The sequence below is a fragment of the Mediterraneibacter sp. 210702-DFI.5.30 genome (genome assembly GCF_020560115.1).
GTDB classification, from domain to species: domain Bacteria; phylum Bacillota; class Clostridia; order Lachnospirales; family Lachnospiraceae; genus Mediterraneibacter; species Mediterraneibacter faecis.
The window spans coordinates 57672-103925 of the sequence record NZ_JAJCME010000010.1; the positions used below are offsets into that span (position 1 = coordinate 57672).

Annotated in this window: 39 protein-coding genes and 1 pseudogene (1 of these 40 cut by a window edge); 29 read left to right on the forward strand and 11 right to left on the reverse strand. The window is 39.3% G+C overall.

What is annotated here, in order from left to right; genetic code table 11:
- The 6 genes from yidD to rsmG all read left to right on the forward strand — a co-directional run.
- Positions 1–34, forward strand: the final stretch of a protein-coding gene (gene yidD, locus LI126_RS11040) for a membrane protein insertion efficiency factor YidD (RefSeq protein WP_015527673.1). The gene continues 179 nt to the left of window position 1, outside the view; only the last 34 of its 213 coding nucleotides appear in the window; its start codon lies beyond the left edge, outside the window; the stop codon is at positions 32–34.
- A gap of 12 nt (positions 35–46) precedes the next feature.
- Complete coding sequence (locus LI126_RS11045; protein ID WP_055165913.1) at positions 47–1381, forward strand: YidC/Oxa1 family membrane protein insertase; 1335 nt, start codon at positions 47–49, stop codon at positions 1379–1381.
- Positions 1382–1456: 75 nt separating this feature from the next.
- Positions 1457–2284, forward strand: coding sequence for an RNA-binding cell elongation regulator Jag/EloR (gene jag / locus LI126_RS11050; RefSeq protein ID WP_055165910.1), 828 nt, complete (start codon positions 1457–1459; stop codon positions 2282–2284).
- A gap of 230 nt (positions 2285–2514) precedes the next feature.
- Positions 2515–3903, forward strand: coding sequence for a tRNA uridine-5-carboxymethylaminomethyl(34) synthesis GTPase MnmE (gene mnmE, locus LI126_RS11055; protein WP_015527676.1), 1389 nt, complete (start codon positions 2515–2517; stop codon positions 3901–3903).
- On the forward strand, positions 3869–5761 hold the full coding sequence (mnmG, locus tag LI126_RS11060; RefSeq protein WP_055165907.1) for a tRNA uridine-5-carboxymethylaminomethyl(34) synthesis enzyme MnmG: 1893 nt from the start codon (positions 3869–3871) through the stop codon (positions 5759–5761). Before mnmE ends, mnmG begins: the two co-directional genes overlap by 35 nt.
- A 114-nt stretch (positions 5762–5875) precedes the next feature.
- A complete protein-coding gene (gene rsmG / locus LI126_RS11065) occupies positions 5876–6601 on the forward strand; it encodes a 16S rRNA (guanine(527)-N(7))-methyltransferase RsmG (RefSeq protein ID WP_330582922.1) in 726 nt (241 codons plus the stop codon).
- A 249-nt stretch (positions 6602–6850) separates the two neighbouring features.
- Here the strand turns inward: rsmG and LI126_RS11070 are convergent, their stop codons facing one another.
- A complete protein-coding gene (locus LI126_RS11070; protein WP_055157921.1) occupies positions 6851–7828 on the reverse strand; it encodes an alpha/beta fold hydrolase in 978 nt (325 codons plus the stop codon).
- A 390-nt stretch (positions 7829–8218) separates the two neighbouring features.
- Between LI126_RS11070 and LI126_RS11075 the strand changes: the two genes are divergently transcribed.
- The 6 genes from LI126_RS11075 to LI126_RS11100 all read left to right on the forward strand — a co-directional run bounded on the left by LI126_RS11075 (position 8219) and on the right by LI126_RS11100 (position 15137).
- Positions 8219–8989 carry a ParA family protein gene (locus LI126_RS11075; RefSeq protein WP_020436477.1) on the forward strand — a complete coding sequence of 257 codons (771 nt, stop codon included), beginning with the start codon at positions 8219–8221 and terminating at the stop codon, positions 8987–8989.
- 2 nt (positions 8990–8991) lie between these two features.
- Positions 8992–9912 carry a ParB/RepB/Spo0J family partition protein gene (locus LI126_RS11080; protein WP_020436476.1) on the forward strand — a complete coding sequence of 307 codons (921 nt, stop codon included), beginning with the start codon at positions 8992–8994 and terminating at the stop codon, positions 9910–9912.
- Positions 9913–9928: 16 nt separating this feature from the next.
- Positions 9929–10432 (forward strand): DUF4446 family protein, encoded by a 504-nt coding sequence (locus LI126_RS11085; protein WP_020436475.1) that lies wholly within the window; start codon positions 9929–9931, stop codon positions 10430–10432.
- A gap of 39 nt (positions 10433–10471) precedes the next feature.
- Positions 10472–11761, forward strand: a complete 1290-nt coding sequence (gene serS / locus LI126_RS11090; protein ID WP_055145237.1) for a serine--tRNA ligase — start codon at positions 10472–10474, stop codon at positions 11759–11761.
- A gap of 22 nt (positions 11762–11783) precedes the next feature.
- Positions 11784–12659: a DUF3881 family protein gene (locus LI126_RS11095; protein ID WP_055171297.1), complete on the forward strand. Its 876-nt coding sequence runs from the start codon at positions 11784–11786 to the stop codon at positions 12657–12659.
- Between the two features lie 420 nt (positions 12660–13079).
- Positions 13080–15137 carry a hypothetical protein gene (locus LI126_RS11100; protein WP_227165389.1) on the forward strand — a complete coding sequence of 686 codons (2058 nt, stop codon included), beginning with the start codon at positions 13080–13082 and terminating at the stop codon, positions 15135–15137.
- Between the two features lie 58 nt (positions 15138–15195).
- Here LI126_RS11100 and LI126_RS11105 read toward each other — a convergent pair whose 3' ends face one another.
- The 3 genes from LI126_RS11105 to panD form a co-directional block, all read right to left on the reverse strand.
- Positions 15196–16170, reverse strand: coding sequence for a bile acid:sodium symporter family protein (locus LI126_RS11105; RefSeq protein WP_227165390.1), 975 nt, complete (start codon positions 16168–16170; stop codon positions 15196–15198).
- 3 nt (positions 16171–16173) lie between these two features.
- Entirely contained in the window at positions 16174–17013 is an 840-nt protein-coding gene (gene panC / locus LI126_RS11110) for a pantoate--beta-alanine ligase (RefSeq protein WP_227165391.1), read from the reverse strand.
- 94 nt (positions 17014–17107) lie between these two features.
- On the reverse strand, positions 17108–17500 hold the full coding sequence (panD, locus tag LI126_RS11115; RefSeq protein WP_020437124.1) for an aspartate 1-decarboxylase: 393 nt from the start codon (positions 17498–17500) through the stop codon (positions 17108–17110).
- A gap of 426 nt (positions 17501–17926) precedes the next feature.
- Here panD and LI126_RS11120 point away from each other — a divergent pair.
- From LI126_RS11120 to LI126_RS11130, 3 genes and pseudogenes are all read left to right on the forward strand, one after another.
- Positions 17927–18745 (forward strand): annotated as a pseudogene (locus tag LI126_RS11120) (substrate-binding periplasmic protein).
- The gene (locus LI126_RS11125) at positions 18732–20924 is read left to right on the forward strand and encodes an ATP-binding protein (protein ID WP_227165392.1); all 2193 of its coding nucleotides are present in this window, start codon (positions 18732–18734) and stop codon (positions 20922–20924) included. Before LI126_RS11120 ends, LI126_RS11125 begins: the two are co-directional and overlap by 14 nt.
- Positions 20917–22416, forward strand: coding sequence for an HD-GYP domain-containing protein (locus LI126_RS11130; RefSeq protein ID WP_055171303.1), 1500 nt, complete (start codon positions 20917–20919; stop codon positions 22414–22416). Before LI126_RS11125 ends, LI126_RS11130 begins: the two co-directional genes overlap by 8 nt.
- Before the next feature lie 124 nt (positions 22417–22540).
- On the opposite strand, the gene LI126_RS11135 is transcribed toward LI126_RS11130, so the two are convergent.
- Complete coding sequence (locus tag LI126_RS11135; protein WP_020437183.1) at positions 22541–23413, reverse strand: YitT family protein; 873 nt, start codon at positions 23411–23413, stop codon at positions 22541–22543.
- 282 nt (positions 23414–23695) lie between these two features.
- Between LI126_RS11135 and LI126_RS11140 the strand changes: the two genes are divergently transcribed.
- The 4 genes from LI126_RS11140 (at position 23696) to LI126_RS11155 (ending at position 29584) form a co-directional block, all read left to right on the forward strand.
- Positions 23696–24703: a LacI family DNA-binding transcriptional regulator gene (locus tag LI126_RS11140; RefSeq protein ID WP_227165393.1), complete on the forward strand. Its 1008-nt coding sequence runs from the start codon at positions 23696–23698 to the stop codon at positions 24701–24703.
- A gap of 200 nt (positions 24704–24903) precedes the next feature.
- Positions 24904–26592 (forward strand): glycoside hydrolase family 13 protein, encoded by a 1689-nt coding sequence (locus tag LI126_RS11145; protein ID WP_055145270.1) that lies wholly within the window; start codon positions 24904–24906, stop codon positions 26590–26592.
- Entirely contained in the window at positions 26589–28583 is a 1995-nt protein-coding gene (locus tag LI126_RS11150) for a glycoside hydrolase family 31 protein (RefSeq protein ID WP_227165394.1), read from the forward strand. Before LI126_RS11145 ends, LI126_RS11150 begins: the two co-directional genes overlap by 4 nt.
- Positions 28584–28699: 116 nt before the next feature.
- Entirely contained in the window at positions 28700–29584 is an 885-nt protein-coding gene (locus tag LI126_RS11155; RefSeq protein ID WP_195937482.1) for an XRE family transcriptional regulator, read from the forward strand.
- A 104-nt stretch (positions 29585–29688) separates the two neighbouring features.
- Here LI126_RS11155 and LI126_RS11160 read toward each other — a convergent pair whose 3' ends face one another.
- Entirely contained in the window at positions 29689–31092 is a 1404-nt protein-coding gene (locus LI126_RS11160; protein WP_227165395.1) for an alanine/glycine:cation symporter family protein, read from the reverse strand.
- A 227-nt stretch (positions 31093–31319) separates the two neighbouring features.
- On the opposite strand from LI126_RS11160, the gene LI126_RS11165 reads away from it, so the two are divergent.
- The 4 genes from LI126_RS11165 to LI126_RS11180 all read left to right on the forward strand — a co-directional run bounded on the left by LI126_RS11165 (position 31320) and on the right by LI126_RS11180 (position 36743).
- Positions 31320–32237, forward strand: a complete 918-nt coding sequence (locus LI126_RS11165) for an AraC family transcriptional regulator (protein WP_227165396.1) — start codon at positions 31320–31322, stop codon at positions 32235–32237.
- 177 nt (positions 32238–32414) lie between these two features.
- Entirely contained in the window at positions 32415–33833 is a 1419-nt protein-coding gene (melB, locus tag LI126_RS11170) for a melibiose:sodium transporter MelB (protein ID WP_055166942.1), read from the forward strand.
- A 33-nt stretch (positions 33834–33866) separates the two neighbouring features.
- A complete protein-coding gene (locus tag LI126_RS11175; protein ID WP_227165397.1) occupies positions 33867–36110 on the forward strand; it encodes an alpha-galactosidase in 2244 nt (747 codons plus the stop codon).
- Between the two features lie 3 nt (positions 36111–36113).
- Entirely contained in the window at positions 36114–36743 is a 630-nt protein-coding gene (locus LI126_RS11180; RefSeq protein WP_227165398.1) for a YczE/YyaS/YitT family protein, read from the forward strand.
- Between the two features lie 154 nt (positions 36744–36897).
- On the opposite strand, the gene LI126_RS11185 is transcribed toward LI126_RS11180, so the two are convergent.
- Together LI126_RS11185 and LI126_RS11190 are read right to left on the reverse strand one after the other, a co-directional pair.
- Entirely contained in the window at positions 36898–38250 is a 1353-nt protein-coding gene (locus LI126_RS11185) for a sensor histidine kinase (protein ID WP_227165399.1), read from the reverse strand.
- Positions 38247–38921, reverse strand: coding sequence for a response regulator transcription factor (locus LI126_RS11190; RefSeq protein WP_055157894.1), 675 nt, complete (start codon positions 38919–38921; stop codon positions 38247–38249). Before LI126_RS11190 ends, LI126_RS11185 begins: the two co-directional genes overlap by 4 nt.
- 158 nt (positions 38922–39079) lie before the next feature.
- Here LI126_RS11190 and LI126_RS11195 point away from each other — a divergent pair, with 158 nt between their 5' ends.
- Positions 39080–39565, forward strand: coding sequence for an entericidin EcnA/B family protein (locus LI126_RS11195; protein WP_227165400.1), 486 nt, complete (start codon positions 39080–39082; stop codon positions 39563–39565).
- A 289-nt stretch (positions 39566–39854) separates the two neighbouring features.
- Positions 39855–40346, forward strand: a complete 492-nt coding sequence (locus LI126_RS11200) for a hypothetical protein (RefSeq protein ID WP_227165401.1) — start codon at positions 39855–39857, stop codon at positions 40344–40346.
- A gap of 134 nt (positions 40347–40480) precedes the next feature.
- Here the strand turns inward: LI126_RS11200 and LI126_RS11205 are convergent, their stop codons facing one another.
- Positions 40481–41200: a LytR/AlgR family response regulator transcription factor gene (locus LI126_RS11205; RefSeq protein WP_117498362.1), complete on the reverse strand. Its 720-nt coding sequence runs from the start codon at positions 41198–41200 to the stop codon at positions 40481–40483.
- A 291-nt stretch (positions 41201–41491) separates the two neighbouring features.
- Between LI126_RS11205 and LI126_RS11210 the strand changes: the two genes are divergently transcribed.
- Both LI126_RS11210 and LI126_RS11215 read left to right on the forward strand, forming a co-directional pair.
- Complete coding sequence (locus LI126_RS11210) at positions 41492–41866, forward strand: response regulator (protein ID WP_227165402.1); 375 nt, start codon at positions 41492–41494, stop codon at positions 41864–41866.
- 25 nt (positions 41867–41891) lie between these two features.
- Positions 41892–42146 (forward strand): hypothetical protein, encoded by a 255-nt coding sequence (locus LI126_RS11215; protein ID WP_054754219.1) that lies wholly within the window; start codon positions 41892–41894, stop codon positions 42144–42146.
- Positions 42147–42459: 313 nt separating this feature from the next.
- Here LI126_RS11215 and LI126_RS11220 read toward each other — a convergent pair whose 3' ends face one another.
- On the reverse strand, positions 42460–43176 hold the full coding sequence (locus LI126_RS11220; RefSeq protein ID WP_117499557.1) for an AAA family ATPase: 717 nt from the start codon (positions 43174–43176) through the stop codon (positions 42460–42462).
- Between the two features lie 96 nt (positions 43177–43272).
- Complete coding sequence (locus LI126_RS11225; protein ID WP_117499555.1) at positions 43273–43698, reverse strand: GNAT family N-acetyltransferase; 426 nt, start codon at positions 43696–43698, stop codon at positions 43273–43275.
- A 1010-nt stretch (positions 43699–44708) separates the two neighbouring features.
- On the opposite strand from LI126_RS11225, the gene LI126_RS11230 reads away from it, so the two are divergent.
- On the forward strand, positions 44709–45017 hold the full coding sequence (locus LI126_RS11230) for a hypothetical protein (protein WP_227165403.1): 309 nt from the start codon (positions 44709–44711) through the stop codon (positions 45015–45017).
- Positions 45018–45202: 185 nt separating this feature from the next.
- Positions 45203–45625 (forward strand): trypsin-like serine peptidase, encoded by a 423-nt coding sequence (locus tag LI126_RS11235; protein ID WP_227165404.1) that lies wholly within the window; start codon positions 45203–45205, stop codon positions 45623–45625.
- Positions 45626–46254 lie beyond the last annotated feature (629 nt).

Genomic DNA, 46254 nt, shown 5'->3' on the forward strand with positions numbered 1-46254 from the left:
ATTTTCAAAAGGTGGATATGATCCGGTACCTTAAGGAGGATAAGTAATGGAAGTATACGGACTTTTGGCTTCAGGTTATGGAGACTGGCCGATTATCAAACAGATTGCCTGGCTTTTAGGTCAGGTAATGAATGGTATCTTCAATGTACTTAGCAAGATTGGTATTGAGAATATTGGTGTTTGTATCATTATTTTCACAATCATTATTTATACATTGATGATTCCGCTTACAATCAAGCAGCAGAAGTTTTCTAAGATGTCAGCTGTTATGCAGCCGGAGATCAAGAAAATTCAGAAAAAATACGAAGGAAAGAAAGATCAGGCTTCAATGATGAAGCAGCAGGAAGAGATCAATCTTGTTTATGAGAAGTATGGAACTTCCATGACAGGTGGATGCCTCCCGATGTTGATCCAGATGCCGATTCTGTTCGCGCTGTATCCGGTTATCCGTGATATTCCGACGTATGTAAAAGGTGTTAAAGATGTTTATATGCCTGTGACAGAAGCAATCATGAATACAAATGGCTTCCAGAAGATCATGGAGACGATCGGTGAAGCAAGCCCGGTTCTTATGAACCCAAAGGCTTATGATTATTCCCAGGCAGATACAATTGTAAATGTACTTTATAAATTCCAGGATTCTACATGGAATACGCTGATGGAAAAGATGCCGAGTATCACGGATCTTGCACAGCAGACAATGGATAAGGTTACTCACCTGAACAGTTTCCTTGGAATTAATATTGGAGAGCAGCCGCTGACACAGTTGACAACTGCATTACACAACGGATCTGTTGTAGGAATCATCCTTGCAGTACTTATTCCGGTACTTGCAGGTCTGACACAGTTTATCAGTGTTAAGCTTCAGCCACAGCCGGCAGGAGATGACAAAGATAACCCGATGGCAAGCTCTATGAAGACAATGACATACACAATGCCGCTGATCTCAGTATTTATGGGATTCACACTTCCGGCAGGTCTTGGTCTCTACTGGGCAGCAAGTGCAGCAGTAAGATGTATTCAGCAGCTTGCAATCAACAAATATCTCAGCACAAAGTCTCTTGATGAGATGATCAAAGAGAACCAGAAGAAAGCACAGAAGAAACGTGAGAAACACGGAACTTCTGCAAAAGAGATCAATAAGATGGCAACAACAAGTACTCGTAATGTGGGTACTGTTACAAAGGGAAAATCTGGAATTTCTGAAGCAGAGAGAGAAGAAAAGATCCAGAAAGCAAAGCAGAAGGCTCAGAATTCCAAGCCGGGAAGCCTTGCTTCTAAGGCAAATCTGGTAAGCCGTTATAACAGCGGACAGCAGACAAACCAGCCGAAGGCAGAAGATGAGAGCAGTTCTAAAGAAAAAAAGGGCAAGAAAAAATAAAGGAAGATTCGTAACTCCTAACCGTTCTCTTAAAAAGCAGGAGACGGGTCAGGATTTGAAGATGGAGGAATCGGGATGAACGGTAGTATCAGAGTATCGGCGAAAACAGTTGATGATGCAATCACAGAAGCATTAATCCAGCTTGGTGTAACAAGCGACAGACTGGAGTACGAAGTAATCGAGAAGGGAAGCGCAGGATTCCTGGGAATCGGAATGAAGCAGGCAGTTATTGAAGCAAGAAGAAAACCGGAACCGAAAGAGGAGAAGATAGAAGAGCCTGTAGTAGAAGAACCTGTGAAAGCAGAGCCAAAGAAGGTTGAAACAGTTCAGCCTCAGAAAGCAGCTGCAGAAAAGAAAGCGGATGAACCTCAGAAGGCTGCTTTTGAAAAAGCTGTAGAAAAAGAAGTAAAAGAGGAAGTTAAGAAAGAGACAAAACTTGTAGAAGTTCAGCCTCAGACAATCGAAGCAGTAGAAGATTTCCTCAAGAATACAATGAAAGCCATGGACATGGAAGTTGAGCTTAAGACTGAGATCGATCAGGATGGTGCACTTTGCGTAGATATGAGTGGAGAGCATATGGGAATTCTGATTGGTAAGAGAGGACAGACTTTGGATTCTCTGCAGTATCTTGCGAACCGTGTAGCGAACAAGCATCAGGAAGGTTATGTAAGAGTAAAGCTTGACACAGAGAACTATCGTGCAAGAAGAGAAGAGACTCTGAGACACCTTGCAAAGAACATTGCACATAAGGTAAAGAGAAACAGAAGACCGGTAGCACTTGAGCCGATGAATCCTTATGAGAGAAGAATCATCCACTCAGCACTGCAGTCAGATCCTTATGTGATGACACACAGTGAGGGAGAAGAGCCGTTCAGAAAAGTTGTTATTACTTTGAAGAAATAATACTGTTTATGAATCGGAAGCGAAAGGACGTTTACGCTTCACGGATACTTTCGTGAGGTGTGGAACGTCCTTTTTTCTATGGTAAAATATGATGATACCAGGATTGTGGGAGCTCATTGCACGAAACAATCCGTAGGTATCATAGTTGGGGGAGTTTGCCCCCAACATCATCAGAATATAGGAAGCAGGAAATCAGAGTACAGAGCAGGAAAACAGAAAGGAAATAAGGCATGAATCAGGATACGATTGCAGCGATTTCTACAGGTATGACTAATTCGGGAATCGGAATTGTAAGAATCAGCGGAAGTGAAGCGCTGGAGATAGCAGATCGTGTATATAAAGGGAAAGAAACGATTACAGAAGTGCCAACGCATACGATTCATTATGGACATGTAATGGATGGAGATGAGACAGTTGACGAAGTACTTGTGATGGTGATGCGCGGACCTCGTACATTTACAGGAGAAGACACAGTTGAGATCAACTGCCACGGTGGAACTTATGTTGTAAGCAGAGTTTTGGAGACGGTCTTAAAGGCGGGAGCAAGACCGGCAGAGCCGGGAGAATTTACCAAGAGGGCATTCTTAAACGGCAAGATGGATCTGTCACAGGCAGAGGCGGTCATCGATGTGATCACATCAGAAAATGAGTATGCATTGCAGAGTTCGATCAGCCAGCTCAAGGGAAGTGTGAAGAACAGGATCAAAGAGATCCGTGAGAAGATTATTTATCATACAGCGTTTATTGAGACTGCGCTGGATGATCCGGAGCATATCAGCGTCGATGGATATGGTGAGGTGCTAAAGGAGGCAGCAGAAGAGGTGATCGATCAGCTGAAAGAACTGATTGATTCCTCGGATGATGGAAGGATCATGAAAGAGGGAATCCAGACAGTAATTCTTGGAAAACCGAATGCAGGAAAGTCATCCCTTCTGAATATTCTGGCGGGTCATGATCGTGCGATTGTTACAGATATTGAAGGAACGACAAGAGATGTCTTAGAGGAGCAGATCCGTCTGCAGGGACTGACTTTGAATATCATTGATACTGCCGGAATCCGTCAGACAGACGATATTGTGGAAAAAATGGGTGTCGATAAGGCGAAAGAATACGCAAAAGAGGCAGATCTTATTATTTATGTTGTAGATGCATCAAGAAATCTTGACGAAAATGATGAAAAAATCTTTGATTTGATTTATGATAAAAGAACAGTGATTCTGCTTAATAAGTCGGATCTGGATACTGTAGTGACAGAAGAGATGATCCGTGAAAGGATTTCACAAAAGGGTGTTCAGAAGCAGATTCCTGTGATTGCGATTTCTGCGAAGGAAGAGCAGGGAATCAAGGAACTTGAGAACACCGTGAAAGCAATGTTCTTAAAGGGAGATCTCTCATTCAATGAAGAGGTTTATATCACAAATGCAAGACAAAAAAATGCATTGGTCAATGCGAGAGAGAGTATGAAGAAAGTCATTTTCAGCATTGACGCCGGCATGCCGGAGGATTTCTATTCGATCGATCTGATGGATGCCTATGAATCACTTGGAAATATTACCGGAGAATCAATAGGAGAAGATTTAGTAAATGAAATATTCAGCAAGTTCTGTATGGGAAAATAAAGATGAATATGATGTTGTCGTTGTAGGCGCAGGACATGCGGGCTGTGAGGCTGCACTTGCGACTGCAAGACTTGGATTTAAGACAGTGATCTTTACGGTCAGTGTGGACAGTATTGCGCTGATGCCATGCAATCCGAATATCGGAGGAAGCTCAAAGGGACATTTGGTCAGAGAGCTGGATGCACTTGGCGGAGAGATGGGAAAAGTCATTGACCAGACATTTATCCAGTCTAAGATGCTTAACAGTTCAAAAGGTCCTGCCGTGCATTCACTGCGTGCACAGGCGGATAAGGCAAATTATAGTAAAACAATGCGTCAGGTGCTTCAGAACCAGGAAAATCTGGATATCCGTCAGATGGAAGTGACAGAGATCCTGGCAGAGGATGGAAAGATCACAGGAGTACAGACGTACTCAGGCGCTATTTACCGCTGTAAGGCCGTTGTACTCTGTACGGGTACATATTTAAAGGCACGCTGTATTTACGGCGAAATAAGCACACATACGGGCCCTAACGGGCTTCAGAGTGCCAACTATCTGACAGATAGCCTGAAAGCACTCGGAATTAAGATGTATCGCTTCAAAACAGGTACACCGGCGCGTATTGATAAGAATACGATTGATTTCAGCAAGATGCAGGAGCAGAAAGGAGATGAGAGGGTTGTACCGTTCTCGTTTACTACAGATCCTGAGAGTGTTCAGATCGATCAGGCGTCCTGCTGGCTGACTTATACGAATGAGACAACACATGAGATCATCCGTGGCAATCTGGACCGTTCACCGCTTTATTCAGGAGCAATTGAAGGTACGGGACCGAGATATTGTCCGTCTATCGAGGATAAGGTTGTGAAATTCCCGGACAAGAACCGTCATCAGGTGTTTATCGAGCCGGAAGGACTTGAGACGAATGAAATGTATGTCGGTGGAATGTCCAGTTCACTTCCGGAAGATGTCCAGTATGCAATGTACAGAAGTGTGCCGGGACTGGAACATGCGAAGATCGTGCGAAATGCGTATGCGATCGAGTATGACTGCATTGATGCGAGACAGTTGAAGAGTACATTGGAATTCAAAGAGATTGAAGGTCTGTTCAGTGGCGGACAGTTTAACGGAAGTTCAGGTTATGAAGAGGCTGCTTCCCAGGGACTGATCGCAGGAATCAATGCAGCGAGAAAGCTGCAGGGAAAAGAAGGTATCGTGATCGACAGATCTCAAGGGTATATCGGAGTTCTGATCGATGATCTTGTCACAAAAGAGAGTCATGAACCGTATCGTATGATGACTTCACGCGCAGAGTACAGACTGCTTCTTCGTCAGGATAATGCAGATATACGTCTTACAAAGATTGGTTACGAGGTGGGCCTGATCGATGAGGAGAGATATCAGAAACTGTTGAAAAAGGAAGAGATGATCGAGAAAGAGATCGAGCGTGTGGAGCACACAAATGTAGGTACTACAGAAGCTGTACAGGCATTGCTTGAATCATATGAAAGCACACCGCTGACATCAGGAACAACACTTGCAGAGCTGATACGCAGACCGGAGTTGTCTTATGAGAAGATCGCACCGATCGATAAGCACAGAGAAGAACTGCCATATGATGTGAAAGAACAGGTTGATATTAATATCAAATATGACGGTTATATCAAGCGTCAGATGCGTCAGGTAGAGCAGTTTAAGAAGCTTGAGAACAAGAGAATTCCAGAAAATATTAATTATGATGAGATTCAGAGCCTTCGTCTTGAGGCAAAACAGAAACTGAATCAGATCCGTCCGTCGTCAATCGGTCAGGCATCCAGAATCTCAGGAGTTTCACCGGCAGATGTGTCCGTGCTTCTTGTATATTTAAGCAGTAAATAAAAGTGTTAGTTAAAGAGATACATGAGAATCTAAAAATGCTATAATAATATTCTACGGAACGGTATTGTCGGATTGTTGAAACTGTTCCGTGGGAAATAATGATTGGAGAATATAGTGGGAGAGAACACACAGAGTAAATTTGATCTAGAATTAGAAAAAATCGGAATCACATTAAATGAGCGGCAGAAGCAGCAGTTCGACAAGTATTATGAAATGCTAGTTGAGTGGAATAAAGTGATGAATCTGACTGGGATCACGGAGTATGATGAGGTGAATCTGAAGCACTTTACAGATAGTCTGACAATCGCAAGAACACAGGAGATGCAGAAGGTGCAGAGCGTGATTGATATCGGAACAGGAGCTGGTTTCCCGGGGATTCCTCTGAAGATTGCATTTCCGCATCTGAAGGTTGTACTTCTTGATTCACTGAATAAACGAATTAAGTTCTTAGAGGCAGTAATTGAAGAATTAGGATTGGAAAATATCAGTACAATTCATGGAAGAGCAGAAGATTTTGCAAAGAAAAAGGAATACAGAGAGCAGTTTGATCTCTGCGTTTCAAGAGCTGTTGCGAATCTGTCAACATTGAGTGAGTATTGCCTTCCATTTGTAGCTGTAAATGGCAGTTTTGTTTCTTATAAAAGTGGAGATTCTGAAGAAGAAATCCATCAGGCAAAACATGCGATTTCATTGTTAGGTGGAAAAGTAAAGAATGTGGATAAGTTCCAATTACCTGGAACAGACATGGGGCGTGCACTTGTTGAAATAAAAAAAACAAAGCAGACACCGGGAAAATATCCTAGAAAAGCAGGATTACCGGCAAAAGAACCATTAAAATAAGCAAATATAGGAGGACCTGTTTACTGGCATTCTGGTGAACAGGTCTTCATTTTTGAGTGTATTGTTGAAAAATGCCGAAATAGTCAGAAAATAAGTCTAAAAAGAAGATATCCTAAAAAAAATAAGGAGTTATCCACATTTTCCACATGAGATATTCACTCCGTGTGGATATCTCATGTGGAAAATGTGGATAACTCTAGTTTTTAGAAAAAATATGATACGAGTAAAATTTCTAATTTATGCGATATTCTATTCACATTCTTCAGCGTCTGACAAGAAAATTTCTACATTTTCAATGAATTCGTCACATTTTTCAATATGAGGAAGTTGTTTGGTTTTGGCCATTCCTGCAATTTCAATCGAAGGAAGATAGTTCTGATATTCACTGGCTGCCAAAGAATTTTCAGGATTACTATTTCCTACAATAATGGAGATGCTGTTATTTAATTTATTCAGACAGTGAAGAACATTTGCATTCGTATATCTCGTCTTTTGACAGGCGAAAAGATATTTGGAATTTGTATGTTCTTTGTGTGCTGCTTCAAAGTAGGTGAGAATATCTTTTTCACTAATTTCATTCTGAGTATAATAAGAAGAGCAGAGGGCATGAGCAATTGTCTTCTTATTTACATACATATTATAGATAAATGTACCCAGAATAGGAGAATACAGGATATTCTTTATGAATTTACTACGTTTTGTAGGAATCTTTGCCAGGTCTACCAGATTCGGCGGATTTATCATAATAACTTTATTTATAATTGTTTCATCGTTTGCACAGGCCATTAGTACAAATGGACAGGATTCACCAGAAACAATTACATCAGTTTTTTCTCCGATAATATGTTTGATAAAGTTCGTGATTAATTCTACATACAGATAATTGGTATATGTTAATCCCGGACGATCAGAACAACCGCAGCCTAAAAGATCAATTGTATATACAGTATGGGACTTGGCAAGTTCCTCTATATTGTTTCTCCATTCATAGGAAGAAGAACATACATTGAGATTATGCACTAAAAGTAAAGGTGATCCTTCACCAGTTTTCTTATATGCGATTTTGCCAAATCTCCAGTTATAGTATTCATATTCATCAGAATTGATTAATTTATCAGCAGTTGAGATATATTCTAATACACGGTTGGCAATATGCATTGCACCGAGAGAAACTCCTGCTAAAGTAGTAAAAAAAGTTAGTTTTTTCTTAATACTCAAATTATTCACCTTCCTTATTATAATAGTGGTTTGTTTTATATAAAAGTAAGAGCCTGAATTAAAAGAAACTCTTACTTTATTATACTACATTCTTAAATTCAAATAAAGCGAAAAAATCTTAATGTTTAATTATAGAAGATAGTGGATTATCTCTAAAAATGTTTCACGTGAAACATTTTTGATCCGCACAATCAAATCCGCACCCTGCGCGTATAATACAGTTATTTACAAAATGCAGTACTAGAAATAACTGAGAAAACACAATGTTTCACGTGAAACATTTTAGAAAATGAGAAAAATGAAAAGGAAGATGTTTCACGTGAAACATTTGATTAGTTCTAGATTAATGAAAAGAAAGGTGATATAATAATGAATGTCCGAGAGAAAGGAGTAAAAATAATGGGTAGAGTGATAGCAATTGCGAATCAGAAAGGTGGAGTTGGTAAGACTACAACAGCAATCAACTTATCGGCCTCTTTAGCTAGTTCGGGAAAAAAAGTGCTTGCTATAGATATGGATCCTCAGGGAAATATGTCCAGTGGATTGGGCGTTGATAAGAATGAGGTTGAAAAGACAATTTATGAACTTATTATTGGTAAGTGTAAAATTGAGGAGTGTATTTGCAAGGAACCAATAGAAAACCTGAGTGTAGATGTGCTTCCGTCAAGTATTGATTTATCAGCCGCTGAGATTGAACTGATTGGCGTTGACAATAAGGAATATATTTTACGAGATGAAGTTGAAAAGATAAAAGATAATTATGACTTTATAATTATTGACTGCCCTCCGGCATTGAGCATGCTTACAATTAATGCAATGACTACTTCTGACTCGGTGATTGTTCCAATTCAGTGTGAGTATTATGCGCTGGAAGGATTAAGTCAATTGATGCATACGATTGAACTTGTTCAGGATAGACTGAATCCGAAACTTGAAATGGAAGGTGTCGTATTTACAATGTACGATGCAAGAACAAATTTATCATTACAGGTAGTGGAAAATGTAAAAGATAACCTAAACCAAAATATTTATAAGACAATTATTCCGAGAAATGTCCGACTGGCTGAAGCACCAAGTTATGGACTTCCAATCAATCTGTATGATCCAAAATCCAAAGGAACAGAGAGTTACATGCTTTTAGCAGAAGAAGTGATTAATAAAGGAGAATAAGTATGCCTGTGAAGAAGAGCGGACTTGGAAAAGGATTGGATAGTCTAATCCCAAACAAAAACGTTAAAAGCGCAAAACCTTCTGTAAAAGCGGACGAGAAAAAGGCAGCTCCGAAAGAAGAAATTTTAGAGGCAGGACCGATCATGGTGAAGATAAATAAAGTTGAACCAAATCGAGAACAGCCACGGAAAGATTTTGATGAAGATGCATTGATGGAACTTGCAGATTCAATTAAGCAGTTTGGTGTATTGCAGCCGATTCTTGTTCAGAAGAAGAAGGACTATTATGAAATTATTGCCGGTGAGAGAAGATGGCGCGCGGCAAAGCTGGCAGGATTGAAAGAAGTGCCAATTATCGTAAAAGAATTTACAGAGCAGGAAATTGTTGAGATTTCTTTGATTGAGAATATTCAGAGAGAAAATCTGAATCCGATTGAAGAAGCAATGGCTTATAAGAGACTGTTGAAAGAATTTAACTTGAAACAGGATGAAGTTGCTGAACGAGTGTCAAAGAGCAGAACTGCGGTTACGAACTCAATGAGATTATTAAAACTGAATGACAGAGTTCAGCAGATGATCATTGACGATATGATCAGTACAGGCCATGCAAGAGCTCTTCTGGCAATCGAGGATGAAGAGCAGCAGTACATGCTTGCCAACAAAATCTTTGATGAGAAGCTTAGTGTTCGCGAGACAGAGAAACTGGTGAAGGCTCTGAAGAATCCGAAAAAGGAAGAAAAAAAGCCGGAAGTAGAAAATCAGTTTGTATACACAAATCTTGAAGAGCAGATGAAGAGTCTGATCGGTACAAAAGTAAGTGTTCATGCGAAAGCAAATGGAAAAGGAAAGATTGAGATTGAGTATTACTCACCGGATGATCTGGAAAGAATCTATGAGTTGCTCATGACAATCCAGCATAATTAAAAAGGAGATGGTAGAAGTGACTGGAGTATTTGGCAATCTGGGAATTGATCCATTCTACGCATTTCTTATTTTACTTATTTTGCAGGTAGCCTTGCTTGTCGTACTTGTGTTAGTGTATGATAAGTATAAACACCTGGAAAAAGTATTCAATACCTTTATGAAGGGAAAGAATGGGAAATCACTGGAGGAATCCATTTTTGAACGGTTTGACAAGATCGACGAAGTCGTAGATCAGGTAGAAGAAAACCGTGAGGAGATTGCAGAACTTTATAATAAAATGAAAACGCATTACCAGAAAGTCGGAATCGTAAAATATGATGCATTCCATGAAATGGGAGGCGAATTAAGTTTTGCAATTACAATGTTAGATGAAAACAATACTGGATGGATCTTAAATATAATGCATAGCCGGCAGGGCTGTTATGCATATGTGAAAGATATTGTAAAAGGTGAGAGTACAATTCAGCTGGCAGAGGAAGAAAGAGAAAGTCTTGAGAAAGCTATTTTTCAAGAAAAATAAATAGTAAAAAAGAAATTAGACAGGAAAGGGTAAATAAACATGTTAGACATCAAATTTGTAAGAAATAATCCGGATGTAGTAAAACAGAACATCAAAAATAAATTTCAGGATGAGAAGCTTCCACTTGTTGATGAAGTAATTGAACTGGATAAGAGAAACAGAGAAATCAAACAGGAAGTAGAAGCACTTCGCGCAGAGAAAAACAAAGCTTCTAAGGAAATCGGAGCAATGATGGCTCAGAAGAAGATTGAAGAAGCAGAAGCACTGAAGAAGAAAGTTGCAGAGAGCAATGGACGTATCAATGAACTTTCAGAGGAAGAGAAAGAAGTAGAAGAGAAACTGAAAAAGAATATGATGATCATCCCGAACATCATTGATCCTTCCGTACCGATCGGTAAAGATGACAGTGAGAACGTAGAGGTAGAAAGATTTGGCGAGCCGGTTGTTCCGGATTTCGAAGTTCCATATCACACAGACATTATGGAATCTTTCAATGGAATCGATCTCGATGCTGCAAGAAGAGTAGCAGGTAATGGATTTTATTATCTGATGGGAGATATCGCAAGACTTCACTCAGCAGTTATCTCTTATGCAAGAGATTTCATGATCAACAGAGGATTCACATACTGTGTACCACCTTTCATGATCAGAAGCAACGTTGTAACAGGTGTTATGAGCTTTGCTGAGATGGATGCCATGATGTACAAGATTGAAGGAGAAGACCTTTATCTGATCGGAACAAGTGAACATTCCATGATTGGTAAATTCATTGGACAGACATTGGAGAAAGATCAGGTTCCACAGACTCTGACAAGTTATTCACCTTGCTTCAGAAAAGAAAAAGGTGCTCACGGAATTGAGGAGCGTGGAGTTTACAGAATCCACCAGTTCGAGAAACAGGAAATGATCGTTGTCTGCGAACCGGAAGAAAGCAAAGAATGGTATGACAAACTGTGGAAGAATACAGTAGACCTTTTCCGTTCTATGGATATTCCGGTACGTACACTTGAGTGCTGCTCCGGAGATCTTGCAGATCTGAAAGTAAAATCTGTTGACGTAGAAGCATGGTCACCAAGACAGCAGAAATACTTCGAGGTAGGAAGCTGCTCTAACTTAGGAGATGCCCAGGCAAGAAGACTTGGTATCCGTATCAAAGGAGAGAACGGAAGCTACTTCGCTCATACATTAAACAACACAGTTGTTGCTCCACCGAGAATGCTGATCGCGTTCCTTGAGAACAATCTTCAGGCAGATGGTTCTGTAAGAATTCCGGAAGTTCTTCAGCCATACATGGGTGGAAACAAAGAAATTACACCAAAGAACAAATAAAGAAATATAAAGCAAATAAAATATGCATCAGTATTTAAAAGCAATTGGATTTGAAAATATTCAAACAAGAAAAGATCTGAAAAAGCTCTTAAAAGAAGTAGAAGAGAATTTCACACATCAGACAATTGTATCCTACAGACCGGGCGAAGATTTCTGCGAATTTCAGAAAGAGTTCGGTCAGGATGTAGGGATCACACTCTGCGGAGAACTTGATGATGAGGAACATTTTGAAGCTGCATATTATTTCCCGTATTTTGAAGGAAGCGGAGTTACAACGTATGCAGAAATCGATGTGCAGAGAAAGATTGAGAAAGAACAGTATGTTGGTCTTTGTGAAGATTCTAAAATTGGAATCAGTCTGATCTTCACACTGCAGAATGGTGTGGAATATATGCGGGAGAAACAGGCTGGTCTTGCAAAAGATGTGCAGACCTCAGTGACATTTTCAGGATTGGCACAAGGTGGAATGATCCTGCTTCCGGTTAATAAAAATGAGCAGCAGATTTTAAATGAAAAGCGTGCGTCAGATACAAGAAGAGAATTGATGAACGCAGCCCGCAAGGGCGACCAGGCAGCAATCGAGACGCTGACATTTGACGATATGGATCTCTATTCCAAGGTGTCAAAGAGATTGGCGAATGAGGATGTATTTTCCATTGTGGACACATATTTCATGCCGTTTGGAGCAGAATGTGATATGTATTCGATCATGGGAGAAATCCTGGCAGTGAGAGAGCGGATCAACAGAATGACAGGTGTGAGACTGTATCAGATGCGTCTGAATGTAAATGAACTGACATTTGATGTCTGCGTTCCGGCAGATTCCGTGATGGGAGAGCCGGAGATCGGAAGACGGTTCAAAGGCACGATCTGGCTGCAGGGATATATTAATTTTTAAAGTGAAGAGAAATTGTTGTTGAGCGCACGCAGTGTGAAAAGTAATGGGAAATCCACATCCGGAATGTGAAAAACATTAAATAAATGTGGAAAAAAGATTTCATTTAACAGAAGAATGTGGATAACAAAGACACCATCTCTGGCTGAAAGTAATTCAGTCAGGAGATGGTGTCTTTTACAATTCGTGCCATTTTAGCATGATTCGTGCCAAAAGAATTGAAAATAAGAGATGTTTTTTTATAATAAAAACATAACTGTTCAGAGCCAACCTTCAAAATGCTACGCATTTCGTCGGTGTGGCGTATCCGCCAAATAAAATTTCAAAAACAGTCTTAAAAATGCAAGCATTTTACACTTGTTTTATGAAATTCTGCTTGGCTCTGAACAGTTACAGATTACGAGAAAAAGGAGGACGAATAATATGAAAAAGCGAGCAATTCTTTTAGCATTTATTATATCAGCAGTTGCAATGACATCAGGCTGTTCAGCGAATGAACCAAAGACAGATGAGGTGAAACAGGAACAGACAAAAACAGAAAGCGTGAGCTCAGGAGTAACAATAAAACCGCTTACCCAAAAGGCAATCGATGAGAATCCTTATATGGCAAAAAATGATGCGAATATCCACCATGATTGTTATAATTCAGATTCAACAGATGAGGTATTGCCTGTTGGTATTTACCCAGAAATTAATGTTTCTTATGAAAAGGTGAATCCGAATGCATCTCCGGCGGTATTTTTTGACAATTATGGACATTCAGTTGTTCCGTTGTTGGGAGGACTTGCAATTCGTGATATCAATGCAGAAGAAACACAGACGATAGGATATTTCTCACCAAAACAGCATGACGGTGGAGGATATGTGATACAAAGTTCCTATTCCTTTGTTGATGAAAATAATCGTCTGGTGTGTCCGACAAGCAACAATCATGTACTTATGTTGAAAGCAACAGACGAGGAAGGAAATGTGCTGCCGGAATTTGAAAAAGTGCTGGATATTGATATTAAAGCAGCGGCAGAGGCAATTACCGGAAAGACATTGGATCAGAATTTATTATCCGTAGTGTTTGACTATGAGGGGAATCTCTGGTTTGCAACCGGCGGATTCAGAATCTATCCGGAACGTCAGCAGCAAGGTGCGATGGGATACATTTCCAGAGATGCGATCAACGCAATTCTGAATGGAGAAGAGGTTGATCTGACAGCATCTACATTTGTATATGAATTAACTCCTGGAGAAGGGGCAGAAAATGGAATAGCTTCTTCGAAAGAGGGTGCGGTCATTTTAACAAATCAGAACTGCTATCTGCTGAAAGCAGATAACGGTGTACAGGTAGAATGGTGTACTCCGTATGAAAGTGCAGGGGCAAAAGACAGCAAAGAAGGTGATGAAACGACCGGAGGAGGTCTGGCGTGGGGAAGTGGATGTTCGCCGTCACTAACTAGCAATCTGGTCATGTTTACAGATAATCAGAATCCGGTGAATCTACTGGCATTAGATATGAAGACCGGTGAAAAGGTTGCAAGCACACCTGTTATTGATGAGCTGCCGGAAGAAATGCAGGTATCCGTAGAAAATTCAGCAATCGTATATGATAACAGTGAAGGTACAGTCAGCACAATCGTATGTAACTGGTTTGGAGCAGGAAGTGCGAAGCTTGCGGACGCAGATAACGATTCATCTGTACAGACATATGAAAATATCTATGATGTAAACTGGCTGCAGAAAGGAAATAAAATGGTCATGCCGGGAGTTGAGCGTGTTGACACGATCAAGACAGATGACGGATATGAAATGAAGAGTATCTGGTGCAGAGATGATATCCGGGATACATCGATGATGAAGCTTTCAACCGCTACAGGATACATTTACGGTTATGTTCAGGACCTGGACAGTGGCATGTGGCAGTTTATTATGATAGATTTTGAGACCGGTGAGACTGTATTTTCAATGGACGTGTCAGACAAACCAGGATATAACAATATGGCAATCGGTATGTATGCAGGAAGCAGTGGAAATGCATTATACTGTCCAACCGGATATCTTGAACTCCTCAGACTGCAGGATCGGTTCGTATATCTTCCGGAAATGCCTTACCGAAAAGTAGATTTGGACAAGGCAATGCGAAATATATTAACGCAGGAAGAATTTACGGAAGACGGAGGTAAGGGCAATGTCGCAGGATGGCTGAATACGATAACGGTAGAAAATGTACATCCGAGTACGACTGTGGCGATACGAATGAAGGGGCTTGCAGGCAAAACGGATGACTTTAAGCTGTATGCTTATGGAAAAGACGGTAAGCTGACAGAGGTTCCGGAAGATCTGTGGAAGATTCAGACAGAAGATGGAAAGACACCAGAGAAGTTGTCGGAAGATACCTTGTATGAAGTACATGTTACAGTAGAAGATGGAGGATCATTGGATCTTAGCGATACAGAGAAAGAGATTAAGATAGCAGTAGTATTAGGAAATTAAAGAAAAGCAAACGGGGATGGAGAAAGTAGTTTCCTATCCTCGTTTGCTTTTCTTTTATCTATTCAGTTACTTCCAGGCAAGCTTCTTTCGTACCAGTTCCGCCACGGCGGATCCCGGCGAATAAAGAGCCTGATATATTATGCCATACACTGAAGATCGCTCCCGGAAGCGTTGCCAGCGGATTGGCTGCAAAATTAGCTGTTGCAAGAGAAATCGCAAGGCCGCTGTTCTGCATTCCGACTTCAATTGCAATCGCAGTAGCTTTATCATATTCGATATGTAAAAGTTTTGCTGCGCCAAGCCCGATGCCCATTCCGCAGAGATTGTGAAGTGCCACAACTCCAAGTACGATCAGACCACAGCTTAAGATTTTTTCTGCATTGACAGATACGATTCCACTGATGATCATTACGATGGATACAACAGAAATCAGTGGAAGTACTTCTGATATTTTCTGAATCTGCTTTCCAAAGATCCAGTTGATCAAAATACCAAGAAGGACCGGAATCAGTACAACCTTTACAACAGAAATTACCATTGCAAGGAAAGATACTTCTACCCAGGCACCGGCAAGCAGATACACTAATAACGGTGTCATCAGTGGGGCCGCAAGCGTGGAAGTGATCGTCATTCCAACAGAGAGTGCCACATCACCTCCGGCAATATATGTGATCACATTACTTGCTGTTCCCCCAGGACAACATCCGACCAGAATAACGCCGAGTGCAAGATCTGTCGGAAGATGCATCAGCTGGCATAATCCCCATGCCACAACAGGCATGATCGTATATTGTGCAACAAATCCGATCACGATTTCTTTGGGTCTTGAAAAAACTCTCTTAAAATCGTTCATCTTGATTGTAAGCCCCATGCCAAACATGGCAACACCTAAAAAGATGGATGTATAATTGGTTGTCCACGCGAATCCATCGCGCCAGAAAAATGCGATCATAGAGAAGCAGATGATAATAATTCCAATATATTTTGTAAGAAAAGAACTGGCTTTTCCTACTTTTTTCATCACATTTTCCATATGTTATACCTCGTAGCTAAAGTTGTCGATCAGTCTGGTTTTTCCGATGTAAACTGCCATGGCGACCAGAACGTCTTTTTCTACGATTTCTACCGGTTGCATATCCAGTGCATCTACCATAGATACATAATCAATCTTTGCCAGAGGTTCAGCTTCGATAATCTCGCGCATCTTTGTTAATACTTCTTCAGCTTTGCTTCCCTTGCAGATCATATTCTGACCGGCTTTTACAGCTCTTGAAAGACAAAGTGCGGCTTTTCTTTCTACTTCACTTAAATATGTATTTCTGGATGATTTCGCAAGTCCGTCTTCCTCACGGATGATAGGGCATCCTACGATCTGGATATCAAAATTCAGATCCTGTACCATTTTGCGGATGATTGCCAGCTGTTGTGCATCTTTCTGACCGAAATATGCCCTGTCCGGTGTTATAATGTTAAATAACTTAGAAACAACGGTGCATACACCTTTAAAATGGATTGGTCTTGTCTTACCACACAGTGTATCTGATAAAGTATCAATACTTACAAAGGCATGTGGATCATGGTACATATCCTCCGGTTCCGGATGAAAGATGACATCAGCTCCAAGGCTCTCGCAGAGTTCGCTGTCACGTTTGAAATCTCTCGGATATGCTTCCAGATCTTCTGTCGGTCCAAACTGTGTCGGGTTTACAAAATCAGATACAACAACGATGTCATTTTCTTCGCGACATCTCTTGATCAGACTTGCGTGTCCTTCGTGCAGGAATCCCATTGTCGGTACTAGACCGATTGTTTTTCCTTCTCTTTTCCAGTTTTTAATTAAATCTCTTGTTTCCTTTACTGTTTTTGTTACCTGCATGGTGTTCTCCTTTTAAAACTAAATTAGGAGATAGCCTCTTGTTCTGAATTCAACAAATTTCATTTTCATTTATAGGTTACAATCACTTTTGCAGTTATGCCATATCTTTCAGCAATCCGTGTTTCTCATAGTTTGTAACACGGCTGATCTTATTCTCATCATCTACAAAAACAACCTGTGGTTTATGTTCTTTGGCTTCTTCAGAATCATAATGTGCATAACACATGATAATAATCTTGTCACCAGTACTTACGCATCTTGCCGCAGCACCATTTAAGCAGATCATTCCGCTTCCGCGCTTGCCGCAGATCGTATAAGTTTCAAATCGGCTTCCGTTATTTACGTCCACGATCTGAACTTTCTCATATTCCATAATTCCTGCCGCTTCCAGCAGGTCTTCATCAACAGTAATACTTCCAACATAGTCAAGTTCGGCCTGTACTACTGTAGCACGATGAATCTTTCCTTTTAACATCTCAACTGTCATTTCTTATTGGTCTCCTTACAAAAAAAGCATTCGTCAAGGCATACTGGTCCCTGCAAATGCTTTTGCTATTCTTCGTATTCCCTGAGTCTTATTTTATGTCTTAAATAAATATAAGCTCGCTTTCCGCCATTTCCGGCGGGGTAACTGTTCAATATGAAATTGTTGTGATTCAGTCAGAGTATAGTTTTGTAGTATTCCAAATACTATCTCCGCAAGTATTATGACACCCTGTGAAAGGAATGTCAATATGGTTGCGCAATATGCGTTGTTGGTCGCACATCGTGTGAACAGTAACAGGTTTTTCTTGTGTACAGAATAATATCAAGATATAATAGAATCATATTTTGCAACTGTTCAGAGCCAAGCAAAATTTCATAAAACAGGTGTAAAATGTTTGCATTTTTGATTTCAAAAGGAAAAAAGTATATGACAATAAAGAAAGTGATAAATGCAGGTCTTTTTCTGACTTGCCTGGTAATGTGTCTTTCCGGATGTGGAAAAACAGATCGAACATCTGACACAGCGGAACGCTCGGTTATAAAGCTTGGAAGCGACAGTTATCCCCCGTATAATTATCTGAATGAAGATGGTGTACCAACAGGAATCGATGTTGAACTGGCAACGGAAGCATTTGGACGAATGGGTTATGACGTGGAAATTGTCAATATTGACTGGGAGAAGAAGCAAGAGCTGGTAGAGAACGGTGATATTGATTGTATTATGGGCTGCTTCTCCATGAAAGGACGATTGGATGATTATAAATGGGCCGGTCCGTATATGGTCAGTAACCAGGTGGTTGCAGTCAATGAGAACAGTGATATCTATACCCTGAGTGATCTGGAAGGAAAGACACTTGCCGTACAATCTACAACAAAACCGGAAGGAATTTTTCTGAAAAGAACAGACAGCAGGATTCCAAAGCTTGGTAATCTGATTAGCCTGTAACACAGGGAACTGATCTATACATTCCTCGGAAAGGGATATGCAGATGCAATAGGTGCACATGAGGAATCGGTTATACAGTATATGAAAGATTATGATGCGAAATTCCGAATTCTGGATGAACCACTTATGACAGTTGGAATCGGAGTCGCTTTCTCAAAAAATGAAACTCGGGATCTGCCGGAGAAACTGGAGCAGACTCTGGATGAAATGAGAGAGGACGGAACTTCTGAAAAAATCATAGGAAAATATCTTGATGACCCAGAAAAATATCTGGAGGTGGACCAGCTTGAAGAAGAATAAAAAATCTGTCCCAACAGAAAAGAAATTCTGGATCATCAGTATAGCTGTTGGGATATGTCTTGTCGTGCTGTCTGTATGTTTTTTCAGCAATGCAGACAAAGAAAAGAAAGAGGCTGATCTTTTAGACACGGTAAATTATGTAAAAGTACAATGTTCCACATATACACATTATAATGAATCATCAGAATCCAAAAGTCTGCTTCGTGCCATTGAGGGAACCCGGCAGGTCAGCAAAAATATAGCCGCAGAAATAGAAAATGAAAAAACACTGGATAATCAGTTGTTGAAAGAAAGTGCAGAGCAGTTATGGCTGACGGGAATAGCAATTCTGGATATAGATGGAAATATAGTATGTGAATACAGTACGAACGAAAGTTTATTGCCGGAAATAAAAGAATGTGCAGAGAAAGAAATCGTACTGGATACAGCAATTTACGATGAAAAAGTGTATGCCAAGAGAATCAATCATAATGACGGGGCTTATATTGATATGGCTGCCTGCACAAGAAAGGATGCACCGGGAGTTGTAGTGACTTACTATTATACTTCCGCAGAGTATGCAATGAATTATACACTTACGATACAAAGTTTGTTGAATGGCTATCGGAAGGACCGGGATGGGACAATTATCGTAGCAGATGAAGGCGTGATCATTGCTTCAAACAATACCGGGCTGATCGGACAAAGCACAACAGACTATGAAGCAATCCAGAAGTTAAAAGATCATGCAGACAGTAAGCATATGATGGGCTTAACGATCAATGGAGTCCGGTGTCACGGTGTTATGCTGAAGCAGAGTGACCATTACATCTATGCTTACGTTCCGGATTCGATCATATTTCAGACACTTCTGCAAAATGTGAACATGTGCCTGTTCATTTATCTGATTGTTGTAGCACTAATCTGGATGATTTACAGAAAATCACAGAAAAACATTCTCAAAATAGAAAAGGAAAAAGAACAGAAGTATCAAAAGAGTCTTTTGGAAGCAGCGGAAAAGGCTGATGCGGCGAACCGGGCGAAGACAGAATTCCTGCAGAGGATGAGCCATGATATCCGGACACCGATCAATGGAATCTGTGGAATGCTTGATGTGGGCGATTATTATCGTGACGATCTGTCGAGACAGACTGAATGCAGAGGGAAAATCCGTGAGGCTTCCAATATTCTCCAGGAACTGGTCAATGAAGTTCTTGATATGAGCAAACTGGAGTCAGGAGAAATTTATCTGGAAGAGAAACCATTTGATATTTATAAAGTTATTTCAGAAGTGGTGGATGTAGTTGGAAAAATGGCTGATGAAAGAGAAATCAAGGTGGAATACAAAACACCAGAGATCATTCATAAAGATCTTATAGGCAGCCCAATCCATCTGAAGCGTCTTCTGATGAATATCCTGAGTAATGCCGTAAAGTACAATAAAGATTATGGAAAGATTTATTTGAGCAGCAGGGAGATTTCTTCTGAACAGGACAAAATTGTAACTTTGGAGTTTAAGTGCCAGGATACGGGAATTGGTATGAGTGAGGAATTCCAAAAACATCTGTTTGAGCCATTTGCGCAGGAGCAGAAAGGCGGAGCATCCAAGTTTGGCGGTACCGGTCTGGGAATGCCGATCACAAAGAGTCTTGTGGAAAAAATGGGTGGAACAATCACCTTTATAAGTGAGCAGGGCGTAGGTACTACTTTTGTGATCACAATTCCATTTAAAATAAATGAAGATGTAGCAAGAGACGAAGAGAAGCAGGAGGAAGTAACGGCTTCCATCAGAGGATTAAACATTCTGCTCGTAGAAGACAATGAACTGAACATGGAGATTGCAGAATTCGTCATTCAAAGCGAAGGAGCTTCTGTGGTAAAGGCATGGAACGGTCAGGAGGCAGTGGAAGCTTTTGAGAAAAGTGCTTCCGGTGAATTCGACGCAATCCTCATGGATGTCATGATGCCGGTTATGAACGGATATGAGGCAACAAAGATAATCCGTTCAATGGACAGAAGTGATGCAAAGAAAATTCCGATCATCGCAATGACTGCGAACGCCTTTGTTGAGGACCGGATAAAGTCAAAAGAAGCGGGAATGAATGAGCATGTCTCAAAACCGATCGATATGAAACTATTAGTGAAGATTATTGCTGAATTAGCAGGAAAAATAAAAATCGTGAGGATAAAGGATGAGTGAGAAACAAAAACTACTTATTGTAGATGATTCAGAACTTAACAGAGATATATTAAAGGAGATTCTTGGCAGCAGTTATGATTATCTGGAAGCTGAAAATGGAACTCAGGCAATCCAGATTCTGGAAGTGCATCCAGAGATCGACCTGATGCTTCTGGATATCAATATGCCGCAGATGAATGGATTCCAGGTGTTGGAACATATGAGGGAGTTCCAGTGGATTGATGAAGTCCCGGTTGTCATGATTTCATCAGAAGAATCAGTCGAAATTATGCGAAAAGCGTATGATCTGGGGATCACAGACTATATCAGCCGACCGTTTGATGCAGTTATCGTAAAGAAAAGAGTCCAGAATACATTGGGACTTTATGCAAACCAGAAACGACTGATCAATGTGGTTGTAGATCAGGTCTATGAGAAAGAAGAAAACAACACGATTATGATTGGAATCCTGAGCAATGTATTAGGTTCTCATAACAGTGAAAGCAGCGAACATATATTACACATCCGTATCGCAACGGAGATGCTGTTGAGAGAATTGATCAGGAAAACAGATGCGTATCATCTGACAGAAGCGGATATTGCTCTGATTATAACAGCATCTTCCCTTCATGACATTGGAAAGGTCAGCATTCCGGAAGAAATCCTCAATAAACCAGGCAGACTGACAGATGAAGAATTCAAGATCATGAAAAGCCACAGTGAGATTGGAGCGTCTATGATCCGGAATATGGATTTTCCACAGGACAAGCCACTGGTACGCACTGCATGGGAAATCTGCCGGTGGCACCATGAACGATGGGACGGAAGAGGATATCCGGATGGACTAAAAGGGGAAGAAATACCAATCTCTGCGCAGATCGTGTCAATTGCTGATGTGTATGATGCGCTTACAAGTGTACGGTGCTATAAGAATGCATATGATCATGATACGGCAATCCAGATGATCCAGGAAGGTCAGTGCGGACAGTTTAATCCGCTTCTTCTGGAATGCCTGAAAGAGATCAGTCCTCAGTTGTCCAGAACATTTAAGAAAGAAAAGGATGACAACAGAGAGTATTATGAAGCGCAGAAGATCTCAGAAGAAATACTGAGGCAAAATGCATTGCCACGCAAGGATTATTCCCAGCGTGTTATTGAGATTATGCAGGAAAAGATAAAGTTCTTTAAGGAAAATAGCGGTAAGATTTCAATAGAGTATAATGCGATTTCAGGAAAGCTGGTTTTAACAGACGGAGAATCGCAGAAAGAATATCAGAGAGATAATCTGGAATTTGATTTATATGGAGCATATGATATAAGCGAAGAGGATATTCAGCGCGTAAAAGATTCGCTGGATTCAGTATCAAGTAAAAACAAAGAAGTTTCAATGAAAGTAATGTTAAAAGTAAGAGGTGAAAGGCAGATGTGTGATCTGAAACTGCACACATTATGGTCATCAATAAAAACAGATGGATATATCGGAATTGTCGGGCAGCTGGATATTGTGAAGTAATGCCACAAAAATGGAAGACAAAATAAAAAGAGTCACAGTTATTCCCTGATGGAACAGGCTGCGACTCTTTTCTGTTCAGATATTCAAGCAGCTGCGTAAAGTGTTTTGTAGAGCTTCTTCCCGCCTAAAAGGATCTTACCTTTGGACGGTATCTCATATCAGATACTGTATACACTGTCACGAATGCTTCCGGATCCTTCTTGATAATATAATTCATCAGTTTCTGATATTCACTCTTGTCTACAATTGTAATAATTTCTCTGTGTTTCTGCATATTGTATGCGCCTGTCGCCTCGTAGAATGTTGCTCCGCTATGCAGTTCATGTAAAATAAACTGACGGACTTCTTCTTCGTATTTTGTAATAATACATACACGTCTTTTCAGATTCTGGCCAAAGATAAAATGATCCAGCACAATACCATTAAAATAAGTTCCAAGCACACTTAAAACTACAGCTTTTTTGTCATAGATCAGAGCGGAAGAAAGTGCCACACACATGCCCGAGATGGACATTGCTTTTCCCAATTCTATGTGCAGATATTTATTCATGATCTTCGCTACGATATCCAGTCCGCCAGAAGATGCATTCATGTTAAATAAAATACTGAGGCCGATACTTACGACCAGGATATAGCATATTACATCCAGTTCACTGCTGTTTGTCAGCGAGGTAAAATCCGGAAATATGTGTTCAAATACTGCAAGATACACCGGCAGTAGGATGCTGGTGTAAACCGTCTTTGCTCCGAACTCCTTTCCGCATGTCACAAAGCCTATCAGCAGTAGGACAACGTTCAATATCATTGTGATCGTTGATACATGCAACGGTATATAATGCGACATAACAATTGCCAGTGCGGATATACTGCTGATCGAGGTCATACTCGGAATCAAAAAGAAATATACGGCCGCGGCGATAATGCCCACTGCTATCGTCATGATGGCTGTTTCTTTCAAATTGTCTGATGTGAAAATCTGTTTCTCTTGTTTGTTCATTTATCATTCCCCATTTTTAGATACTTAGTATTCAGAAAAATCAGATACCAGTATTTATATTATATCTCTAATATATTCATGGAGACAATGGTTAATTTTATCAGTCGCAATTACAGCGGTCTTGCAGTTTGAAATTGCAAACCTTTATGTGACAAACATAACTGCCTATGATATTATAAATTTGATATAAGCGAAAATGACTTTTGCAGAAACGAAAGTATCTGAGTACAAATAAGCAGGAAAAAGTATTGTAAGGAAATAAGAATACAGGAGGAAGGTTTTATGATTCGGCTTCAGGATATTGCAGATATGGCAGGCGTTAGCCGCACCACGGTATCCAATGTTATAAATGGCAATACGAAAAGAGTTTCCCAGAAAACGATCGATACAATCACGGCTATTCTTAAAGAACAGAACTATGTTCCGAATATGGGGTCCATGATGCTTTCCGGACGTGGTTCCAGAATCATAGGTGTAGTACTCGGATTTACTTACGCTCATGGTATGCAGTCACTTCAGGATCCATTCGTGGGAGAACTGATCGGAACGATTCAGATGGAAATGGAAGAAAACGGATATTATGTTATGCTTATCGGTGGTGAAAGTATTCAGAATGTAGTGGATATTGCTTCAAAATGGAATGTAGAGGGATTGATTATCCTTGGATACAATGAAGAGCAGTATCATAACCTTTCACACAGATTAAATAAGAAAATGATTCTGATCGATGCTTATCCGAAGGGTGCTTATACATTCCAGAATGTTGGCATAGATGATTATTCAGGAGGTTATCAGATTGGAGAATACCTGTATTCCTGTGGATATAAGAAAGCATTGTTTGTTGCAGAAACAGAGCAGGACAGCGATTACTATCGGTGGATGGGATTCAAACAGGCGATGGAAAAACAAGGGGGATTCTGCAGTCGTTCCAGATATATAGTTATCCCGGGTAAAAGAAATCTTCGTCTCAGGAAATACAGAGAACTTCTTCCACGCTTTCTTGAAGCAAAAGCGCTGGCCTTTTCTTCAGATTATAATGCGATAGAAGCAATAAATTTCTTTTTTGACGAAGGAATCATGGTTCCGGAGCAGATTTCTGTTACAGGATATGATGACAGTGTTTACGCGAGCATGATTCGACCGAAACTGACAACCGTTCATCAGGATATTCCACAAAAAGCACATGTGGCGTTGGAACGTCTGATGAAATTGATTCAGGGAGAGATGCTGAACGAATTGAATATAAAAAACCCAGTCTATCTGGTAAAGAGGGATTCTGTCAAAGAATGACAGGATCCTTTTTTTGCATATATAGGCGAGCAGGTGCAATGACCTGTTTTTCTTTGTATAAACTGTATAAAAGCAGGAAATAAACTTTGTTACCTTTTGTAGTTTCGCGAGAAACCTCTTGATACTGCAAGGATGAGGTGAGTATAATGAATGGTGTGGTTGCAGGGGCGGTCAAATAATTAGAAATGAGGAGACTTGGCATGGAGAAAAAATGGTGGAAAGAAAGTGTAGTATATCAGATATATCCTAAGAGTTTTAAAGACAGTAACGGTGATGGCGTGGGAGATATCAGAGGAATCATACAGAAACTCGATTACCTTAAAGAACTTGGGGTAAATGTGTTATGGATTTCTCCGATGCTGGAATCACCTCAGGACGATAATGGTTACGATATTTCTGATTACCGTAGAATTTATGAAGAATATGGAACTATGGAGGATTATGAAGAATTGTTGTGTGAAGCACACAAAAGATCCATCAGGATTCTGATGGATCTTGTAGTCAATCATACATCGGATGAACATAACTGGTTTATTGAAAGCCGCAAGTCAAAAGATAATCCATATCGTGATTATTATATCTGGAAAGACCCGGTAAACGGAAAAGAACCTAATAACTGGGGAGGAGCATTCGGCGGTTCTGCATGGGAATATGATCCGCAGACACAGATGTATTATCTGCATCTGTTTTCAAAAAAACAGCCGGATCTCAATTGGGAAAATGAAAAAGTACGCCAGGAAGTTTACGATATGATGAAATTCTGGTGTGAAAAAGGAATTGATGGTTTCCGTATGGATGTTATCAGTATGATTTCCAAAGATCAGAGATTCCCGGATGGAGAAATGAATAACGGACTTTATGGCGATTTTGGGCCATATAGCGTACATGGTCCAAGAGTCCATGAATTTCTTCAGGAAATGAATCATGAAGTCCTTTCAAAATATGATATCATGACAGTTGGTGAAACAGCTGGAGTTACAATTGAAGAAGCACAGAAATATGCGGGTGAAGACAGAAATGAACTGAATATGGTATTCCAATTTGAGCATGTGGAGAGTGGATGCGGAGATTATGGAAAGTGGACAACTCAAAAATATGATTTTAAAGAGTTTAAAAACATCATGATCAAATGGCAGGAGAAACTCCAGGGTAAAGCATGGAACAGTTTGTTTTTAGGTAATCATGATCAACCGAGAAGCGTCAGCCGTTTTGGAAATGACAATCCGGTATACAGAGAAACATCCGCAAAAATGCTGGCTACCTGTATTCACATGATGCAGGGAACGCCATATGTATACCAGGGGGAAGAGCTTGGTATGACAAATGTTTATTTTGACAAACTGGAAGATTACCGTGATATTGAAAGTATTAACTACTTTGAAGAGTTTACGGAATCAGGTCTTATGACTCCGGAACACATGATGAAATGTCTGATGCTGAGAAGCCGTGACAATGCGAGAACTCCGATGCAGTGGGACGACAGTAAACAGGCTGGATTCACAGAGGGCGAGCCGTGGATCAAAGTGAATCCGAACTACAAGAAGATCAATGCAGCACAGCAGCTTGAAGATCCGGATTCTGTTTTCCACTACTATCAGAAACTGATCCGATTGCGTAAAGAGAAAGACATTATTGTTTATGGCGAATTTGAACCGCTTTATCGTGAAGATGATCAAATTTTTGCTTACACAAGAAAACAGGATCAGGAAAAACTTCTGACTGTCTGCAACTTCAGTGACAAGAATGCAGAAGTAGAAGTGCCGGAAGAATTCAAAGGCGCAGAGTGTCTGATCACAAACCTTGGAAGAAAAGAATTCGACGGAAAAATTATTCTGAACCCATATGAAGCATTCGTATTATATTATAAACATCAGGTGACAGAGAAATGATTAGAAAATATAGATATGGAACTCCGTTTAATACGGAGGCACTGACTGAAAAAATTGAAACAACTGAGGGCGTTCTCCCATATGGAGAGGTCAGTCAGGAGGAAGGATTTGTTTTTAATTATATCATGGATGAAGATGACATTGTCTATGGTCTGGGTGAAGCCAATCGTGGAATCAACAAGAGAGGGTATTGTTATATCAGTAATTGCACAGATGATCCGGTACATACAGAGGACAAGCGTTCTTTGTACGGAGCACACAACTTTATCATCGTGAGTGGAAAGACTACATTTGGATTGTTTTTTGACTATCCGTCGAAACTGACCTTTGATATCGGATATGACAGAGAGGATACACTCAGGGTATCCTGCGAAAATGCCAATCTGGATATCTATGTGCTTGAAGGTGAGAATGCTTATGATATCGTAAAACAGTTCCGTCACGTAATTGGACGCAGTTATATTCCGCCAAAGTTTGCTTTTGGTTTCGGACAGAGCCGCTGGGGGTATACGACGAAAGAAGATTTCCGTACTGTCGCAAAAGGATATCGGGAGAATCATATCCCAATCGATATGATTTACATGGATATTGATTATATGCAGTCGTTCAAAGATTTCACAGTGAATGAAGAAAATTTCCCGGATTTTCCAGAATTTGTGCAGGAAATGGATGACCAGGATATTCGCCTGATTCCGATCATTGATGCCGGTGTCAAGGTTGAGCCGGGATATGAGATTTACGAGGAAGGTGTCAAAAACAACTATTTTTGCAAGAGAGAAGACGGAAGTGATTTTGTTGCAGCTGTATGGCCGGGAGATACCCATTTTCCGGATATGCTGAATCCGGAAGCCAGAAAATGGTTCGGGGACAAATATCGTTTTCTGATCGAACAGGGAATAGAAGGTTTCTGGAATGATATGAACGAGCCTGCGATCTTTTATTCTTCCGAAGGCCTTGCAGAGGCAAGAGAACTTGCCGGAGAGTTTGCAAAGGATACCACCGAAGGCAAGCCCCATCCCTGGGAAATGCAGGACAAGATGCTCAGTATTGCAAATAATCCGGAAGATTACAAAAGATTTTATCACAATGTCGATGGCAAAAAGATCCGTCATGACAAAGTACATAATCTTTTTGGCTACAATATGACAAGAGCAGCAGGAGAAGCTTTTGAACGCATTGACCCGGAAAAACGTTTTCTGATGTTTTCCAGATCTTCTTATATCGGAATGCACCGTTATGGCGGAATCTGGACAGGCGATAATAAATCCTGGTGGTCGCATATCCTTCTTAACCTGAAGATGCTGCCGTCTCTGAATATGTGCGGTTTCCTGTATACAGGTGCTGACCTTGGAGGATTTGGCAGTGATACGACAAGAGAACTGTTGCTTCGCTTTCTTGCACTTGGTGTATTCACACCACTGATGCGTAATCATTCAGCAACGGGAACAAGAGAGCAGGAATGTTATCAATTTGAAAAAATCGAGGATTTCCGCGCTGTCATTAATACAAGATATCGTCTTGTGCCGTATCTGTACAGTGAGTACATGAAAGCTGTGCTGAATGATGACATGTATTTCAAACCACTTGGGTTTGTTTATCCGGATGACAAGAGAGCAATCAGGATAGAGGATCAGCTGATGCTTGGAAACGAGATCATGATCGCTCCGGTCTACGAGCAGAACGCAAGAGGCCGTTATGTTTATCTGCCGGAAGAAATGAAATTTATCAAGTTCCTGCCGGACGGAAGCATTTCTGAAGAGGTTCTCGCAAAGGGTATTCATTATGTAGATGTGGCACTAAATGAAGTACCGCTCTTCATTCGAAGTGGTAAATGCATCCCGGTTGCAGAAGTGGCAGAGTGTGTGAAAGATATTGATACCGAACATCTGCAGCTTATCGGATATAAAAACAGCAGTTATACGATGTACGAGGATGATGGAATCCACAAGGATTACGATAAGGAAGAGAATTATCGGGTATTCACAAATTAACTTTTAAGTGTAAAGAAAAAATAGCCAATGTTAATTTCCATTGCTTGTATCGGAAACAGCATATTCGTATAATTTATAATGTACATGTACATATCGAATAGAAGGGATATGAAATTATGATTAATGAGAATATAAAGCATTTCCGAAAAACAAGGGGAATGAGTCAGGAAGAAATGGCAGTAAAGTTAAATGTTGTTCGGCAGACAGTTTCAAAATGGGAAAAGGGATTATCTATTCCGGATGCAGATGTTTTGATTGAAATGGCAAATTTGCTTGATGTATCGGTTAGTCAATTGCTTGGAATTGAGGAGAGTATCCATAGTAATGGGAATTTGGCGGAAGAATTGGCGGAACTAAATGAACAGCTGGCAAGAAAAAAGCAAAAAGAAAAGTTGTTGTATCAGGCAAACCAGAAAAGAGGTCTGATTCTGTTTGTTTCATTTTTATCTATGATGATTACAATGAGTGTGAAAAATGAAGTCGTATCAATTCTAATGGCAGGAATATGTATGCTGATTGCAGCTATCGTACTGTATCGTAATTTGGCTTTGTTTACAAGTCTAACAACTGACGATTTAAGAATTGGTATTTTCCGTGTTACCACACTTTGCAATATTAGCATTTTAATCATTGGTATTGTTTTTGCTTTTCTGAGTGCAGTTGATGTCATTACTTTTTCGGAAAATGGAGAGAAACTATTTGCTATGGTATTATTGTCTTGCATAATGGTTTTTATAGGTATTGTATCGCCGAAGTTGCCATATAACAGACATACCGGCCTTCGTTTGCCATGGACTGTGCGTGATGAAGATACCTGGAAGATTGCACATAGAATTTTAGGATTTATTTCATTTCCGATGGTATTGCTGTATATAGCCTGTGCATTAACAATTTCTGATTTTGAGATTGTGTCTGTTGTAACAATGCTTATCTGGATCAGTATTCCAGGTGGAATATCCTATATTTATTTCTATAAAAAATACCACAGTAACAAAAAGTAAAAAGCTATCCATTAAAACACAGAAAGTTTTAGTTATAAAATAGAGGATGTAGAAATTGGGGGAGATTATCCGATGGTTCGGACAGTCTCCCCCATTATCCTGTTTTATCTCCAGAAATCTGTTTTTTGTCTAAGACCGATGTCTGCACTTTTAAAAACCGGGTTGATTCCCTGCTTTAACTGCGCTTCATAATCTTGGATCGCTTTAAATGCAATCCCTGATAAAATCAGGATAACCGGAATGTTAATGAGCGCCATAACCCCCATCAGTACATCGGAAAGATCCCACAAAAGAGACATCTCCATTCCTGCGCCCAGAAAGATTGCAAGTGCCGATACCAGTCTGAAGCCTTTCATAAAAGCTTTTTCCGGCTGTTTTTTGTGAATGTAGATTAAAAGATTGTCACAATAGAAACAGTTTCCGAGCAGAGTTGTAAATGCAAAAAATACCATTGCAACTGTAATAAAGATCGGCCCGAAAGAACCAAGTGATTCCTGAAGAGATGCCTGCACCCATGGTGCTCCCTGCAATTCTTTTGCCGGATCAATCCCGGATGACATACACATCATTGCTGTTGCTGTACAAAGCAACAAAGTATCAATAAATACGGATAACATCTGTACCAGCCCCTGTTTTACCGGATGGCTGACATTTGCCGAAGCCGATGCATTCGGAGCGGAACCGATACCTGCCTCATTGGAATAGAGTCCCCGGCGGATTCCCTGCATCATGGCTGAACCGGAAAATGCTCCGAAAATTGCTTTGAAATCAAATGCTTCTTCAAAAATACGCACGAACATTGCCGGCACGTTCTGAATATTGATAATTACTACCAGAAGTGAAATTCCGATATACGCAATCCCCATTACCGGCACAACCATTGAAGTTACTTTTACGATACGTGATCCGCCGCCAAGCAGACACCATCCTGTCAGCACTGCCAAAATCCCACCGATGATCCAGGGACTCATCTTTGCCTCATAAAAAGAAAATACTGAAAATGTAGACTGCAGATTATAAGATGCCAGCATATTAAATCCAAATGCGTAGGTTAAAATCATTGCAACGCAGAAAACAATTGCCAGCGGGCGACAATGAAGTGCCGCTTCAATATAGTAAGCCGGTCCTCCATAACAGCTTCCATCTTCCCCTTTTTTCTTATAAATCTGTGCCAATGTACTCTCGATCAGTGCAGATGCACTTCCGATGATCGCAATCACCCACATCCAGAATACAGAACCAAATCCACCTATACAAATCGCCGATGAAACCCCGACAATATTTCCCGTTCCCACACGGGATGCTGTTGAAACCATAAGTGCCTGAAAAGAGGAAATTGCCCCTTTATCCTCCGGCTTTTCCATCACGGATCCACAAGCATTCTTAAATAATCTTACCTGCGGAAATCTTGTGCGGATTGTAAAATAGACTCCCGCACCAATCAGTAGAATGACCAGTAGCTTGCTGTACATAAAAGAACTGATTGTACCAATAATTGTTTGAAACATACCTTCTTTCCTTTCCCTGTTTGTTGTCAATATATTAACGGAAAGAAGATGGATTTGCAAGTTTTTTTACATTTTAGTACTTGGCTTGAAAACTGATGGAAGAATAATACGATACTGTGATAGAATAAGGAAAATGGTTAAACTAACTATTATTGAGTGAGTAGCAGCAAAAGTAAGCATGACTGGAAAGTGCTTGTGATCTTAGGGATTAAGAGAGGATACAGATTATGGAAGATTCTTACGTATTACAACTATTAAAACCAAAGTTTAAAGATTTTCATTTGTGTTTCTGCGGATTTGCAGAATGTAAGCCATTACATAGCTATGGACCGGCCGCAAGACCCAATTATATTTTGCATTATGTAATGAAGGGCAAAGGTATCTATCAGGTTGGTGAAACGAAGTATCAGCTGAAAGAAGGGCAGGCCTTTCTGATCGAGCCGGAAAGCCTTACCTTTTATCAGGCAGATAAAACGGACCCATGGTCTTACCTTTGGGTAGGATTTGGTGGTACGGAGGCACAGAGATTTGTCAGAGATCTCGGACTGAACAGTCGTCAGCTTACATGCGAGTGTGAATATGGAGAAGAACTGAAAGAAATTGTATTTGAAATGCTTCATCATACGAGTTCAACTGCAGAAAATCTTTATTATCTCCAGGGAAAGCTCTATCAGTTTTTCTCAGTACTGGCTCGTGGGATTGAAATTCAGCAATATTCGAATGATACAAAAGAAAGCATACATGTGCAGGAAGCAATTGCCTATATAAAGAATTACTATTCACAGAAAATCACAGTGGAAGATATAGCAAATTATTTGGCACTAAATCGAAGCTATTTATATACAATATTTATGAACAGTATTGGAATCTCTCCGAAAGATTTTTTGACGGAATTTCGAATTTCCAGAGGAAAGGAGCAGCTCGCACTTACAGATCTGTCTGTGGAGGAGATTGCAGTTTCCTGTGGCTATCGTAATTCCCTTGCTTTCGGTAAAATATTCAAGCAGAAAGTAGGAATAACGCCGACCCAATATCGTAATGACAACAGAAAGGATGCCCGAGAACGATTGATCCGTGCACAAAATGAACTGGAGGAATATAAGAAGCATAAAACAATTTATGTAGGAAACATCGAAAAAGAATAGATAAAATGTTAAAAAAAGCATCTGATACCTAACATTTGAGATATAACTCTTAACAAAAAGGTATAACGGATGCTTTTTTTTGTACGCTATACTTGTATCAACAAACATAAGGAACAAGTGCACAGGTTTCTTCACTTAAACAACAAATAAACAAATGAGTGTTAGAGGAGGAGAATCATGGGAAATCAAAAAGAAACTCAGAAAAATCCGCAATATAAATATGCGTCTACAAGAGAAAAATTATGTTTTGGAATTGGGGCAATCGGTAAAGATGCAATTTGCAATTTAGTAGGAGCATTTTTAATGCTTTATTTTACAGATACATTGTATCTGGCACCAGCCTTTGTCGGCGTACTGTTTTTTGTGGCAAGAATATGGGATGCGATCAATGACCCGATGATGGGAATGATTGTTGACAATACACATACACGTTTTGGTAAATTCAGAATCTGGCTTGTAATCGGAACATTGGTAAATTCAGTTGTATTTGTTTTGTTATTCCACAGTTTTAATCTGTCAGGAACAGCATTGTACGTATATGTATCCGTTATGTATATCTTATATGGAATGACTTATACGATCATGGATGTCCCTTACTGGTCATGGCTTCCGAACTTGACAAATGATCCTCACGAACGTGAGAAAGTATCCGTAATTCCAAGATTTTTCGCAAGTCTTGCAGGATTTTCAGTAGCAACATTTGGGCTTTATATTATCAACTACCTGAACAAAGTTGCAGGCGAGAGCAATCTCTACGCAGAAAAAGGATATACACTTTTCGCAATCATTATCGCAGTTATTTTCATCGTTACAATCGGCATTACTGTATTTAATGTAAAAGAGGAATCAACATTAGGTACATCAGCAGAAAAGACAAGTCTGAAACAGGCATTTCAGGTAATTGTAAAAAATGATCAGCTGCTTGCATTTATCGGATTACTTTTGACATTTAACCTTTGTACACAGATTGCAAAAAGCTTTGCTGTATATTATTTCAAATGTGTATGCCATGATGAATATCTGTATTCTATTTTTGGACTTGCGATTATTGCTGAGATGGCAGGACTTTTATGCTTCCCGAAAATCGCAGAAAAAATTAGCCGTGAAAAAGTATACGCATTTGCATGCGGACTTCCGATTGTTGGATTTGTACTGCTCGGTGTAGCAGGATATGTAGCCCCACAGAGCAAAGTGTTAGTTATTGTATGTTGTGCGCTTCTTTTCTTTGGATCAGGTCTTTCACTTGGAGTAACAACATGCTGTATGGCAGATGTTATCGACTATGGAGAAGTGAAATTTGGTGTACGAAATGAAAGTGTAACATGCTCTGCACAGACATTCCTTATGAAGGCAGCTATGGCAGCAGCAGGTGGATTAACAGGAATTGGTCTTCAGATTGTAGGATACAACGCAAAAGCGGTAACGCAGAGCGCAGCAACAGTAATGGGTATTCGCGTGTTAATGATTGTAATTCCAATCATTCTTGCGTTTGCAAGCTTTGGTATTTACAAAAAATACTACACTTTAAAAGGTGAGAAGATGGAAGAAATCACAAGAAAAGTAAATGAAATGCATGCGAAAAAGCAGACAGCTTAAGAGTCAACAATTCAATTATAAAAGGGGTAGTATATGAGACAGATTATTTTTCACGAGGAAACGAAAACTTTCCATTTATACAATGAAAAAATCAGTTATATCTTATGTGTATTAGAAAATGGACATCTGGGACAATTATATTTTGGAAAACGACTTCATGATAAAGCAGATTTTTCTTATCTGGTTGAAAAATGTGGACGCCCAATGACATCATATATATATGAATGGGATCGTACTTTTTCATTGGAACATATCCGACAGGAATATCCGGTTTATGGTACGACAGATTACAGACATCCGGCAATTGAATTGTTGCAGGAAAATGGCAGCAGAATCAGTGAGTTCCAATATGAAAGCTATGAGATTATTGCCGGAAAACCGAAACTCTTCGGATTGCCGGCAACTTACACAGAGTCCGAGGAGGAAGCGCAGACATTGCGCATCTTTCTGAAAGACGCTTTGACTGGTGCAAAACTGGCGCTTTTATATACGATTTTTGATGAATATAGTGCAATTGCAAGAAGTGCTTATATTGAAAATGCCGGTGAGAAAAATCTGCATGTATTAAATATGATGAGCTTAAGCCTGGATCTTCCGGATAAGGATTATGAATGGATGCAGTTGTCCGGTGCATGGTCCAGGGAGCGCTATATAAAGAATCGAACATTGGAGCAGGGCATAACAGCTATCGACAGCATGCGCGGAAATTCTTCTCACGAACATAATCCGTTCCTTGCTTTAAAACGTCACAACACAGATGAAAATGCAGGAGAAGCAATTGGAATAAGCCTTGTATACAGTGGAAATTTCCGTATGCAGGCAGAGGTAGATACACATGATGTGACACGAATTACAGCCGGGATCAATCCGGAAGGATTCGATTGGAAATTAGAACCGGGAGAAAGCTTTCAGACACCGGAAGCAGTTCTGGTTTACAGTGAAAATGGATTAAATGGCATGAGTCAGACGTTCCAGAAGTTGTATGCTAAGAGACTTGCAAGAGGGTACTGGCGTGATAAGGCAAGACCGATTTTAAATAACAACTGGGAAGCAACTTATTTTGACTTTACAGAAGATCGCCTTGTAGAGATTGCAAGGAAAGCAAAAGAATGTGGAGTAGAACTGTTTGTCTTAGATGACGGATGGTTTGGCGCAAGAAGAAATGACAGAGCTGGTCTTGGCGATTGGGTGGCAAATGAAGAGCTTCTGCCAAATGGCATCAAAGGCCTGTCAGAAAGAATTGAAGCACTTGGATTAAAATTCGGTCTTTGGTTTGAGCCGGAGATGGTAAATAAAGACTCTGATCTTTATCGAGCACATCCGGACTGGATCTTACAGACACCGGGAAGAAATACATCACACGGCAGATACCAGTATGTACTCGATTTTGCAAGAAAAGAAGTAGTAGATCATATTTACGGAATGATGGCAAAGTTATTATCGGAGTCGAAAATCTCATATATTAAATGGGATATGAACCGAAGCATTACAGAATGCTACAGCAGCAAACTTCCTTCAGACAGACAGGGAGAAGTGTTCCATCGATATATTCTAGGTGTATATGATCTGTATGAACGTTTGACAAATGAGTTTCCAGAAGTATTATTCGAATCCTGCGCCAGCGGTGGCGGAAGATTTGACCCGGGAATGCTGTATTATGCACCACAGGGATGGACAAGTGATGATTCGGATGCAATTGAGCGTCTGAAGATTCAGTATGGAACTTCTATGTGTTATCCGCTCAGCAGTATGGGAAGCCATGTGTCTGTTGTCCCGAATCACCAGGTATTTCGCAATACCCCATTACATACAAGAGCGAATGTAGCATACTTTGGAACTTTTGGATATGAACTGGATCTCAACAAATTGACAGAAGAAGAGATCAAAGAAGTAAAAGAACAGATCACATTTATGAAAGAATACCGAGAAGTGTTACAGTTTGGAACATTTTATCGTCTGAAAAGTCCATTCGAAGGAAATGAGACGGTATGGATGGTGACAAATGAAGACCGCACGCTTGCAATCGTAGGATACTATCGTGTTTTAAATGGAGTGAATCAGCCGTATAGCCGTGTCAGATTACAGGGATTGAACCCGGATATGGTTTATGAAAATGTATGGAACCATACAGAAAATTACGGGGATGAATTAATGAATTATGGATTGATCACATCCGATGTGACAGCTGGTGAAGTGCCTGGGAATGTGACTCCTTGTACCGATTTTGAATCTAGAATATATATGCTGAAAGGCAAAAAAGTTCAGGAGGGAAGATAGAGCATGACGAAGACAAAAAGAATCAGCGGAATGGTACTGGGAATATTGTTTATTGGATTATGTGTATCTTTCTTACGACTTTCACAATTTGGCGTGGATCCATTCAGTGCAATGAATCTTGGAATCAGCGGATTTATCGGATGGAGCTTTGGAACGTGGCAACTGCTTGTCAATGCAATCATTCTTGTAGTTGTATTCTTTCAGGCAAGATCCTGTATTGGTTTGGGGACCATTATCAATATGGTATTTGTCGGATATATTGCAGATTTTATTTGTTATGTAGCGAATGATGTAGTGCAGATTCAGATGAATCTGCCACTGCGTATCCTTGCACTGCTGCTTGCTCAGCTGATGGCATCTATGGGAGTGGCACTATATATGGTCGCAGATATGGGAATCGCTCCATATGACAGCGTCGCAATTATAATCGAGAAACTGACACATCAAAAAATCCAATTCCATAAAGCAAGGATTCTTTCGGATGTTGTTGTTGTGATTATCGGAATTATATTTGCCACTGCATCTGGGGCGGGTATCTGGTCGGTAGTAGGGATTGGTACAATTATAAATGCCTGCTTCAACGGTCCATTGATTCAATTTTTTAAAACAAAACTGGAGAGATTTTACTTGTAAAATCTAAGGATTACAATTCTCCAATTCTTGCAAGGCTCATATCCAGAACGGATACGGGCCTTGCTTTTTCACCAGTAGCTTCATCCAAACCTTCATATTGAATAATGAACCCTTCTCTTTGGTAAAAAGAAATTGGATATACAGCGATAGCCCCTTATATTTTCGGAAATCGGAAAATAAAACTCGTTCCGATATCTTCGATACTTTCGACGTGAATGGTTCCATTGTGGAGGTTTACAATCCAGCGCACCATAGAAAGGCCGAGACCGGTACCGCCATTTTCTCTGGAACGGCTTTTGTCTATGCGATAGAAACGCTCCCAGATTTTGTCCAGGTGTTTCTCACTTATTCCAATACCATCATCTTTCACTTCACCGACAATCTGGTCATTTTCGACCTTCAGGATAACATGAATATGTCCATTTGTTTTTCCGTAATTGATGGCATTGGTTATTAAATTCATCATCATACGCAAAATCAATGTCTGGTCGCCGTTCATAAATAAGTCGTCCTGCTTTTGCAGGGTGATTTCAATATTTTTTTCCTGTGCTTTTGTCTGCAGTTCTTCTATTACAAGTTCGCTTAATAATCCAAAATCCAGTTTTTCCATCAGATGCTGCTCATCCTGTTCGTTTCTGGCGATCATTAACATTTCGCTTGTCAGCTTTGACATTCGTTTTGCCTGCCTTAAGATGACTGCAATCTCTTCTTTATCTTCCGCAGATAAGTTTTCATTTTCTAATAAGTACTCACATTGGGAAATGATAACAGCAACGGGAGTCCGCAGTTCATGGGATACGTCTGATGTGAATTGACGTTCCTTCTCAAACGAAAATTCCAAGCGCTCGAACATTTCGTTAAATTTCTCCGACAATTCGTATAATTCATCTTTTGCTTTTGGCAGAGACAATCGTTTGGAAAGATCTTTTCCATTGCTGATGTTTTCAACTTCATCGCAGATAAGATCCACCTGTCTCAATGCCCGCTTGATCATAAAATATCCGATGGCCCCAATCAGAATAATGAGTAATGGGAATACAATCAACAGCATTTTCTCGGATGTCTGCATGAAAAGTTCTATAGAATGTACGGAGGTAATTCCTCGTACCCACATTTCCTCATCATCACCGTAAGTGTAAACGCTGTCATATATCATCCATTTTCGATTTGATCTGGTTATCATTCGCGGTGTATTCGACTTGAGGATAGTTTCTTCTGGAAATTGGGTTGGAATCGTTCCATAAAGTAAGCGTCCGTTTTTGTCATAAATACAAAACATAATACCGTCATCGTAAAATTCGGTATCGCCGTCAAGATAAAAGGAATCATCCTGAAAATTAATATTTGAAGAGAAACCAGTCACTGCGGCACTGATTTCTTCTTCTGTCGCAGAAATTCCAACCCTATCCACAAAAAGAAGGACGAGAACTAAAATAGTCCCAAGAACTACGGCAATGATTCCGGTGTACCATAGCGTAATTTTTTTCTTGATCGTCAGCTGTTTCATTCGTTTTCCCTCATTACATATCCGACACCGCGAACAGTGTGGATGAGTTTTTGTTCATATTGTGCATCGATTTTTTTTCGCAAATAGCGAATGTATACGTCGATCACATTGGAACCACCTTCAAAATCAAAGTCCCACGCATTCTGTTCAATCTGCTGTCTTGTCATTACGATATTTTTGTTGCGCATAAGACATTCCAGAACCATAAATTCTTTTGCAGAAAGATCAATTTCATTTCCGGCTCTTGTAACCTTTCTTGTGTCACGATCCAGAATAAGATCTGCTATTTTTAGTTGATTGGATGTAAATTGTGGCTTTCTACGCATCATGACACGGATTCTTGCAAGCAGTTCTTCAAATGCAAATGGTTTGATCAGGTAATCATCGGCACCAAGATCCAGTCCTTTGACACGGTCTTCAATGCTGTCTTTTGCTGTCAGTAACAGAACCGGTGTATCATCTTCTCGTTGCCTTAATTCTCTTAAGATTTCATATCCGTCCTTTCCCGGCAACATGATATCAAGAATAATACCATCGTAGGAAGTCATATCGATATAAGCCATCGCTTCCAGACCATCCCCACAGGCATCTACACTGTAATGTTCCTTGACAAGCCTTTTTTTGACAATGTTTCTTAAATCATTCTCATCTTCTACAATCAGTAATCTCATAATGTAATTATTATAATACCAATCATTTTCGTGTGCTAGAGTCCTTTTTTTTCATTTTTTGAAATTACTATTTGTTTTAATTTTTTTTTAATCTTCCTCCTATATGATACATATAACAGCAAAAACAAAACATCCAAGAGACGGAAGGAGAACACATTATGAAAAAAATATTAGTAGTTTTATTATCTCTCACATTAATATTTGCTTTTACAGGATGCACTTCATCCAATAATGGAGCAGCAGAAGATATAGAAATTAAGACACAGGAAGTTGTGACATCAAATACAGATGACAATGATGATAATATCAGTAACACAGAAAACGTAGTAGAGAATGCGAACGAAAAGGATTATGATTTCTCTTCTTATGAAAACGATATCCGTAATATAACAAAAAGTGTAAACAATGCAAAAACATCTACAAATGCATCTGAGAATCACGAACAATTCTACGCTTTGAAAAAACAGGTAGACGCAGTCGATGACGAACTGGATAAGCTTGACGATGAATTTGAGTATGCTTACCAGATGAAAGAGATTAGCTTCGAGACATACAAAGCGAGAGAACGCACGATTGAAAAACTGGAAGATGAACTGGAATTAGCAGAAGAAGCACTGGAAAATAAATACGGAATTGATGATTAATTCCATATCGACTTCTTCAGAAACCATATCTGTCAGGGAATAACCAGAATCGCCCGGCACAGATTTTATATCACCTTCTTGAGTTTTACTTGGAATGGATGCTTGCGAAATGCTTTGAGTCGTTCTACTATGGTTTCGCCTTTCCAATTACTTTTTATCTTTTCAATTACGCCGGAGTAAACAAATTAATTCGATTACTAACACAAGTGATAGTGGCACCATATGAATAATCGGGTATTATGAATATAACATAATGAATAGAATATTCTTACCGGGGAGGCGAAAAAATATGGATAAAAAAAAGAATGAAAAATGGGAAATTGTAGGCGTATATCTGTTATTTATTATTGGATTGGTTGGATGCATCTTCTGCATATTCAATGAAATTAATAAACAAAAAGAGTTTGAAAATTCTACTGATATTCGAAGTGTGAGTGCAGTTATTACTCAAGCAAAAGAAGATAAAGAGTCTAGCAGGATAATAAAATATGATGTTAACTATTCATATGAAGTTGAAGGGGAAACTTATAAAGGAAGAGGCACCGTTTATCACAGAGTTAAAATAGGAGATGAAGACACTATAACTGTTTATCGAACTTCAAAAGGTAAATATAAAATAGAACCAATAGACAGTCCAATCGAGATTCTTATAGCTACTATAGGCGCTGTGCTTTGTATATTTATTCTGGTAGCTATGACGGTTGGCAGAATATTGGAAAAACGAGATAAAGAGAAGAACGAAGAATCGGATAATAAAGGGAAGAAGTCAAAGAGAAAATAGTAAATGACTAAGAGAAGAGGATGTAGAAATTGGGGAGATTATCCGGGGCGGACAGTCTCCCTAATTATCATATAGTAGTTTTAATGACGGAGACATTATATTAAATACGGACATAGCCGGTAGAATAGGCAAAGTCACAGGCACCTCCTTTGGAACAGAAATTCCATAAATGTTTGTCTGGCATTTTTGAGCAGCTTCCGGCTGACGGGGACATTACTTCCGTTATCAAGGCGAAAGCATGATCCGTCAAAATCAACGGCATGCTCCAGATTGATCACAACGCCCCGGTTACATTGATAGAAACGTGAGTCCATTTTCAGGGAGGTTGTGAAGGAATCAAAGGACTGGCGGGTGACCAGTTCCCTTTCACCGGCAGTGTGGATGTGGATCATGTGGGAAAAATGTTCAGCGTAGATTATTTCCCGGAAAGGAATCTGAATATTACTGCCGTTTACCTTTACATCTATGTATTTCCCGGAATCCGGGATGCGGGAAAGGATTTCATCTGCCAGTGCGGAAATATCATTTTCACTGTAGGGTTTTACAAGATAATGCAGAGCCCGGACCTGAAATCCCTCTAATGCGTGGTCAGTGGAAGTTGTTGTAAAGATCAGCAGACAGTCAGTGTCTGATTTTCGAAGTTCTTTTGCTGTATCAATTCCGTTAAATCCGTTCATATAAATATCCAGAAACACTACAGTGAAAGGACATTCCTTCGCTGAAGTGAGGAAAGTTTCTCCATTTTCATATTCAAATATATCTGCAAGGACATTGCGTCTGGAAAACTGAGATTCCAGTCTGTTTCGCAGCAGTGTCCGTTCTTCTGAAATATCATCAACAATTGCAATTTTCACACTAAATCTTCCTTATATATATTTATAAAATTCCGCTTGCTGAGACTTTTTCGTTACTGCACACTTCGTTCACAGTGACATTTTTTCATCTGTGCAATCGAATCCGCAGACAAGCAAGTGGTGTAGTTATTTCGAAAACGTTCTGGTAACAGTATATCACAAAACAATACCACGGAGTTGTAATTCGTGTCATTTTCTGTCATTTCGTGATAGGATTATTGAAATAATTTCTGACTTTTTTATAATGAGAATAATAAATGAAAGTACATTAAACGGAAAGGGAGGGGTGTTGTGTATAGTATTGCTATATTGACCGACCAGGAACAGGAAGGACAAGACAGTGCGGAATATATTAGAAATTACTTCAAAGAGAAGCATGTTTTTCCGCTGATTGAAATTTATCAGAATCAGGAACAATTTTTTGCATGGACATTGAAAACAGTACCGACAGTGGTGCTTCTCGCATTATCTGGGGTGTCCGGTCTGAATGTAGCAGAACATCTTCGTTCCCTGTATCCGAAATGTGGAATCATCTGGTGCAGTGACCTTGATTTTTCGCTTCATGCGTTCAGACTGCGGATAGAATATTTTTTTATGAAACCTGTGGAAGAGCAGAAAATAAAAGAAGGACTTTCCGTCTGGCTTGAATGTAAAAAAGTAAGATAAGAAAGACATTCAGGAGGAAAACAACATGAAGACAATCATAAAGTATGAACTGGTCATAAATGAAGCACTTAGATCCGCACTTAATTATCATACACCTGACGAGCAGATTAATGAATTTATCCGCTTTTTCGGAAGACATATCGGTTCTGACAGGATATATATTTTCGAAGATTGTAAAGAAAGGCATGGCACAGACAATACATATGAATGGTGTGCACAGGGAGTAGTTCCCGAAATAGGCAGATTGCAGAATGTAAATATGGATATAATAAAATGGTGACATTTCTTTATCCTCTGTTCTTTGAAATATGAAAGAAAAATTATCCCTTCATATAACGAAACGCTCAGAGCATGTTTTACAGTGGTCAAAAGCAAGTTTTTTGAGATTTCTGCATTTTTCCTGAAATTAAGTAAAGAATCAGGTTGTCTTTACATAATTTCCACTTTCAAAAAATAAAAAAATTTTGTTTTTGAAAGCGGCATCTTGCATATACTATTAGCAGACAGTATATGGATTATGACAGAGTATATGGGAATTTGAATCCATACACTCTATGATTTCATAAACTTGAATTTATCGATTTCTTTATTATCTAATCTGTTAGTAATCTATCCAACAGCATCTGCCTATTATTTATAAACATTTCTGTTACCTGGTAACTCTCTGTATCCTCATATTCGCACAGATGTATGCGTCCATTATCAAAACAATAGATATCTGCATCTGGTATTCCTAACAAAATTGGCGAATGCGTAACTATAATAAACTGTGCTCCCGCTTTTGCACATCTGTATATTTGCATCAACAATGTAAGCTGTCTCTGCGGCGATAATGCAGCTTCCGGCTCGTCAAAAAGATACAAGCCATTTGGATTCATATTATTCTGTGCTAATGCGAGAAAACTCTCTCCATGTGATTTTTCATGATATTTAGCGGAAGGATGTGTAATATCTGCATATTCTTCTTCCTGCGTTGCAACATTATAAAAGCTTTCTGCCCTAAGAAAATATCCCCACTTTTCCTTCCGATAGCCTTTGGCAATTCTTATCGCATCACACAACTCTGAATGTGTATCATGCGTAGAAAAAACATAATTCTTCGTTCCACCCTCAGGATTAAAACCATGTGCTACGGCAAGTGCTTCCAATAAAGTTGATTTACCGCTGCCATTTTCCCCTACAAAAAAAGTAATTGGTTTGTTAAAATCAAGTTTTTCAACTCCCTTAAAAGCCCTGATTTCCTTCAGATAACTATCCTTATCAATTTTATCCCAATCAAATATTACTCCTTGTATGAATTGATCATTCACCGAATCATCTCCTTGTAAAAAACACTTTCTAATCCCCATCTTCTTGCCCTTTAGACAAGAAGTATTCTTCACCTTCAGTTCGGTCAATCCCGATTTCTATTTTTGTTTCCATATCATGGTGTACTCTTTTTCACCAGTAGCTTCATCCAAATCTTCACATTGAATAATGAACCCTTCTCTTTGGTAAAAAGAAATTGCTCTGGCATTCTTCTGGTATACATTTAATCGTAAGCTAACTTTTTTATCCTTAATATAATCCAATAAAAGTTTACCTATGCCACATGACTGCATTTCATCAGAGACAAAAATACCTTCGATATATTCATCATTTAGTCCTACAAATCCTTGTATCATTTTATCCGCTTCAAACACATAGACTTCGGATTGTGACATCATTTCTTTTATTAGTTCATAATTACTTTTCCAGTATTGATTGGAAATAAAATAATGTGTTTTCAGATTTGTCTTTAACCATATGTCAGCAACTCTATCGATATCTCCGTTCAGCAACTTTCTAATCATAACCAATATTCTCCCCAACTATATCCTTTATGCTTTTCTCTTTTTTTCATTCTATCACAAGCTCACCATTAATCATTATTTTTTTGATATTTTTTCTTTTCCCCCACTGTAAAACAGGCTCTGAGCGTTTCGTTATATAGAGGGGTACATATATAGAGCAAGATCTACCCATGTATTACCGTATCGCCATTTTATGGCTACGGCATACCTCCGGGTAAGTCTCTTGATGGGGATTCCGATTCCCCATACCCTCCTCGTACAGACATCAAAGATATCTGTAGGCTCTCTATCAAAGATAATCGCAGCACTTTATATAACCGGAAGGGACAGCCGGTTAAAAAGTGTAATCGCACATCCAAGATGTCTTATCTAAAAGGAAGGAGGACTATGGCACCTAAGAAGAAAGAAAAGAATCTCAAGAGAAGTAACATCATCACATTAAAACTAACGGATATTGAATTGGCAGTGTTAAATGAAGCTGCTGACGTTACATGACTTTCTCGTTCTGAATGTATGAAAAAACTTCTGCTTGTGATACTCTCCACAAGTTCATGCATGGAAGAATCAACAATCTGCCACCGAAAAAGGAGAATCCAGAAGTACCAAAGAAGAGGAAATCTGTCCTTTTGCGTTTGTATAAACACCGCTGTGAGGTTGCAAAGAAACAGGGAAAGCCAATGCCGAGGCGGTATCAGGGGATGGAGATGGAGCGGAATCGTAAATAGGTAAGAAATGACAAAGGGTGTGGGAGAAATCTCATTGCCCTTTTTTGAAAAAGAATTGTGTGATATATAAAATAACCAAGTGAGAATTGTAAGTTTTGCTGAAAATATAAATGAACCGTTGAAAATATTGTGCATAAAATGATAAAATCAAAAATGTGGTGAATATAAGACATATTATTTTCGAGGAACAGAGTGATTTAGGGAATAGTATGTTTTTTAGTATGTTCAATTAGTAGATCCGATTTCGTAAGTTTAAGATCAAGATATAAATATTGAAGGAGCAATATGAAAATACGAAAATATGTGAAAAAAGATATTATAAAAGCAACCTCAATTTTAATTTTACTACTAGGATTATTGACTATTTTATATTTGTCAGAAATACAAAGTATATCAGGATATGTTGTACAAATTAATTATCCCAATAATATTGCTATAAAAGACGAATTTGAGAATGTATATTGGATAAAGCCATTTGGAGATTTTGAGGATAAATATGAGATAGGGGATGAGGTAAAAGTATATTATTATCCGAATTCAGAAGATGGATCCAATGAAAATACATTATCCCATTCTATTGTATTCAGTAGATGATGTTGTTATTTATGAAGGAGGCAACTAAATCAGAGCTAAACAAAAATTTAAATTGAGTGCTACTATTATAGGAATATGCTTTTTGTTACATGGAATACCTGTATTTGTAGCAGAATCAAGTGAAATGATTGAGTCTGATTTAAAGACTAATGAGATGAAGATAGTAGAAATTGAGGAACAAAATAGTGATTCAGTTGACTCATACATTCCAGAGGGAATCAAGTACTGGAATTCAAACATATGGAGCGATTATTGATGTTGATGATAGGTATAGAATTCCTGCTAGTTTATCAAGTACTACTTTCCCATATTGCTCTTATGGTGTTGTGAGTTGTACTTGGCCCGATGGAACAAGTTCATTTGGAACAGGATGGCTTTTTGGTCCGAACGATGTGGCAATAGCTGCGCATGTTGTATATAGTCAAGAGAATGGTGGATATCCTTCTTCTATTATTTTTTATCCCGGGGTTAATAACAGTGGATCAATAGTAGGGGCATCTTATAAGGCAACAATTGCGGTGCTACCGGCAACGTATCAAAGCGAACGTGATGCGACGAAAGATTATGCTTTTTTATCTTTAAAATCTAAAGATTACTTGCTGGATTAATGTTTGAAAAAGTGGCGTTGTCCTTGTCGAGTATTAATCCAGCAAGCTTGTAGTAGAATCAAATGGAATCAGTGCGTTTCTGACATAACATAATAATCATTATTTATAGATAATTTATAATTATATCTATTCCAAATAATACGCATTACTATGATAAAACAGATGTGAATAATTAAACGTATCAAAAAAGGCATTGGGAATATAATAATTATATTTGATTTTAAATACTTAGAAACAGAGGTACATAAAAATAATCCAAATAACACGAAGGCATCTGCTGATATATGACTTTGTGAAGAGGTTAAACTAAAGCGGGGAAGTATAAAGTAAGTTAAAATGGTAATTATTAAAGCTATTATGTTGTTAAAAATGGTAATAGTAGTTACGGCGTTAGGATATGAATACATTAACTCAGCTATACAAAAAGGAATAGATGATAATGAAAAGCTATATAAGGTGTATATTAGTGGCTCAAACTTTCGTTTTGGACAATTAGCAATAAAAGATTCGCAAAAGCTCTTTGTATCTGAAAGGTCAATACATTCTCCTCTGATTAATCGTTCAAAGTATAATGAGAGACTATGAAGAAAAGTCTGTAAATAAAAATCTTCTATGATAATGATTGAGCT

What these genes read in the sequence shown, in the direction of transcription:
- serS (WP_055145237.1), top strand. Translation starts at nt 10,472, where the DNA reads ATGTTAGACATCAAATTTGTAAGAAATAATCCGGATGTAGTAAAACAG.
- LI126_RS11130 (WP_055171303.1), top strand. Translation starts at nt 20,917, where the DNA reads ATGAGTGAGAAACAAAAACTACTTATTGTAGATGATTCAGAACTTAAC.
- LI126_RS11175 (WP_227165397.1), top strand. Translation starts at nt 33,867, where the DNA reads ATGAGACAGATTATTTTTCACGAGGAAACGAAAACTTTCCATTTATAC.
- LI126_RS11225 (WP_117499555.1), bottom strand. Translation starts at nt 43,698, where the DNA reads ATGATTAGAAAGTTGCTGAACGGAGATATCGATAGAGTTGCTGACATA.
- LI126_RS11145 (WP_055145270.1), top strand. Translation starts at nt 24,904, where the DNA reads ATGGAGAAAAAATGGTGGAAAGAAAGTGTAGTATATCAGATATATCCT.
- LI126_RS11180 (WP_227165398.1), top strand. Translation starts at nt 36,114, where the DNA reads ATGACGAAGACAAAAAGAATCAGCGGAATGGTACTGGGAATATTGTTT.
- LI126_RS11075 (WP_020436477.1), top strand. Translation starts at nt 8,219, where the DNA reads ATGGGTAGAGTGATAGCAATTGCGAATCAGAAAGGTGGAGTTGGTAAG.
- LI126_RS11160 (WP_227165395.1), bottom strand. Translation starts at nt 31,092, where the DNA reads ATGTTTCAAACAATTATTGGTACAATCAGTTCTTTTATGTACAGCAAG.
- LI126_RS11195 (WP_227165400.1), top strand. Translation starts at nt 39,080, where the DNA reads ATGAAAAAAATATTAGTAGTTTTATTATCTCTCACATTAATATTTGCT.
- LI126_RS11215 (WP_054754219.1), top strand. Translation starts at nt 41,892, where the DNA reads ATGAAGACAATCATAAAGTATGAACTGGTCATAAATGAAGCACTTAGA.
- mnmG (WP_055165907.1), top strand. Translation starts at nt 3,869, where the DNA reads ATGAAATATTCAGCAAGTTCTGTATGGGAAAATAAAGATGAATATGAT.
- panC (WP_227165391.1), bottom strand. Translation starts at nt 17,013, where the DNA reads ATGCAGGTAACAAAAACAGTAAAGGAAACAAGAGATTTAATTAAAAAC.
- LI126_RS11140 (WP_227165393.1), top strand. Translation starts at nt 23,696, where the DNA reads ATGATTCGGCTTCAGGATATTGCAGATATGGCAGGCGTTAGCCGCACC.
- LI126_RS11190 (WP_055157894.1), bottom strand. Translation starts at nt 38,921, where the DNA reads ATGAGATTACTGATTGTAGAAGATGAGAATGATTTAAGAAACATTGTC.
- LI126_RS11185 (WP_227165399.1), bottom strand. Translation starts at nt 38,250, where the DNA reads ATGAAACAGCTGACGATCAAGAAAAAAATTACGCTATGGTACACCGGA.
- jag (WP_055165910.1), top strand. Translation starts at nt 1,457, where the DNA reads ATGAACGGTAGTATCAGAGTATCGGCGAAAACAGTTGATGATGCAATC.
- panD (WP_020437124.1), bottom strand. Translation starts at nt 17,500, where the DNA reads ATGACAGTTGAGATGTTAAAAGGAAAGATTCATCGTGCTACAGTAGTA.
- LI126_RS11165 (WP_227165396.1), top strand. Translation starts at nt 31,320, where the DNA reads ATGGAAGATTCTTACGTATTACAACTATTAAAACCAAAGTTTAAAGAT.
- LI126_RS11100 (WP_227165389.1), top strand. Translation starts at nt 13,080, where the DNA reads ATGAAAAAGCGAGCAATTCTTTTAGCATTTATTATATCAGCAGTTGCA.
- LI126_RS11080 (WP_020436476.1), top strand. Translation starts at nt 8,992, where the DNA reads ATGCCTGTGAAGAAGAGCGGACTTGGAAAAGGATTGGATAGTCTAATC.
- LI126_RS11230 (WP_227165403.1), top strand. Translation starts at nt 44,709, where the DNA reads ATGAAAATACGAAAATATGTGAAAAAAGATATTATAAAAGCAACCTCA.
- LI126_RS11200 (WP_227165401.1), top strand. Translation starts at nt 39,855, where the DNA reads ATGGATAAAAAAAAGAATGAAAAATGGGAAATTGTAGGCGTATATCTG.
- LI126_RS11155 (WP_195937482.1), top strand. Translation starts at nt 28,700, where the DNA reads ATGATTAATGAGAATATAAAGCATTTCCGAAAAACAAGGGGAATGAGT.
- LI126_RS11105 (WP_227165390.1), bottom strand. Translation starts at nt 16,170, where the DNA reads ATGGAAAATGTGATGAAAAAAGTAGGAAAAGCCAGTTCTTTTCTTACA.
- LI126_RS11150 (WP_227165394.1), top strand. Translation starts at nt 26,589, where the DNA reads ATGATTAGAAAATATAGATATGGAACTCCGTTTAATACGGAGGCACTG.
- LI126_RS11045 (WP_055165913.1), top strand. Translation starts at nt 47, where the DNA reads ATGGAAGTATACGGACTTTTGGCTTCAGGTTATGGAGACTGGCCGATT.
- LI126_RS11095 (WP_055171297.1), top strand. Translation starts at nt 11,784, where the DNA reads ATGCATCAGTATTTAAAAGCAATTGGATTTGAAAATATTCAAACAAGA.
- mnmE (WP_015527676.1), top strand. Translation starts at nt 2,515, where the DNA reads ATGAATCAGGATACGATTGCAGCGATTTCTACAGGTATGACTAATTCG.
- melB (WP_055166942.1), top strand. Translation starts at nt 32,415, where the DNA reads ATGGGAAATCAAAAAGAAACTCAGAAAAATCCGCAATATAAATATGCG.
- LI126_RS11135 (WP_020437183.1), bottom strand. Translation starts at nt 23,413, where the DNA reads ATGAACAAACAAGAGAAACAGATTTTCACATCAGACAATTTGAAAGAA.